Raw genomic sequence first — 40472 nt, 5'->3', positions numbered from 1 at the left:
TGAAATGACCTCAAACCCAGGAGTAGTCTCGCTTGTAAATTCTCGGAAAGGTCTATTGTTTCCAGTAAGCTTTGTACAATTTGCATACAGCTATCGATTTGGTGCGTCTTTTTTCTGATCAGCACCCTAAGGGATCGATAGCTTTCTTGTCCATCCCCTCAACTAAAAACTGTCCGAACCATTGCACCAAGGGAGCTTTTGGCTAAGTAAGTACTACGGATTGAGGAATGTAGCTATTTGCCTCATAGCCCAAAAAATCAAGGCAGCACCGAGGCGATTTTGAGGTGTATTTACTTTGCCTCTAGTGAAATTTCCTGCAAGATTTGAGTAACCTCGTCTTCTGAATAGTTATGCCTTGCCAAAACCTTTGCAGTCGAAGCTAGCACTTGATTGGTAAACAATTGACTCAGATCCTGACGCAAACATTTGCCAACATAGAGCTTGATTAAGGCTTCTAATGACATATCTCGCTGTGCTGCTACCTTTCTAAGCGATGCCAGCGTATCTTTCGGGATTTGGATAGAAACTGCTTCAGAATCGCGCGGATGCACCCGCAACACCAAATCTTCTTCTGATACTAGGTTTTCATCAAGACTGCTCATATAACCTCCGCTCAATACGAGTGGCAACACGGGCTGAGATCATTCTAATTCTTTTCCCCCGCTCAAGATGAATCACAAGCAGGAGCCGTTCAGCCAGAGAATATCCTAAAGCAAATTCTCGTTCCTCAGACTTTGCTGATGCATCACCAACGACGTGAAAGGGATCGAGGAAAACCTCTGCCGCCTCCTCAAAGGTTACTCCATGCTTCTCAAAATTGCGTTGGGCTTTGGTTTCATTCCACTCAAACTCAAACCCCTCCAGGCGATACGTAATGTTCATGCCTCAATTCTCTCTGTTCCCACCAACCAGCCGTTGCTTCCACTCGCTCTCCCATAACAATACAGCGAATCAAACGGCGATCGCTGTTCCAGAATCCACTCCACGAGGCGATCGCGGCTTACCCCTCTCCTTCCAAAATGCTGCTGATGTCTTGTGTGGCGTACAGAATTCTCACAACTTCGATCGCATCATCCCGTTCAAAGTAAAAAACCAGGTATTTCCTGAAATCCTTCACTGCCCATTTCCGTAATCCTTGTAAGCGAGGATCTTCGACGGAGTAAAGACTGCCTATTCCTGGCATTCTGGCAAGTTGGGCGATCGTAGATCTTGCCGAGTCAAAGAATTTCAAGGCTGCTTCAAAGTTATTCTCAGCAATGTAGGCAAAGTGATCGTCTAAATCCTGGCTTGCCTTCGGTCTGATGATATTTCGCTTGGTCATGCATCCGACTGTTGAAAACGTTCAACTAATTGAGTACGCTTTTGTTCCCACCAATCATCCGTCGTCTCCACTGGCTCCCCGCTCTCTAGACCCTCAAGCAATAAGGATTCAATTTGCTCTTGCTGGGTGATACGCTTTTGCTCCCGCAAAATTAGATGATAGACGTACTCATTGGTGGAGTTGAAGCCTGCGGCGATTGCTTGCTCCTCTACAAAAGTTTGAACCTGGTCTGGAAGAGAGATGTTCATCATTCACTAACAACCTCAAACCGTGGATTTTCTGCTTTTAGAATAGCTAAAAACACGGCTCGACTCGGCTCAGAAGTGATCAATCAAAAAATGATTCGACTGCTCGCACTGGCAAAAGAAACCAGTCAGCCTTTGGTCGCTCCTTGTTCTAACGACGATCGCCTCGAAATCAACAACATGAATTCGATGGAGTTTTTTCGCTTCGTTATTGAGCGCTTCGCTCCCTAAATCCCCCATTCTGAGGAACCTTGAATCAGCACAATTTCTTTGAACTCTGGAATTTCTTTGGTCAAAGTCCCCCAAAATTGGGGGATTTAGGGGGCTGAAGGCGATTCTAACGAAGCGAGTCCCTCTTATCGAATTCACGTTAAAGCAAATTCAAATTTGAGTGGGGCAAGGAGCTAGACAAACTTCTTGCCTGTTCGTTTTTTAAACCACTTGAGCGGACGGCCAACGCGATCGCGAATTGCTCACCGCTAACAGCAAACAGCCAACAGCTAAAAGCTACAATGAAGTGTCTAGAGGCAGCTTTACAAAGATTTACTACGAGAACATGCAACCTACTGATCCGAGCAAATTTACAGACAAAGCATGGGAGGCGATCGTCCAGGCACAGGATGTAGTTCGTCGTTATCAACACCAAAATCTAGAAGTCGAACATCTAATCACCAGCTTGCTCGAACAAAAAGACGGTCTGGCTAACAAAATTTTGACCAAAGCAGGCATAGAAGTGCAGCGGTTTGGTCAGCAGATCGAAGACTTCACCAAACGTCAGCCCAGAGTCGGCAGTAGTGAACAGCTTTTTTTGGGACGCTATCTTGATACGATGCTCGATCGCTCCGAAGCTGCCCGCAATACCTGGCAAGACGAATTCATCTCAGTCGAACATTTCCTGATCGGATTTGCCAACGATCCCCGATTGGGAGTGCGGCTATTTCGAGGCTTTAACCTGGACACAGCCAGACTCGAAGCGGCGATCAAGGACGTTAGAGGCAGTCAGAAAGTCACCGATCAAAGTCCCGAATCTCGCTATGCGGCCCTGGAGAAATTTGGGCAAGACCTGACCGAGAAAGCTAAAGCAGGCAAGATCGATCCTGTGATTGGTCGCGATGAAGAAATTCGCCGGGTGATTCAAGTCTTGTCTCGGCGCACCAAAAATAATCCCGTACTGATTGGCGAACCGGGCGTAGGGAAGACAGCGATCGCCGAAGGATTAGCCCAACGCATCATTCACGGAGACGTGCCCGAATCGCTCAAAAATCGCATTCTCATCTCGCTGGATATGGGATCGCTGATTGCAGGCGCAAAATATCGCGGCGAATTTGAAGATCGGCTGCGATCGGTGCTTAAAGAAGTGATCAACTCTGATGGGCAAATCGTCTTATTTATTGACGAACTGCATACCGTTGTCGGAGCGGGAGCCACTCAGGGCAACATGGACGCAGGCAACCTGCTCAAACCGATGCTGGCACGGGGCGAACTGCGCTGTATCGGAGCCACCACACTGGACGAATATCGCAAACACATCGAAAAAGATGCCGCCTTAGAGCGTCGATTTCAGCAGGTGTTAGTCGAAGAACCCACCGTCGAAAACACGATCTCGATTCTGCGCGGACTCAAGGGCCGCTACGAAGTTCACCATAAAGTGACGATTACTGATTCGGCTCTGGTCGCCGCCGCTACGCTGTCTTATCGCTACATTGCCGATCGTTTCCTCCCCGACAAAGCGATCGATCTGGTAGACGAAGCGGCCGCCAAACTCAAGATGGAAATCACCTCCAAACCCGCGCCATTAGAAGCGATCGAGCGTCGCCTTCAGCAGTTAGAAATGGAGAAAATTTCCCTCGAAACTGAAAGCAAGCGCACCAACATTGCCGCCAACTTTAGCGCCTCGGCCCGCGATCGCTTAGAGCGAGTCAACCAGGAAATCAAAGAGTTATCCGATAAGCAGAGTACTCTCAACTCCAACTGGCAAAAAGAAAAAGATTTGCTGGATGCGGTCAACGCGCTGAAAGCCGAAGAAGAAGACCTGGGTCGTCAAATCGACAAAGCGCAGCGAGAAACCAACCTCGAAAAAGCAGCCGAGTTGCAATACGGACGCTTGCCCAAACTCTTGAGCGAACTCGAAGAAAAAGAAGCTCACCTGGCCGCCATGCAGTCTGGAGGCGGGGCACTCTTGCGCGAACAAGTCACCGAAGCAGACATCGCCGAGATTGTCGCCAAATGGACAGGCATTCCCGTCAATCGCCTCATGGAGTCAGAGCGCCAAAAACTACTGACCCTAGAAAGCCACCTGCACCAGCGAGTCATTGGACAACAAGACGCAGTAGAAGCGGTTTCGGCAGCCATTCGTCGGGCCCGATCGGGCATGAAAGATCCCGGTCGCCCGATCGGTTCCTTTTTGTTTATGGGGCCGACTGGCGTAGGCAAAACTGAACTGGCGAAAGCTCTGGCGCAGTTTCTCTTTGACGCGGACGATGCAATGGTGCGCCTGGACATGTCGGAATATATGGACAAAAGTTCGGTCATGCGCGTGATTGGGGCGCCTCCAGGCTATATTGGCTACGAAGAAGGCGGCCAGCTTGCCGAAGCGATTCGTCGCAAACCCTATTCGGTGGTGCTGTTGGATGAAGTCGAAAAAGCTCACCCCGACGTATTCAACATTTTGCTGCAAGTGTTGGATGACGGACGAATCACCGACTCTCAAGGGAGAACGATCGACTTCAGCAATACCGTCGTCGTCATGACCAGCAACATTGGCAGCGAACACATTCTGGATATTTCTGGCGACGATTCCAAATATGAGGAGATGCAAACGCGGGTAATGAATGCGCTGCAAAAGCACTTTCGTCCAGAGTTTCTCAACCGCATTGACGATACGATTCTCTTCCATCCGCTGAGTCGGACTGAGTTGGGTCAGATCGTTGTTCTCCAACTGCGGCGCATTCAAGGCATGTTGTCTGACCAAAAAATTGCGCTGGAAATCACGGAACCTGCCCGAAACTATATTGCGGATGCGGGCTACGACCCGACCTATGGAGCGCGTCCCCTCAAACGGGCCATTCAGCGTCAGATCCAAAACCCGATCGCCACCAAGCTGCTAGAAAACGCCTTTGTCGAAGGAGATACGATCGTGATTGACTTTGCAGACGATGCCCTGACCTTCACTAAAAAATCGTCTGCTTGATGCGGATTCAGAATCGGTCTTGGGGCCCGTCGATCAAGGTTTAAATAAATTTCTCATAAAGGGCATTTTTTCAGACGAGAGAAGCTTTAACGATTCGTTTGCGACAAAATCTTCTCCTTTTTGGGGATGCTCTTGAGAATAATCTAAATATTTGTTAAGTTTCTTAAAGAGTCCATTTGCGGCCCTTTGCGGGTAGCTCAAAGAGATCGTTCACCTTATTCTTGTTTGGGCATCCATCATGTCTCAGTCGTCTCGTTTGAAAATTCGCCCCTCGCCCGACGTTGAACAGGTGCTGACATCGCTCACATCGGAGACTGCGGATCTAAAAAGCCAACTGCAAGGTCAAGACAAGTTAGTCAAGGCTTTAGAGCGGCGAGTTGCCCGATCGCTCGACTCGATTCAATCCCATTTGGGACGACTCGACCAGTCTTTTCACAATGACCCCGACTGGCAAAAAACCTTATCGTCAATGGCGGGTGAACTTCATCAATTAGGTGATCTGCTGTCCGATGCGACTTTGCTGCAAAAAATAGAAGCCGGAAAAGTGACAGTGCAGCTAGAAGCGATCGACCTGCACTTACTATTAGATTCTTTAACTCGACATTTATTGGTCGGGCGATCGGGCGTGGCACCTCGTCTGATTTGCAAAATTCCAACTCAATTACCGTTAGTTCTCGCTGATCCTGAACATACAGAAGCGATACTGATGGATCTTTTGGGACGAGCGCTCAAGTATTCTCAACCTGATTCGACGATCAGTTTAGAAGTCAGTTGCTCTGAGTTGTGGGCTGCGATCGAGATTGTCGCCGAGCGATTTGCTCCGGTCGGTCAGCAAGATTTTGCCCCAGAAATTGCCCTTTGCTGCAAGCGAGTCGAGATGCAAAACGGACAAGTTAGCTGTCGAGTGCGATCGGCTAGCTCCACCTCCGTTGCTATCAACCTACCAGTCTCCAACTCAGCACAGCACTGACCACAAAAGAACTTTGGTTTTTCGAGTCTAAAGTCCAAGGTCTTTACAGTCTTCGTAGCGCTAATTTAGAGCACTGTTAGAGCATTGGTATTCTTGAGTCGTTTCCCTACTTTGCAATGCCTGAAACACACTTCACTTTTGGTAGAGCCAAGAGAGGAAGTCATCGATCGCACGATTGGTGGAGAATTCACCGAGACATTACATCGATCGTCACACGGTTCTCAAAGTCTTTATGTAAATCGAGCCATGTTTGAATAGACATTTGACTCAATTTATATGCTCAAAATATTCCTGGGAGTTTCCGCGATCGCAGCCGTTGCCCTACTCCCCTTTCAAGCCTCTGCCAAACAGCCTGATTATGACTGCTACATGCAGACAAACTCCAAACAAATTATTGATTTGACACGATCGGTGTGTGGGTTTAATGCCGAAAAAGCTTCAAAAGCGGTCAAACAAGACGCTGCTTATCTCGCTGACATTAGAAAAATGATGAAAGGTCAAGCCGATCCTACGCTGATTGCAATGGTAGAAACCAATCCATCCTTATTTCTTGAGGCTGCAACTACCTACTGTGAAGCGCGACAGTCTGGTATCTCAGAAGGACAGTTTATGGAACGTCAATACATGCAGGCGTATGAGTCTCTGGAAGCCTATTCTCCCGCTGGTGCAAATCGACAAGAATATGAGCAGAGCCAGCAACAATTTCAACTCAAACTGGTTTCTCTCTCGATCGCAACCTCATTAGCCCCTAAGCACTACTGTCCTCAAGTCGCCTCTCGCTCCATCCGTTAGTTTGTTGATCACAAAATCAGGGACACGACCGTTCACCAACTTGTTAAAGTCAGACCTAACGAAACGTCAGTTCGATGAACGCTTCGCTTCGCTTTTAGATCCAGGAACGCCCCCTAAATCCCCCACGAGTGAGGGACTTTGAACCAGAATTCCTCTCTTAAAGTCCCCCAAAACTGGAGAGTTGGGGGGCAGAAGCGGTGAACAACGAAGCGAAAAAACTCTCATCGAATTCACGTTAACGAAGTACCCGAAAAACAGCTAATTCATCCCGAATACTTTTCCCGTCGGGGATTGAATTGATTTACACTGAATACCGTTTCAAGAATTGTCTGTCAGACAAGCTGCAAAGCGGGACTTCGGCACTATGGCTCCTTCTGTACCAATCAAGGCATCGCGCCGTAAGAATCTGTGGTTTGAACGACTGATGGCGATCGTAGCCACGACTAATCTAGCTCTAGTTGCGTTTGATCTCTCCTATGTTCCGTGGCGCGATTTTTGGTTTCGGCGAGTTCCGGTGGTGACTCAGTGGTACGACCCAATTAAAGGAATTGAACCTCACCGAGATACCGTTGCCTATCTTGAAAATGTCGATGCGTTAGAGCAAGCGTTATCACAAGGAGGATTGCAGAGCGATCAAGTTCAACAACGTCTGAGAGAATTGCGCGATCGCAGTAACGACATCATTCAAAATAACCCTTTTCAAGCGGCCAACAAAAGCGGCACGTTTGAGAAAATCAAAAATCGAATGCGAGAGCAGGTTTTTAACCAACGTCGGGGTGAATCTTCTCGCAAAGCCTTTGAGACGTTTTGGAGCGTCGATTTTTTGACTCAAAGAGGCGTTGCTAACGAACTGCAATTCTTTGATCGCGAGATTCGTCCCTTGATGGCGGTCAACTACTACCGAACGATCGGCGAAAATGGCGACTACACCGAGCGGTTTTGGATCATTGATGCGCCGTTTGTCATTCTGTTTGGGCTGGAGTTTTTGGCGCGATCGTTCTATCTCAGCCGCAAGTATCGAAGTCTGAGCTGGCTAGATGCGATGCTCTGGCGCTGGTATGACGTGTTTTTGCTGATTCCGTTTTGGCGCTGGCTGCGGGTGATTCCGGTGGCAATGCGTCTCGAACAGGCAGGTCTGGTCAGTTGGGAGCGAATTCGCACACAGGCAAGTCAGGGTTTTATCGCCAACATTTCGGAAGAACTGGCCGAAGTTGTGGTCGTACAGGTGATCGATCGCATTCAGGTGTCGATCGCGCGCGGGGAATTTGCTCGATGGGTAGCTCAAACCGCGTCTCGTCCCTATGTTGACCTCAATCAGCGCGACGAAATTCAAGAACTCACCAGCCACATTCTCAAACTGACTGTTTACAACGTGTTGCCCAAAGTCAAACCCGAACTAGAAGCGCTCCTGCGTCACAATGTAGAAGCCATTCTCAGTCAATCACCTGCCTATCAAGCCCTAAAAATGGTGCCTCTAGTGGGAGAGGTGCCCAAGCAGATCAACGATCGCCTGGTTACAGAAGTCACCGAAGGAGCCTATGGCGCGATCGTTACAGCGCTAGAAGATAAAGCAGGTGCCGACTTGTTGAATCGGTTAGTTAAGAAATTTGGTGAAACCCTCGTCTCAGAAGTGAGAGATCAGCGATCGCTTCAAGAACTCCAGTCTTTGGCGACAGATTTGCTTGAAGAAATCAAAGTCAACTATGTCAAGCGAGTTTCGGCAGAAGATATCGAAGGATTTTTGGAAGAGGCTCGTCAGATTCGCAAGATTCAACGATAGCTATTTCAGGTAGGCTGTCCGCTATGACCATCGCTAAGTTCCCCACGAGTGAGGGACTTTTGTTCGCTACGTCTATTGCTTCACGGTTTGAAGAACCGATCGGTCTCTCTGCCTGGTTAAACCATTCCTCTTTCAGCAACGCCCATTTCCTGACGAGCCTCTTAGCTACAGTCTTTTAGCTGCTGTGCGGGTCAATCAACTTCCTTCGTTCACAAATTCGTGATCGCCCGGAACCTTGTGCTGAAATAATGAGGCTGGGTAGATTGGTCAAACTTTGAAACACTGCCGATCTGACTCCACGAACTGATCCGTTTTGTCTGGACTGACCCATGAAGCTTCGTTCATTTTTCTATCTGCTGGGAACGATCGCCGCTGGCTTGCTGTTGACGGGCACGATCGGCGTTGTCTGGCTATTTGCTCAAAGTCCGCTAGGGTTGCTCAAAGGCGGCCCAGAAACTACGCCGTCGGCTGTAATCTTTGTGCCCAAGCAGGCTCCTGTGATGGCCTCGTTGATGGTCAACCCTGATCGCTTAGAATCCCTTCGACTCTTAACCGCAAAACCGCAAGACCGCAAGCAGGCGAGATCGGAGTGGAACCAGTTTCAGCAAAGTATTCTTGGTACGTCTGGCTTGGACTACTCGCAAGACATCAAACCCTGGCTAGGCAACGAGATCACGCTGGCTGTGACGACATTAGACAGCGATCGCGACCCCGACAACGGACAACAACCCGGATACTTACTCGCCGTCACCACCAAAGATGCCGAACGATCGCGCGAATTTCTGCAAATCCTCTGGCAAAAACGAGCGATCGCTGGCGCAGAGCTAGTCTTTGAGCAATACAAAGGCACCAAGCTGATTTACAGTCGCGATTCAGAAGCAGCCCAACAAAACCTCCCAAAAACCTCCGGCAGTCAAAAAAATTCTCCTCACGCCTCACGCCTCACGCCTCACGCCTCTTTTGCCAGCGCTGTCGTCGGAAACCGCTTTGTCTTGTTTGCCAATCGTCCTAAAGTGCTGCGGGATGCGATCAATAACGTTCAGGCGATCGAGCTAGGGTTGGGCAGTTCGGCAGACTATCAAAAAGCGATCGCTCATCTCAAACAAGGCAGAATCGGCATCGCTTTTTTAAATTTTCCTCAGTTGTCTAGCTGGGCTGGCAAACCAGTCGCCGAGGATGCTGTCGGATATGAAAGTCTAGCGATCGCGCTGGGAGTCGATCGTCAAGGCTTGATCGCAGAAACCGCGTTGCAAACCGATGGACAGGGCGCTCATTCTGCGGCACTTTCTCAACCTGTGGGCGCACTCCAATACATTCCAGACAGTCCGCTCTCTGCGTCCGGCACCGATCTAGCGCAACTGTGGAACGACCTGTCGCGGGGCGTTTCTAGCTATCCCGATCTGGCGAAATGGATCAACCAGCCGATCGACGCGCTTCAACAACAGTGGAAACTGAACTTGCCAGAAGATATTTTTAGCTGGGTTAAGGGCGAATATGCGCTGGGATTGGTGCCCGGAGGAGAGAGGAGAGAGGAGAGAGGAGTGAAAAGTGAGGAAGAGAAAGGGCTGAATTGGGTGTTTGTGGCGGATAAGTCTACTGAGAAGGCAGAAGGAGCGATCGCTCATCTAGACGATATTGCCAAGCAGCAGGGGGTGAGTGTTGGGTCGCTGCCACTGGGCGATCAGACCGTTAACGTTTGGACTCGGCTTTCTACATCAGATTTGACCAAACCAGGACAGAAGGCCGTCGAAGCTAAAGTGACTGGAGTCCATGCCGCTGTCGGTAACTACGAGATTTTTGCCCCATCGGTCGAAGTGCTGAGTGACCTGCTCAAAGCTCCAAAAAATCCCATTACTCAAACCAAAAAATTTGGGGACGCGATCGCCCCCTTCTCAAAACCTAACAATGGCTATTTGTTTATCGATTGGGAGCAAGCGCAGCCAATTTTAGAAAATCGCTTCCCCTTGTTCAAAGTGGTAGAACTGGCAGGACAACCATTTTTAGAACATCTACGATCGCTCACCGTCAGCAGCTATGGCAGCGAATCAGGAATCCAAAGAGGTAGCATTTTTGTGAAATTGGAGGGCTAGGGAACGACATTAGACTAAAGACACCCCGCTGAATATGCTTCTTTGTTCAGAGTCCAAGTCTACAGTCCAAAGTCCAGAGTCTCTCTCACTCTCCTCCAACGTTAATGCCGCTTCCAAATACTTCTGCATTCTGAATGTTTGCACCCGTGAGAACTGCCCCAGAGGTGTTGGCGTTGTAGAGTCTTGCGTTAGCTAGATTTGCGTCCGTCATGATGGCGTAATCCAGGCTGGCATTGGTCATAAATGCATTCGTCAGATTCGCGTTCTTAAGGTTTGCACCTGTCAAATCTGCCCCCTCTAGATTGGCACCGCTCAGATTTGCACCCTGTAGGTTTGCGTTCCGCAGATCTGCACCCAAAAGATGTACACCGCTCAGGTTGACTCCTGCCAAATTGCACCCGGAACATTCACCCGTTTCGAGCAGTCTTCTCATTTGGTCAGGGTTTTCGGCTCTCGCAGGAAGTGCCACACAGATGGCTGTCAGTAAAGCAAAAATCCCGATCGTGTTGACTTTCATTTTCTTCATCCTCCAGAGTGTTCGGAGCGATTCAATCTTGCGTGTCTATCAAGGGTGGACTTGAATCTCTCAGTAGATCCAAGAGCTTTTACGTGAATTCCGCAAATTGGTCTCAAACCGATTCAGATATTCATATTTAACTCAAAAATTTAGCGACGACCGTCGTCCGTAGAGAAGAACTCTGGTCAGTCAATGGGCTGATTTAGCAATGGGCTGATTTAGAAACCGATCTCTTCGAGTGACCCGTAAGAGGTCACTTTCAGTCGTAGCGGGGGCGATCAGTTCTTTCACTCCTCTCACAATTCTATTTTCGCAGTTTTGAGTGAAAGCAGATTAATGCGAATTAGAAGTTTACTAAGGGGGGAGCGATCGTCATTTCTACAAGCCGTTTCTAAACCTGCTAGAAAAACGCTCTACAGTCTTTTAATGTTAGTTAACATAAGTTAAACTGATTTAACATATTGAAGTTAGGAACCGACGATGACTGGATTTCTTCGTGGACTGTTTAGTGGCAAAGATAAATCTGACTCAGAACCAAAAGCAGAAACCCCCAAACCCGCAAAACAAAAACCAATTCCCGCTCCCAAAAACTCCAGTGCTTTCTTTCTAGACGCAAACGAGGCACAAACCTACGGCGATCTAGACTACATGCGGGCTTCCAAAAAGGTCAAACGTACTTTTCCTAAAACCGTCGATCAGCCCGATGAAATGGAGCTTGTCCAGGAAGTATCCGCCACCAAGCGCATCGTCGAAAACGGCAAACAAGTCACCGTACCCAACTCAGTCGTGATGCCCCAAAACGCTCAACAGCCTGTGATCGAAGTCAAAAAGGATGAAAGCGTTGATCGTCGCAAAGCTGACTCAAGCATGGATATGTTCCGCAATATGGCGCGAGATATTCGTAAGTAGAAGGGATAGGAATGAGGGATGAGTCAGGGTTTTGTGTAGAAAGTGAAGTTGTAGAGAATAAAAGAACTTTGCTGATTGGAGAGATGAATCTGTGGGAAGTGTCCATCTTTTCGCCCCCTAAATCCCCCAAAATTGGGGGACTTTGAACCTTGGGTTTCCCGCCGCTTTGGGGCAATTCATCCCCTGATTCAGCAACGCCAATAAAAGAACTTTGCGTCGATCGATCTGACATTACTTTTTTCATCTCTCCTCCCTCCTCCCTCCTTCCCTCCCTTTCCTGGTAGATTGAGCGAAGGTAGACTGCCAGGTGAGTTGATGAGTACACGACCTAAGATTATTGTTCTGGATGATGACCCGACGGGTTCCCAGACGGTTCATAGTTGTCTGTTGCTGATGCGGTGGGATGTTGAGACGCTGCGGATTGGGCTGGCTGACGAGGCTCCGATTTTCTTTGTGTTGACTAACACTAGGGCGCTGACTCCAGATAGAGCAGCCTCCGTCACGAGAGAAGTTTGTCAAAATCTTAAGCAGGCGATCGCCCTCGAAAAGATTCAAGATTTTTTAGTCGTCAGTCGGTCTGATTCCACGCTGCGGGGACATTACCCGATCGAGACGGATGCGATCGCACAGGAGCTTGGCCCGTTTGATGCTCACTTTCTAGTTCCTGCCTTTTTTGAAGGGGGACGCACCACGCGAGACAGCATTCACTATCTGAAGGTCAACGGGGTCGATACGCCAGTTCACCAAACTGAGTTTGCTAAGGATTCCGTGTTTGGCTATCAGCATAGCTATTTGCCCGATTATGTCGAAGAAAAGACCAAGGGACGGATTCAAGCCGCGCAGGTAGAACGGTTTTTGCTGGCGGAGATTCGGTCTGGGGTGAGCGACCGCTTGCGGGTATCTCAAAGAGATCGTTTGCTGAATTTGCACCACAATCAGTGCTGTGTCGTCGATGCCGAAACTCAGGACGATTTAAATCGATTTGCAACGGATGTGTTGACGGCCGCTTCAACCGGAAAGCGGTTTTTGTTTCGCAGTGCAGCGAGTGTGTTGACTGCCCTGGCGCAATTACCCAAACAGCCGATCGCCCCTGACGAAATGGCTCGATACGTGCGGGCAGGCAAGCCGGGAGCGGTGATCGTTGGTTCTCACGTCAAAAAAACCACCGAGCAACTTCAAACTCTTCTACACACGCCGGGAACGGTGGGCATTGAGATTGAGGTATCTCAGTTATTAGACGCTGGCGATGCGCGTACTACGCTACTTAGCGACACGCTTAAAAAAGTTAACGATGCTCACAACGCAGATAAAACGCCTGTCATTTTCACTAGCCGCCAGGAACTCACTTTCGATAGTGTGCAAACTAGACTGGATTTTGGCGAAGCGGTTTCTGGATTATTGATGGATGTGTTGCGATCGCTCCCCTCTGATATTGGTTTTTTGATCAGCAAAGGGGGCATTACGTCCAATGACACGCTGAGTAAGGGTTTGGCGTTGAGAACTGCAAATCTGCTGGGTCAAGTATTGGCGGGAGTTTCAATGGTACGAACGCCTGCCGATCATCCCGACTTCCCTAATCTTCCCGTTGTGCTGTTTCCGGGCAATGTTGGAGACGCGATCGCCTTGGCAACAGTTTATCAACGCTTGAGTAAGCATGTTTGAGCGGGTTTGAGTTCTCTCGCCCCCTAGATCCCCCAATTCTGGGGGACTTTGACTAAGTTTGACTGATCAATTGGTTGCAGCTTATTTTCAACTTGGTATTAGTGATTCGTTCTTAGCCATTAATTGACGAGACTAACCACCGAATTTTCACAACTCAAATGGGATAGCTATCGGGTTGGCTGCGTCAAAAAAAAGTTGGATACGATCGCGCTCCTTCCAAGTTGCTCTCAGGGCTGAAGAGACTCCCAGCGTATGCAGACGGTGATACCACCCATAAGCAATGAAGTCGTCTAAGCGCTCGGTCACAGGTAAAAAGTTCATGCCATACATGCCCACCCGATCGCTACCCGGAACGATTGATTCGTTCTCAAACATGGGCAGATAGGGGCCCGTTACCGCATCGGAGACATACCAATACAACGTTGAGTTGGTGATGTAGCGAGAATTAACTTGACTTAGCCAGCTTGGATTGAGATAGACCCGAAAGCAAGAAAAGAACAGATGATAGCGTCCATTTTTGAACAATACTTGTGGTCGCTCCATGTGGTAAAAGGGCCAATGGTCAGCGGTTTCTAAAGTTGGGGCAGAGACAGGCGGCAAGAGTTGATAAGGTCCGGCGATCGTATCACTGACGGCTAACCCCACACAGCCCTGAAAGTTGCCGGGAGTTTTGGCACTGGCACAAATAAACAAGTAATAGCGATCGTCCTGGGGATCTTTGAACACATAAGGATCGCGCCAGTGAACGTGTTGGGTTAAATTGCAGCGACCATACCAGGGATCTTGCTCAGTGGGAATCAATGGAAAATGGTCAAGTTGACGCTGCCAATGAAGTCCGTCGGTGGAGGTGGCTAACGCGATCGCTTCATTTCGCAAGTCGGGCATTTCTTTGCCGCCTGCTGAATAAAACAGATAGAGAACGCCGTCTTCTTGGTAAGTGCAACCCGCGCAGATGCGACCAGATTCCCAGGAGTGATTGGGGTTGGGTTTGAGGAGCGTCCCTAGATCGTGCCAGTTCTCTAAGTCCTCAGAGACCGCCCCACAGAGGTTGCTGACTGTCCACCAGGGCGTTTGGCCTTCGAGTCCGCGCAGGTAGTAGAGACGATAGAGATTGCCCGTTTTGAGAATCCACGGGTCCCAGATCATGGGTTGTTTGGGACGGAGCGATCGTAAGAGTCCGGTCATCGCCTCGCCTAATTGAATCTGACTGCGCTCGATCAAACTAGCTTTGACCAATTCAGAAACGCCCGTGGGCAATGATTCAAGCTGGCTAAGAATTCGACGTTGGAAGGGTGACAGTTGCATGTCAATGTTTAGACAAAAGATTAGACAAAAGAGAGTAAGAGTGGTTGAGGAAAGCGATCGTAATTTAGCAAGAATTAGATCTTGGCTAATTTGATGAGGTGTGTTTGATGTAGGTTATTCCCCCCGTTGTTCAAATCTTTTGCCCCCAAACTGCCAATTCTTTACCATGTACACACAAGTCATAAATTGCTTCGTTTCAGTCGGCTTCAGCCCCCTAAACCCCCCACCAGTGAGAGACTTTGAACCCCTGAGAAATTGCTTGAACTGTGAAAATCTTTCTATTTCAAAGTCCCCCAGAATGGGGGATTTAGGGGGCGAAGGATCTCGGCAATGATTGACCAATCCACTTGTGGGTACACGGTAGGCCAATTCTAGGGGACTTCATAACCAAAGTTTAATGTCTAATGTCCAGCGTCTATTGAACTAATGTCTAATATCTTTCTCAAGCGAGTCCAAATTCCATTGCTGATAGATTTGTCCCGGTGTCTACTGTTTTCTCTAACTTAAAGCCGCATTCTTCAAACAGCGTTTTGAATTGTTGTCGTGTTCGCCAAGCGCCACCGGGGACGGAAACCATGATTTGCACTGCGAAAAGTCCGGGCATGATGCCGTCTGGAGCAGTTTTGGGGTCGTCGAGATCAGGAACAAACGCTTGCAGAAGAATGATCTTGCCGTAGGGAGGAAGTGCAGCCCGACAGTTTTTGAGAATCACACGAGCGTCGTCATCGTTCCAGGCAGAGATGAAGTACTTCATGACGATCGCATCCGCCCCCGTCGGGACTGCCTCAAACACATCACCAGAAACAATGTCGATCGCACCTTCAGCAACTCCCAATTTCTGCAAATAAGCAGGAGCCGTCGCCGTCACATAAGGGACATCAAACAACATCCCTTTGCAGCCAAAACGCTTGACGATATTGCCAATCAAACCGCCCTGACCGCCGCCCACATCCATAATTGTCGAGAAGCGATCGAAGTCATAAACCTCTAACAGTGCATCAACGGCATGGTCGGTCAAAAAGCTCATCGCATTCATAAACATATCGCCGCTCCGGGGGTCGTCCTGGCAGAAGTCATACACTGATTTGTGGTTGGCCCGCTCAAAAGCGACTTCTCCTGTGTGCAGAGCGGCTTCAAGCTGATTCCAGGCATCCCATTGGGCAGGCTCGGTGATATGCATTGCAAAATGTCCGATCGACGGCCCGTGATTCGTGACTAATAGTGTCGAAGTTTCAGTCGGGGCAAAGATGCGATCGGGGCGTTCTTCTAGTATGTCTAAATGAGCAAGGGCCCGCAGGACAACATAGAGACGATCAACTTTGGTTACGGTTTTGTTAGCCAGCGTTTCGGCTGATTGTGCGCCTTCGTCGTGCAGTAGGTTGAAAATGCCCAGGTGCGTTGCAACATAAAGACATTGACTTTGCCAAAAGGCTTGAATCATGCCAAAGATTTTGCGTTTGGCTTCGGTGTTGGTGGGCGCGATCGACAAGGGGGTTGTTGTCATGAGTGTTGAGTGTTGTTGGACATTGGACATTAGACATTGAACATTGAACTTTGGTCTAACACTGAAGGCTTTAGCTAGTCGCCTCCTAATTCGACGAGTTTGCCAATGTTGAAGTCGATGCGAATCCAGCCAGCAGTCCGACGTAGATTGTCGAGGAGTAGTAAAGGAATTTGCCAGTGGTGAACCATGAGAAAGGGGAGCGGATCATCAGGCTCAAAAATGGCATCTTTGCCTTGTCGGATTGTTTGCCACCAGTGTTGAAGATCTGACAGCGACCCCTTGCGGGTATCTTGGAGCGATCGCACTTCATTGAGTCGCCAAACTTCGTGATAGATCCAGTAGGTCGGCTTGCTAGTGGGCAAGGGTTGCAACGGTTTTGTGAATGGTTTGTCGGTTAAGTAAGCATCCGCTACATCGGGATGGTTGTAGAACATGGTGATTGCAGAATGAGTCCGAGGATTGCACTCGATCGCATACACTTCACCCTCTTCAGATTGAATAAAGTCAAAGGATGCCTGACCGTTGAGATTTTCTGCTTGAACAAACTTACTGACCCATTGGAGAATCTCTGGCTGATCGACCTGCTGATAGTTGACTTGAAAGGCTGAAGATTTACAACAACAATGCAGTCTTAGTTCACCATCTCGCACGGTGCTGTGGGTGCAATATTCCTGACCGCGAATGAATTCCTGCATGATCCAGGGCTTCTCGTCGCTAATGGGTAGACTGCGGACAAACGCCTCAGTTTCCTCGCGAGTGGGGCAAGGGAGCTTGGTCAAATCCAATCGACGCACAGAATCGTAAGGAATGCTTTTGAGAATGTAGGGGCGCGTTTCACTCGAAAAATCAAAGTCAAGCACCTGTTGAGGATGGGTAATTAAGTAGGATTTGGGAACAGACAGCCCGATCGCTCTCGCTGCTTCCGCAAACGCGAACTTGTCATCCAACATTCGAGTCACATCCGGATCAAAGTGAAACACTTCACAGGAACCCGACAGCACTGACTTAGCCAACGAATCGTAGTAGCTCTGCACGGGACTACACACAGGAACATACACATCAATCTGTTCTTGTTGGACGATCGCCAAAAGCGCCTGAATATAGCTATCAGCATCTGGTTGTGGAGCCGGGATTGTATAGAAGCGATCGACAGCATTTGAGAACCGATGCCCTGTTAGCCAATACTTCTGTGTTTCTGCCAAAACAACGCGATGACCAACTTTGTGAAACGATCGGGCAAGTTGCAGCGCTTTGGTCATTTTGCCGCCCGTGATCAAAATCGTCTTGGGATCATCAGCTTGCACAACAGTAGAATCACCGCGCAGCCAGTGGCCAACCCACGCCCCCAACACCAGACTGAGATTAAAGGGAAGCGCGATCGTGAGCGCCATCAGCGTCAGTAAATTTTGCACGATCGCCCAAATGCGCCACCTAATAGAATTCACCATTGTCGAACTGATAGGAGAGGTTTCTGAACGTAGATTCGATGAAGTCTTTCCGCTACGATGGCTAGGTTAGAAACGTCTCTCAAATTCTGACAAGTCAGGGACTTTGAACCCCTAAAATTGGCAGCTTGAGGCGTAGAAGCACTAAACACCAAAGCGAAAAAACCTCATCAAATAGACGTTCTGTTAGAGGGATGTTTTCTGGTTGATCTTTCTCAACATCAGGTCACTCGTCGAATGAGCGTCACGCCATCTCGCAATGGCAACAACACCTGCTCAACTCGCAAATCAGCCTGAACCACTTGATTAAAGTGAGCGATCGCTGCTCCATTGGCGGAGGGATTCGATAGATAGGGTTGTCCTTGTAGCAGCGTGTTGTCAACGCAGATCAAGCCATCCGACGTGAGCAAACTAGAGTCGAGCAGCAGTTGGAAGTACTGAACATACTCCTTTTTGTCAGCGTCAATAAACACGAAATCGAACGATTCACCTGCCTTAGCTAACGTTTGTAATGTCTCTAGAGCGGGCGCGATCGCAATCTCAATTTTGTGGCCGTGAGGAGAGCGATCGAACAGTTCCCTTGCCAGACTTGCAACATAGGAATCGACTTCACAAGCCAATAGCGTTCCGTCAGGGGGAAGCGCCTCGGCCATTGCTAAAGCAGAATATCCGGTGAACATGCCGATATCGAGAATGCGTCGCGCTCTGGTCATGGCGACAAACATCTTCAACGCTTGCCCCTCGACGTGCCCTGAGAGCATTTCTTGCTCGAGTTGACGTACGGTTTCACCCTCGCTAAATCGTTGGCTCCAGCGCTCGTTTTGGGTGCGTGTTGCGATCGCTGCCAGGTCGGCCGATTCTACTGTAGTGCAAGCTTCTACATAGGGATCGAGTCCCGAAGCGAGCTGGTAGGCCGTTTGTAAGTTAGCCAGCAGATCGGACGGGAGATGGCATTGAGTCGCCTGAGTGACGATCGCTTCAAGCTGATCGACCAAAATCCCCATTGGAGTCACCGGACGCACCGGATCGCCTGCAATGCGCGAAATCGTGCCTGTCATGATGCACTCCCCACTAGGTCAGACTGGGTGCTGCCGATGTAAGCGTCTACCCCTGCGCCCTGACGCGGATAGGTTTGACACCGTTGTTTGTGTTGAGCAAGCGCGGCTTCGAGTTCTGGCCGGGTGAAGTCATTGACAAAAAAACAGTCTCCGATCGGGCGAGGCATGGCGGCTCGTTGCAATCCATCTCGTGTTTGAGTGATCGATTGAGTGGCATACCAGAGCAAATCGCCATCGAGTAAGGGATGATCGATCGCCAATCCCAAACGGCTCATCAGGGTGAGAATGCGATCGCGCTCCAGGTCAGAAATGTATCCTCGCTGGGCAGCGATCGTGGCAGACAGTGCCATGTCAATGTTGACGGCGTGACCATGCAGCAAAGGAACACTCGGCGCAAGTTCTAACGTCGGACTCCAGGTGTGACCGTAGGCGATGACGCGATCGAGCATCAGTTCATGCAGGTTAGGCGTTTCTAATTCCAGCATGGTTTTGATCGATTCGTAGGTGATGCGATGGGCTGCTGCTTTCAGGGCTTCACTGCCACCTAGATAGCCAAAATGGGTACTCAATAACGCTTCGGCATGAGCATCGAGCAAATTGAAGACATCTGCATTGGCGACTACGGCGATTTTGACTAACTCTGCCATTCCGTTTCGCACCTGGTCGATCGGCAGCGTTTTGAGAAACGAGAAGTCGAGTAAGACTTGCTTGGGCGGGTGATAAGCTCCCAGACGGTTTTTGAGTTTACCGTGATTGACTGCGACTTTGATCGCGACTCCGGCATCGATCAGCCCGATCAGCGTCGTCGGTACGCGAATAAAATTGGTGCTGCGGCGATAAGTGGCACAGGCAAAGCCAGCTACATCCAACACAAGTCCCCCTCCCACCACTAGCACAGGCTCTTTACGCACCAGACCAAAACTTGCAAAAGCATCAATGATCGCCTGCAATGTCTCCATTGTTTTGGCAGGTTCCTCGATCTGGATGGCAAAAATCGTCAAATCGATGCCGTAGTATCGAAAATATTCCTGCATTTGCAGACTGTAGAGCCGATTGACAGTGTGATCGACGACCGCCAGACAGCGCCCAAAACTTTGGTAGCTCTGAGCCAAAACCGCATTCTCAATCTCAAATACACCCTCGACAAGCTGCAAATCAAATTCGATCTTTTCGTAGCCCTCCACATGGAAAACCGTATCCGTGGCAGTGCATTTCGCTTCAACAATACTCATGAGTTTTGATGGATTCAAACAAAAACTTGGGCAAAAACTGGAGGTGGAGTGCGATCGCAAGTCAGGTCAAACCCGTTTCTTTGCAAATAGCATTGCCACAAAAGATTGCGTAGATGCCAACCACATAAAACGCTGTACATTTCTTGCAATCACTATCCCTGCAATCATTAGTAGATATAAGTCAGAAAGGTTGTTTTTGGATTAGCAGCAGGTTAAATAACCCATTGATCCACATCGCGATCGTCTGAGCGATCGATACTTTTAGCGATCACTCAACGAGTTGCCAAAAACTTCATCACCACAAACACTGTCAGACGAATTGACTTCGCAAAGTGCCAGTAGATCACGAGTCCAAAGATTCCTGGGATTTGACGCATGAAAGACAGCCAGAAACTATTAGTACATTAGTCAGCAGATTTGCGGGGGGGCACATCCAAAAGGAATAGATCTCACGTGCTATAGAAAAAATTAATCTTTTTTGCTCAACAGAGAGTGAGTTTTGGTCAGTCTCAGATTAGCCTGGCGGTTAAAAATGCAGACAAAACTTTTTGCTTGGCGGTTAAAACCGCAGCTAAAAGAACAAAATCCGCCGTCGCGGATTAACAACCCCCTAGAGAGGTCTAGTCTGCGAAGGCAGACTTTGTTCTTTTAGGCGCGTTGCCGAAGGCACTTGCGAAGCTAACAGTATTCGCCAGCCTCAATTTTGGGGAATTTAGAGGGCAGAAGCCGATCGGAGTGAAGTCAACTGTCTGACCAATGTCACCAACTCGATCGGGTCAACAGGCTTCGCCAAATGTTTCTGAAATCCTGCTTTTAGGATCTGACGCTCATTGGCTTCTCCCGCATAGGCAGACAGCGCGATCGCTAAAATTTGACGACTTGTTGGAAGATTGGAGCGAATCTGCTCGATCAGCCCATAGCCGTCCATGTCGGGCATTCCAATGTCGCTGATCATCAGATCAAAGGTGTCCTGCTTTAGCGACTCAAGCGCTACTCTGGCGGATGAAACGCTGGTGACGATCGCGCCTTCTTGCTCCAACACAAACTGGACTAGCTCACGCGCATCGGCTTCATCATCTACGACCAAAACGCGCAGACCTTGTAGTGACGTAAAGATTGCTCGATTGCAGACAGTCTGAATGGAAGACGCACCAGGAATGAGCGGTAGCCAAACGGTAAAGGTCGCCCCTAGCCCTTCGCCCTGACTGCTGACTTGGACGGTGCCGCCGTGAAGTTCGACGAGTTGACGAACGATCGCTAGCCCCAATCCCAGACCGCCAAACTGTCGAGTCGTCGAAGAATCGGCCTGCTGAAATCGCTCAAACACCTGAGATAAAAAGTCTGGACGAATGCCTTTACCCGTATCAATCACCTGAATCTGAGCCGTACTGTCTACCTGAGTGACCTGAATCTCGACTCGCCCGCTGTTGGGCGTAAACTTGACCGCATTGGTGAGTAGATTCCAAACGACTTGCTGTAAGCGCCCCGCGTCGCCCAATACGCTGAGCGTTGGCTCTAGTTGAGATCTTATGGCGATCGATTTAGCCTCCGCTGCCAACCGTACGGTCTCGATCGCCGCCTCAACCACGCTGGTCAAATTCACAGGTTCAGAAGCCAGGGTCAGCTTGCCGCGCAAAATTCGAGAGACATCAAGTAGATCGTCGATAAGCTGCGTTTGAAGTTTGGCATTGCGTTCGATCGTCGCCAAGGCCTGTTGTGTTTTGGCAGCATCACAGGTGCCTGTTTGCAGAATTTTAGCCCAGCCCAAAATCGGATTGAGCGGCGTACGAAGCTCGTGGGACAACACCGCTAAAAATTCGTCTTTGATGCGATTGGTACGAATTAATTCGGCTTCGATTTGTCGGCGTTTGGCTTCGACCTGTTTGCGCTCTGAGATGTCTCGACAGGTAATCACGCCCCCCGTCACTTCTTGACTCTGGTCAGCCACCGGAAACCCACTAATACTGATCCAGCGTCCTTCTCTGGTCAGATCAGGACGAACAAAGACCTCGACATCATTGACCGCTTCTCCTCGCATAGCCCGATACAGTGGAAGCTGCTCAGACGGAAAGAAGGTTTGTCGATCAGGCAAATATAGCCCATAGGTGTGTGACCAGTCTTCACAGGGGCGATCGTTAGAGAGCCGACCAAAAATGCGCTCTGCCGCCTGGTTAAATAGCACAAACTCTCCATTGGAATTGGCCAAAATCAAGCCATCTCCGATACTGTCGATGATCACTTGCAGGAGTCTGGTTTGTTCTTGTAGGGCGATTTCGGCTTGCTTACGATCAGTGATGTCGGTGTGGGTTCCGAGCATTCGTAAAGGGCGATCGTCAGCATCCCACGCGACGATTTTACCCAGAGACAAAATCCAGATCCAATCGCCAGACTGTTTGCGTTGCCGAAATTCTACGCGGTATTCGCTGCGATCGCCTGCAATGTAGTCTTCATACACGCGGCTAACTGGTTTCCAATCATCGGGGTGTAATCGATCGCGCCATTTTGCATTCGTTTCCTCAAACGTTTCGGGATCGTAGCCAAGCATTTGAGCATATTCGGGAGACACGATCGAGGCTCCGGTTTGTACGTTTAAGTCATACCAGCCCTGGTTTGCAGCCGTTAGCACCAGACGTAATCGTTCTTCGCTCTCGCCCAAAGCCGCCTCAAATTGTTTGCGCTGTGTGGTCTCTTCTACGACGACATTGACACCGACGACTCGACCCGTTGCGTCCCGCAGGGGAAACCAGTTTTCGTTCCAGGTACGCTTAACGCCTGGTTGGGCAGAAGTTTCTCCGTTAATTTCTAGATCGAGCAGCGGTTCTCCCGTTTCAAGGACGTGACGAAGGAGCGGCTCTGCGGCATCAGCTAAATCGGGGACAATCTCTCGAACGCTGCGCCCCAGATGCGCCTCTACAGAAAGTCCATTGATCTGGGCCAGCCTTGAATTGATGCGAACAAAGCGCAAGTCACAATCAAGGACTGCTAACCCGATCGGAGCCGTATTGTAAATCACCTCAATTTCTTCAAACTGTTCATGAAGTTTGGCTTCAGTCTCCTTGCGATCGGTGATATTGCGAAAGTAAAGATTCAATCCCTCACTGGTAGGATAGGCGTGAATTTCTAGCCACATTTGCAACGGCTCATACAGCACCTCAAACTCAACAGGAAGTCCAGTCGCAACGGCTTGACGATAATTTTGTTCGACGATCGTACCGGGTGACCAGTCCCACATTTCCCAGTGTGTTTTACCGATCATGTCTTGGGGTGACAGATTATTGAGTTTTGCAGTGGTGCGGTTCACGTAGGTGATGCGCCAGTCGTGATCGAGCGCTACAAAACAGTCGGTTGTGCTTTCGAGAATGTCGATCGCGCGTTTTGCGGACTGGTCTAATGCCTGACGAGCCAGATCCGCTTCTTGTCGGGCTGCCCGTTCGCGCTGTAACAGGTCTTCAGCTTGGTGTCGCGCTTTGAGGTTGGTTAATGCCGCAGTTGTAAAGCCAGATAAATTGGTGAGAATGCGCTGATCTTCGCGATCAAAATGGCGATCGGGATCATGGGTGACTAGCCAGATCGTTCCTAATGCCTGCTGGTCTGCAATTAAAGGGATCAACAACGCCTCTGCGATCGGTGAACAGGGTTTCTGAGGATAACAAAAATAGCGTTCGGGATGGGTATATAGCTGTGGCTGTCCTGACTGCACTGTTGTTCCACACGGACTGAGAAAAGGCATGATGTCCCCTTCCCACGAGTCCAAACTGCCCGCCACGGTCACCCACCGAAAGACAGATTCCTCACCCAACGTTTCTAACAAACTGATGCCGACGGTATCCGCTTGACAGAGGGGAAGCGCCAGGTGAGTTAGCGTTTTGAGGAGCGATCGGGCATCTCCTGCCAGGGCTTGCGCCAAGGTTTGAAAGGCTCGATTTTCTGCCTCAAAGTTGGCTCGCCTTGAGGAACGCTGCGCCAACAATGGAGTAATGCACACATCCATCTCAGTCACCGTCGCAGGTGAGTCTAGGGCAATCTCAGGTGAAGGTGAGAGGTCAAAACTCATGGACTTTACCTTGGCACAGTTCCGCTCATAACTTACTAACGTTTGCTAACAAACTGAAATCTTCCTGCTTCAACTCGGAGAAGTCGGCTTCACCCGATCCACAGGCTGACACGGGATGGCTTCCCGCGGTTTTCAAATTGATTGCCGCATTCAGATCTCGGTCAAGACTGAATCTGCAATGCTCACAGGTGAACATGCGCTCAGAGAGGGTGAGTGCTTCTTTTTTGGCTCCACAATTCGAGCAAGTTTTACTCGACGGAAACCAACGGTCTACGATGACGAGTTCAGACCCGTACAGCTTGGTTTTGTAGTCCAGTTGCCGACGGAACTCATAGAAGCCCATATCACCTACGGCTTTTGCAAGCTTGTGATTTGCCATCATTCCAGACACGTTCAAGTCTTCAATCGCTACCATGCCATGGTTCTTGGCAAGATAAGTCGTGAGCTTATGAAGCGTGTCTTTACGGAGGTTGGCAATCCGTTGGTGCAATCGGGCAATTCTGATTTGGGCTTTCTTCCAGTTGGCTGATCCTCGCTGTTTGTGGCGATTGAGCCATTGCAGTCGAGACAGCTTTGATTCGAGTTGGCGATACGATTTCGCACCCTCAAAGACTTCGCCCGTGCTGAGAGTGGCGAGAGACTTCACGCCTAAATCCACTCCCACAACATCAACTGATTTAGGCGATGCGATCGGCTCTACCTCAATTCGGAATGAGAGATACCATCTATCGGCGGTGCGGCTAATCGCGACATTCTTGATGGGCACTTGCGGCAACTCTTCGTAAGTTCGCAGGATGCCAAGTTTCGGAACTTGAATTCGACGAGTACCACGAATCTTGATTGTGCCGTCCAACTCAAATGAGTCTGAGCGTCCTTTCTTCTTAAACCTGGGAACCCCTGAGACTTTCTTAAAGCACCTATCCCAAGCCAGTCGTAAATCTCGCAGCGCATATTGAGGCGCACATTTTGAGGACTCAAAGTACCAGGGATTTTCAGGCTTCACCAATGCAACCAACCATTTATGCAAGTCAATTGCAGAAGGGAATTTAATTCTGTTCTCTGGATTTGCTTGGTTGTGGTCAAGGATTTGTTTGGTTAGTCCGAGTCCCCAATTCCACGCATGACGCGCTACGCCAGAATGTTTCAGCAGGTCGGTACGCTGCTGATGGTTGAGTTTGAGTTCCGTCTTGAATCCTAAGAGCATGATATCATCGTACAGCAAGCGACGTACAAACATCATGTCTAAACGATTAGATTTTCGGGTTTCAGATGAAGACTTTGCAGCACTCGAAGCGTACTGCAAGAAAACAGGTGCCACCAAGACAGGCGCAATTCGGATGTTGCTCCAAGTCCTCAAAGATGAGCAATTGTTAGTAATTGTGAGAAAGTCGCTCACTGTTGTTTAACCCCTAACACAACTCTTAGTACAACCCTCGATACACTTAATCAATAGAGGACGCAAATTGAATCGGTGATCGCAAATAAGACTTGGCGTTGCTGAATCAGGGGATGAATTGCCCCAAAGCGGCGGGAAGCCCAAGGTTCAAAGTCCCCCAATTTTGGCAGATTTAGGGGGCGAAAAGACTGACACTTCCCACAGATTCATCCCTCCAATCAGCAACGCCTAAGATTTTAGTCAGCTATTAAACGTTAGATAGATTCTCGCACGTCTTTCAAAGACAGAGCTTCGGCTATCACAATGAAACCACGAGTCTCTCAGATAGACTACCTGATCTCTTGTGGCTTCCATCGTTATTCCTTTAATCTCCTGTTGAAAATATAGCAGGTGCGACCATCTTCTAATATCTGCCGATCGATAGAAGTAGAGCGTCGTCAAACTCAACCGTTCAAACCAGACTTCTCAACCAAAAGTTTTTAGTCTCCCTGGGCCTCTTCGATCTCTAAAAGGCTGACAATGACACCCGCGATCGGGATTGCCAAAAAGATTCCCAACAGTCCTGATACGCGCGTCCCCACTAGCAACGCAAAAAACACAACGACAGGATTAAGATGAACGGTACTCTGCATCACGCGCGGCGAAACAAAATTATCTTGTAGCTGCTGCAAAACAACACAGATCGCTAATACCTTCAGCGCCGTCAACCAACCACTCTGCACCAAAATAACCAAACACACCAGACTCACTCCCAAAGTCGCGCCGATACCCGGAATCAAATCAAAAATGCCAATCGTCACCGCCAGCAAAAATGGAAACGGAATTTGAAACAATACGAACACTAAAAAAGTTGACAGACTTAACAAAAACGAGATTAATAACTGACCTCGTAGAAATCCTACAAAATTTCTTTGTACTGCGATCGAGACACGATTGCGATTTTGAGCAGGCACCAGTTTGAGCACCAACCGCCATAGCTTTGCACCATCAATTAGCATAAAAAAGGAAACAACTAAAATAATAATGAAGGTCACATAATTTTGTAAAAGCACGGGCAAAGAACTCACAACCCAATTCAGCCCAAACACAAAAGCATTGCGAATTTGAGCCTCGATCGCATCCAGGTTAAGCGGAATGTTTCGGGCTGCCAGCATCGTTTGCATCTGGTCAAGCGGATTGTTGGCCGTGTTGAGCGTTTGAAGGAGCAGCGTCGCTAATTGTTGAATTTGATTGGTCAGCGTCAGCCCGATCGCAATCACCAGCACAATAATCGTAATCAGACTAACTGTAATCACCAGTCCCAAGGCAACACTGCGCCCAACAAATCGCTGCAAAAACCGCATCGGATAATTTAACAACAGTGCCAAAATTGCCGAAAACGCAAACACAAAAATCACATACTCAAAATACTGAAGCAGGGCAACAAACGCCCAACCTGCCGCAAAAAACAGCAAGAAACGCACGATCGCATTCGTACTGATCTGATCCCAAACTGGCTGACGATTGGTAGGTGGTACGTTATCCATGTTTGTTGACGCTCGATTAATTTGCCCGTTTTACCACTAAACCAAAATTCTCCAAATCACCACAAAGAACGAGTTCTCATCAACCTAAACAATTTGCACCAACAAACGTTACAAAAAACTCATGAATATGACTCATCTTGCCAAAGAAACTGTTAGAGTAGCGATCGCTCAAGTCACCAAGTTTTTTGCGCTTTGTCACGTCTCAATCTCAACCCGCCATTGACTGCAATCGTTTGTCACAAATGATTCGATCGCATCACTTTTCTGCCATTCTGACTGCTGCCGAGACCCTGATGACTCAATCTCCCGCCGAGCTACTTGGTTTGCTGAGAAGTTGTGTACAATCGGCAGGTCTCAACGCAGTCGGAGAGTTAGCTACGCTCTTTGAGCCACAGGGTGTCTCTGTTGTGTTGATTTTAGAAGAGTCTCATGTCGCGCTACATATCTGGACTGAAACTAGCAAAATCGCAGTCGATATTCATGTTTGTGATTACTATCAAGATAATTTTGACAAAGCAAAACGATTAACCGAGCTGTTAGCGATTGCGCTCACGACTAATCACAAAACCGTTCACTGGAGCTATTTACTCGCAACTGGATAAATCAAACTAAATAAACTAAACCAAAACTCAGCAAAATTGCACCTTACTCAACCCCTTTCTTCTCATGTCTTTAACGCTAACGGAAACAGAACTTAGACAGCTTCGAGCAGGCGATCGCGTGAGATATTATGGAGTTTTATGGCATGTTCGCGATTATAGTACTTACACCGATCCGCAGGGTTATGAGACAGAAGAGTGGTTGCTAAAATCAGAATCTGCGAAAGCCTACTACCTTCTACGTGAGGTCGATCCAGCCAATTTAGAAAAGCCTGTCACCTGGTACATCGCCGAAGCGTTGCAAAATCCCACGATCGTTGAGCCAGGGTCAACCAGAGATTTGTTTCTCACGCTGTCAGAAGATATCCGCTCTAACAAAACGCCCTATCCAGAACTACAAGTTTTTAACCGCGTCTACCAATTTGAGTCGCGCACCGAAGGCACTTACCAATCAGACGACACCCCCACAACGCGCATCACCTGGGATTACTGGGATCAGCCCCATTTGTGGAATCTGGCCCTAGAAGCCTGGAGCGACCCCTTGCGGGTAACTCGAAGAGATCGCACCCTGGTCGTCTACTCCACTAAAGAAGTTCACCCCACTGACTTTAGCAACCTACAACGCGCTTACATCGGCGCTTCCTCCCTTTCAAGCTACAACGACGAGTCAGATACCCTAGAATCCACCAAACCCTTCACCTCCGATGCCCGCACAATTCAAATCATCATTGCCGCCGCGATCGCCCTCATCGGCATCCTCCTAATCTTCGCTGGCATCTAACTCCTCCCTCCTCCCTCCTCTCTCATCCCTCCTCCCTCATCCCTCCCAATGCCCTCTCTCTTCGTCGAAACCCATCCCCACGGACTCGCCTTCTACATCAATGGAGACTTGCAGTTTGACACCGCAGACGAAGCAATTTATCACGAACATTTAGTGGTGCCTGCGATCGCCCTCGCCTGTCAGCGTTTCCCCAATCAGCCTTTGAGAATTCTCGTCTGTGGCGGTGGTGATGGATTGGCGGTACGCGATATCTTGCGGTTTTCTCAAGTTAGTGAAGTGGCGATCGTAGACTACGATCCAGACGTAGTGGAGTTAGGAAGAACAACCTTTGCGCCCTACAATTGCGGCAGTTTAATAGACAATCCTAATAGCGCTTTGGGCGAAAATCGGGTGACGGTGCATACTCGTGAGGCGTTTGAATTTGTGGCGGCATTGCCCGATCGCTGTTACCACGCTGTTATTTGCGATTTCACGTTTCCCACTTCTTCAGAAGCAACTCAGGTCTACAGTTTAGAATGGTTTCAACAGTTGCAGCGCATTCTCTATCGGGGTGGCGTAATGGCAACCAATGGCGTTTCTCCAGAACGAAACACAACGGGTTTTTGGTGCCTTTATCAAACTATATTGGCAGCAAAACTTCAAGCAAAACCAATGCAGATTGAGATTCCCTCCTTCGATCGTCACGACTACGGAATCTGGGGATTTTTTCTAGCATCTGAATCGCCTATTCTCAAGTCAGAACTCGAATCGATTATGCTTCCCCATTCACTAAACGGAATGCAGAATTCCTGGCGATCGGCGTTTCGATTTTCTAACAAAATTGCCCACGATCGCCACTCCGTTAACCTTCATACTTTAGAGCATCCTCAGTTATTCTATTACCTGCTCAATCCATCTAATAGGGATGACTTAGAAGGAGCGATCGACTTCATCAATATTCAAGAAGCTGGCTCACATCTGATTAGTACTCAAGATCCCCTTCAATTAGAAGCTCTGGCTCAAATTTGGCTAGATAAATTTCAGCAGGCAGACGTAGCCCAAATTCATCAACTTCTCCCCGTTCAGCACCATTCACATGATTCTAAAATGACCCAGGAATGGTTTGGACATTTGAAGCCACTTTTAGAAGAAATTGATCTCAAACAGCTTGTTGATTGTCTGGTCGATCGCATTCAAGAATTGCCGCCTCACCTCGCAACCGAACTCAAAAAACTCAAAGAAAAACTCCGTACTGGTGAACCAATCATCTCTCTTTCTAATCAAGCGAGTGAAGTAATTATTTTGCTTTCTGTCACCTTATTGATGGCGAGTTTGGCGGCTCCCGATGCCGTTTTTGCTAAAGGATCTTCCTATTCAAGTGGCAGCAGTAGCTCAGGTAGTTGTTACGATGCAAATGGAAATTATACCTGTTCTAACGGCAGTTTTCCAATTTTTGGATTTAGCTTTTTACTCATAGGAGGCGCATGGCTTTGGGCTATTTTATCTCAGCAAGAAGAGTAATTTGAGATGCAAATTGAAGCTTCAAATCTCATCATTCGTTGCTTAAGTCGAGAAGACTTTTTGACCTGGAATGCCCTTACACAAACCTCATCAGGCTGCTTTATGCAATCCTGTATTTGGGCAGACTTCAAAGAGTTAGAAGGCTACCAGACGTTTCGGTATGGTGTTTTTAATCAAGAGAAACTAGTTGGCGGCTGTCTCTTTTATTATTACCCTCGCCCCCATTCTGCAAACTTATTGATTGCTCCAGGTGCGCCTATTTTATTACCGGGTTTTGAGTTAGAAGCTATGCCCTTAATATTAGAAAAAGCCGCAGAATTAGCAAAAAAAGTAGGCGCGATCGCTCTCCGAATTGAACCCTTAATCTCAAAAAAACCAAACCATCTCAAAGACTTTGTTCGCGCCCCCGCTGACTGGATGCCTTCAGAAACGCTTCTCATTGATCTACGCCCCACCCTCAAAGAAAGGCTGACCGCAATGAAACCCAAAGGACGCTACAATCTCAAATTAAGCCAGCGTCACCAAGTCGAAACTCAATTCACAACTGATTCTCAGAGCATCCCTATTTTTTACGAAATTTTTTGGGAAACTGCAAAGCGACAGCAATTTTTGAGCGAACCTTACAAATTTTTTATCAACCTCTGTCAAACGCTCTTTTTAGCCAACATCGCAGAAGTGGGTTTTGCAAAATGGCAGGGTGAAGTTTTAACCGCAATTCTAATTATTTATTGGGGCGATCGTGCCACCTATCTCTACGGCGGACGCAGCACAAATCATCCTCAAGTGATGGCAAGTTATGCTTTACACTGGGCCGCGATGCAGCGTGCAAAATCAAAAGGTTGTCACTTTTACGACTTCTATGGATACACTCGCGATCCACAACACAGCTACGCCAAATTTTCTCAATTTAAAGGACAGTTTGGAGGCCGCATCGTGACTACGATCGGCGCTCAAGACTACTTCTTTTACGACCGTCTCGCTGACACTTTGATCCACACCTGGCAACAGATCACAAACCCAAACTAAAGAATACTTTTTCTCCTATTTCCGTTCAAAATTCACCCCTTATTATGCCGCTATTTTTGCAAACTGGATTCTCTCAAATTGGACTGACGGCCCTCGAAATTATCGTAGGCTTTGGACTCTTTTGGGTAGGACAATTAGCTTACCAAAAACTGTTTCGTCGGCTGGAATTAAACCTGGAATTGTTTGTTCGAGATAACGTCGCAGTGGCGATCGCCCTCGTCGGCTACTATCTCGGCATCGTGACAGCCCTGGCAGGCGTACTGGATAAGACAGCCGAAACCTGGCAACAACAAATTGTGAATCTGATCAGCTATGGTGCCCTGGTGATTTTGTTAATGTTGGTCGGAGCCTGGATAGGCGATCGCTTGATTTTGCGTCATTGTGACTGCGCCCGTGAGGTCAAAGAAGAACAAAACATCGGGGCTGCTTTAGTAGAAGCGGGCGTTCACATTGCAAACGGTTTGATTCTCAGCACAGCGCTTGCCGGACAAAGTGGCTCCTGGCTAGTTGGGTTAACTTGTTGGCTAGTGGGGTTGGGCGTTTTGACGATCGCGACGCGCCTCTATCCTCGCATGACCCGCTACAACGTCTTTCGTGAGATTTACGATCGCAACAACCTCGCCGCCGGACTCGCTCTATCAGGCTTACTAATCGGGACGGGCAACATTGTCCGAATCTCATTTGCATCAGAATTTCAAAGCTGGCAACAGAGCTTCATTGAATACGGAACCGTGTTAGTGCTTTGTTTGATTGCGCTGGCGATCGTGCGTTGGATTGCAGATTTGGTGTTAGTGCCTGGAGTAAAAATCTCAGACGAAATTGTTCATCAATCAGTCCCCAACGTGGGCGCAGGATTGATCGAAGCCTTTGCTTACATTGCAAGTTCGTTTTTGATCGCCTGGAGTCTCTAAAATAGCCAACGTTTGCCATCATTGCCTTTCATTAGCAAAGCGCGCCAACAATTCCTCACGAGAAAGTTGCAGCAAGAGAACAGCATACTCCTCGGTGGGCAAGGCCAGGATCTGAGGAACGATCGCCCCCAAAGACGCATCCAGTTCACCAAATCTAGCTTTAAGAAGAGCCTCAATGACTTGCTGTTTGCCTTGCTGTTTGCCTCGTTGTTCGCCTCGTTGTTCGCCTCGTTGCTCAGTGGCTTGTTCCCATTCCAAATAAGCTTGTGATAGTGCCATCAGAAGTGCCTCATCCTCAATTTCCAGGGGTTCATTCATCTCGATTGTAACTTTCCAGGCGGTTAGCATCTGTAACGTTTCTGCCCGCCGGGGATCGTCTTGGGGTAATGCAATGACTTCAGCGATCGCGCGTCTCTGAGTGGTGTCTCGACCCAAAATTCTCAGCCATAGGGTTTCCTCAATTTCGGGAAGTTGATTAATGGAGACGATCGCACTCTTGAGCGAATTGGGCAAAAAATAAATCCCTGCCACCCAATCATCTCTGAGCGTCACCCCAAAATCTTCGAGCAGCGGTCTGGAAACCGCAGAAGCGAGAATCCACAACTGAGACAATTCGGTTTCTGCAAGTCTTGAATCCTGTCGAGTGGCTTTGCGATGCTCTTCTTCTTGTACCCACAAAAGCTTGAGCAAACAAGTCCGAACTTCGGTGCGCGTGGGAGGGTTGCGGAAGGGTTCGAGCAGACAGGGGGTTGCGGCGATTTTACCCAATACGCCCAGACTGGCTGGGTCAACGACTGGAGTGGTTGCAGGCTCAAACCAGACATCAACAAACTTAGACTCTCCCGGCACTTCGAGGCTGCGCTCAACATTGCCCAGGGGCGTAAGTACGGTTTGGAGAAACTGTTTGGCGAGTTGGTCAAAAGGAATCTGAGTCATGGACGGTATCTGGCCGGGGGCGCGCTCCGTGATCGGGTGTCAACAAGGATACGATCGAGGGTTTGGGCCGTCTTGTCAATTGATTCTCAGAAAAGACACTAATTTTGGCTGATGGTTCAAACTGCGCTCAAGAGAACGAAGTCCACCTTCGTAGACTAGAAAAAAGCTTTAGCCTGGAAAGGTTGGTTTTGTCTTGATGGCTGTGTTGCTGAATGCACTTTGCGAAGCTAACGGTAGCTGAGTTTATTGAATCCATAATCTTGATCAAGAACTCTGCTTTTGGGCGATCGTATCGTCAGGCTGCTAGATCCTGTGGACGGTGAGGGCGTAGCGGCTTGAGAGTAGGCTGGCTGATGGAGTCAGTAATATTGAGGTGTAATCTGGAGTCTATTTGCGATCGCACTGCCTCAAAATTGGGCATTTCTGACCAGCAGGTGCGACAAAACCAGGAGAGTGCCCCCCGGTGAACCTGGCGTAATAGTTGATCGGAGCAGCAAGGACAATTAGACATTGTGTTTTTAAGGGAATTAAAAATTGAATATTTATTTCCCTGTGTCCTTTCTAAGGTGAGCGATCGCGACAGCAGGGATAAAATTCTCAGGGATCACGGTTTGAGACTAAAGTCAGAATCTGAGGAACTTGTGAGGAATCCCTGAGATATGAGTTTTTGCAATCTTTCAACAGCTTTCGCAACATTCCGAGATACGAGACTGCTGGAATGTTAAGTTGACGGTAGAAATGTGAAAGACCCTCTCAATCCAATTATAGACCGAAAGCAAGTTAGCTCCTGTGTCAAGTTATACCTCTCTATCTTGGGTAAGAACTTTTTGAGCAAATAGATGCCTCTCAAGATACACAGAGCCGATCGAGGGATCGCATAAAATCCTTTCACAGACGTTCACCTGTCTCAAGAGTGATCTCTGTCACCCACTATTAAAATTTGAGGTTGAGCTATGGATACCACTAGAATTGTTTTAATTGAAGATCATGACCTGACTCGGATTGGGCTGCGATCGGCGCTCCAACGCAAAGAAGGGGTCGAAGTGATTGGTGAAGCAAGAGACGGTAAATCGGGGCTAAAACTGTTGAAATCAACACAGCCAGATGTGGCAATTGTGGATGTAGATATGCCCGATATGAATGGAATTGATCTAACTCATGAATTTAGACAGTTTCAAGCGGCTGGAGAATGCCCCAACACTCGCATTCTGATTATGACGATGCAGGACAATGAGGAGACCGTTTTGGCGGCTTTTGCGGCTGGTGCGGATTCTTATTGTATGAAAGATGCCAGCATTGATCGCTTGACTGAGGCGCTAAGAGTCACGGCTGAGGGCAACGCCTGGATTGATCCCACGATCGCTCGGATTGTCCTTCACCAAAACCAGAGAAACTATGGCGACACCAATCCCAATAGTGGGTCTTCAACGATTACCATCAATCGCATGTCTTCTGAGGATGGTGATTTTGTTCCGGCTTACCCGCTGACGGGGCGTGAGCTAGAAGTGTTGGGGCTGATTGTAGATGGATGCAGCAACGCGCAGATTGCAGAAAAGCTGTACATCACGATCGGCACGGTCAAAACTCACGTTCGCAATATTTTGAATAAGCTGTGTGCTGACGATCGGACTCAGGTGGCGGTGCGGGCACTGCGGACGGGATTGGTGAGATAAGGAAAAACTGGCGTTGCTGATTGGAGGGATGCGTAGGAAGTGTTAATCTTTTCGCCCCCTAAATCCCCCAACTTTGGGGGACTTTGAACATTGGGCTTCCTTCGCTTTGGGGGCAATTCATCCCATAATTCAGCAACGCCAGTCTTGGATTAGCCGATTAGCTGCACATAGTCCATTCCGCTGCCCGTCGCAAACCAGGTGCTAATATCACCCGATCGCTCTAGTGAAACGGGAAGGCTCTCTATCAGATCAGCCGATGCGCGAAAGGTCGATCGGTCGTGAACGATCGGGGCACCCTGAGCCAAGTGCAACAACAGGTCTGCTGCTCGGTCTTGGGCAAGTTTTAGAGTTCTTTTTTGCAAGTCGTCTGAGGCATGGGGAGAAGCTGACTGCTCTACTTTGAGGCGATGATGGGCGATCGCGCTTTCGATTTGAGTCTGACAGTCGGTTATTTCTGGGTTTTTGGGCAGTTTTTTGAGGTCGGCTGTGATGTCTCCGGCGATCGTGACTTTGGCAGAAACTTCAACCTCTAACGTCGCTTTGTAGGTCACTTTGAGCTGATCAGCTCGCCCATTGAAGGCTGCGATCGCCTGGGCTTTTTGTTCATTCACCAACTGCACGCTAAACACCGCTGAAAATGGCACATAGCCGGACGATTGAGTTGTCCCAAGAATTTCAAACTCGCCTCGTTCATTTTTGAGCAGCAGCGTCACAGATTCGACGACGATCGGGGCCAGTTGTAATTGAATATCAGACGGATGGCATTGAGAGGCGATCGTGTTGCTAATAGCCTCTAACTGTTCTGGAGCGACAGTCCATTCGCTGCTAACTTGAAGCATTGCAAACTGATCGATCGCCATTAGCGATATAGAAGGCAACCCCTGAGAAGTGCGCTGTGAAACGGGAGCGCCAGGAATGTAGTAAAAGCTAGAAGCCTCTGTCGGATTGGGATAGCAGTAGATGCCCTGGTAGTCGAAGCCTTGGGGAAGTGGGGTCATTTTGTTACCTGAATGAGGAGTGAGGAGTGAGGAGTGAGGAGAGAGGAGGGAGGAGGGAGGATGAAAGCCAGAATTCTTGGTTTACAGTCCCTCAGAATTGGCAGCTTGGGGGGCAGAAGATGTAAACACCGCAGCCAGGAAACTAGATTGAACTGACGTGCTTTAGGGTGAGTTCGTCTGAATCTTGAGAGAGGCAAACGGGGATTGGAGGGTTGACCAGTCTGAGGGAAGGGCACCGATCGTGGGATGGAGACGGTAGCGATAGCCCGATCGGAAGGGAGATTTTGCTAACCAACTCCAGGTTTTTTGGGGCTGAGACGGTGTGAAAAATAGGACAGTCATTTCTGATTCGGGGGCACCATCGGGGAGAAGGTCGATCGCCCACAGTTTCACGGCTTCGCTAAACTCACATTCGACGCTGATTTGATGCACGCCATACTCTCGAAAGGAGTGAAGTCCGATCTGACAGCTTTTGGCGGGGAAAGGGTCGAGGTGTAGCGTCTGATTGCCTTCTAGAGACTGGGCAAAAATTTCTAGTGTGGCGTTACTGATATCTTTGGGAAGAGCGATCGCAATTATCGAGGCGGCTGCGGTTAAATCAAAAGTTTGTGTGTTGACCTGTTCGGCTTCTTGCCAGCGACAGATTCCTCGAAGTGTGGCTAATGTGAGCAGCGATCGTGTTCCTTCAATCATCAAAAACTTGACTGGAAATTGATCAGGTCTGATCGATAGGCGTTCTCCCTGGTGAGTAATTTCTTCACTTTTGAGTTCTCTTGTTCCAGTGGCATCTTCTAAAACAACTGATGTAAAAAACTTGTATTCCAGCTTTTCGATAGGCGATAGTCGCAGTGTTAACGTTGCTGTGTCGTCAGGTGGAATAAATTGGGCAGAGGCAATTCTCGCTTGAGGACGATAAGGCAGAGCAGGCGGGGATTTTAGCGTGACTCCGATCGCAATCACTCCCAGACGACGATCGGGTAGATTGGCAGAGGCTCTAATCGTCCAGGTGCCCGTCGGAATTGGGGGAACGGTCAGTTCTCGAAAGACGGCTTCTAATCCCTGATTTTGTACCAGTTGACGAGCGGACTCTAACGGATCAAGCGAAAACACGATCGTGCGATAGGCTTGCAACGGTTGAGACAAATCCCATTTAAAGCTGCCGTGATCTGCGGAAGACAGGGCAATGTACGCCCGGCGATCGTCAATCGGCGAGGGAATGAAGGTGCCAAAATGAGCACGAATCCAATCGGTCATCGCTTCTGCAAATCCCTCCAAAAATCCCTCAAGGGGCGTGGTCGAAATCGCTTCTAAGGGCAACGATCGAATGTCTTTGCGAAAGAAGTTTAGAACGTCCTCACAGGCGATCTGGCGTTGGGCATTTCCTAAAGCGGCAAGCTGGTTGAGCAAGGTTGCGGGATCAAATCGGACGCGAATCGGCAAGCGGGGAGCAACGCCGATCGTTTCCATTTCAGCCTGTCCCCGAAGTCTGAGAATGTTTCCCGTCAGGGCCCCTTTGAGCGCGATCGCCGTTGATTCGGACAGCTTAAGACTGTAGCGGGCACTCGTTAATCCATTCCACGCCAACGAGATCGGCACTTTTAGATCGTCAGGAATGTTGTCCACTTCGGGGTAGAGGCGCAAAAAACCAGACTGAAAGCCGATCGGCTCTACGGTCGCTTGAGCATTTTGTTGACGAACCGCAGCCAACGCCGCATCGAGAAAATAGTGGGGCTGTAACCTAAAATCCAGGAGTCCGTAAGGCTTGGGAGGTAAGGTCGGATTTTGTCCCCGAACCAGCGTCAAAGCGAAGTCAGGCTGTGCATCGGGGCGGTTTGCGATCGACACCGCATTCGGCAAAACAAAGCAACCCCCCGTTTCGTAAGCAAAAAAGATCGGCCCCTCTTCTGTCTGGATAGGGTGATGAAAATCAGGAAGTCCTTGCAGTGACATAGGTAGATGATGCTAAGAGGCAGTTTGGACGATCGGAGGCTGAGAAGTTGAGATCCCCCTAGCCCTTTTTAAAAGGCTGGCAGCTTTGTATTTGTGATCCACAGCGTTTCTGAAGTCTCCGATCGCCATTGATTTGCCGGATCTTCGACCCTGGTGCCATCTTTGAGAATCACGAGCGATCGATACTCATAGATACCAGAATCAGCCTCATGTAAAATCAGATCGCGAATCGGAGTCGTAACACTGGTCTGAACGCCATTGGCATCAAGCGAAACATCACGAGTGAAATTGATCGTCGTGCCCAATTTGAGATCAACGCTAATGACATCAATGCGGTCGCCAAAGGTGCTTTGTGTGGTGTTAACGCTGATCTTGCGCTTGTAAGTCATTGTCGATTGAGGCAACACGATTTTGTCCCAGATGGCTTTTGAGTCGGCTAACACTTCAACGCCGCTGAGATCGAATGTGACTTGAGGAGAACTGCTGCCTGCGATCATACTAGCGGGTGTAACCGTGAATGAAAGTGACTCTCCGGGCGGTAATACGGCGGGTAACGGGATGCTGAGTAAGCTGATCACTCCATTCACTTGAGCGTTGTCGTGAGTAATCTTTGCGGTGAGTTGATTGATGCGGATGGGACTCTCGATCGCATTCTTGAGCGTGGCTCGAATTGATCCGGTTGCCAGATCAATTTCTTTGCTGTAGTCAAATTTTTCGCCAACCAAATCATTCATCTGAGCAGTAAACGGAATGATCTCAGTGTGTTGTCCGTCGGGAAACGAAACCTGAACTTGTCCTTGAAATAGCTGAGTCGTGGGGCTAAAAATCGCATCGTAAACCGCCTGAAATTCCTCAAGTGAGAGGGTGCGAGAATCGCGAAATCCGGTTCGCAGTTCGACCAACACTTCGGGGCGTTCTTGATAGGCGAGAGACCCATCACTCTGAGGCAAGCCCAGGTAGAGACGCGGATTGCTCGCCACCAAAGGCTGATAGACAACTCCGGTGACTCCCGCAGGCAGGGGATTGGGAATCTTTTTGGTCAACTCACTGGTCGCCGTTTCTAATCGAGCCGCATTGACATAGGGATACGCCCAATAGCCGATCGTCACCCGCACGTCTTCGGAATCGCCCACAGGATGAAACTGAATCGACAACAAAGGATAATGAGGACTCTCAGGACGGCGCACTAACTTGAAACTATCGGGCAAATAATAAAACACATGCCGCTCGACCGGATCTTGGTAATAGCTATGTCCATTAACCTGTTGTAACGTCGGCTTAAAGGGGGTGTTGTTTCCTGTAATGCTGCTAAAAATATAGGGATGCAGACTGGGCGGAAAAACAAAAGGAACGCGATTGCTCTCAACATCCAAAACCCGCGTCACTTCTCGAAACTGCGGCTCAATAGACGATCGATACGTCACCCACTGGACTTGCAAATCGTATCCATAAGACAACACTTGTACCTTGGCAAAATTACCGCTATTCGTTCTGACGGCGAATACATTTCCGTTAGTTAATAGATTGCGACGAAAAGCAGTTGGATCATCATCTTCGAGAATCGGGCCTCTCCAAATGGTCTCACCTTTGTTATCAATGGGTCTAAACGGACTAACCCTTTCCCGAAGCACATTTGGCTTGATTTTAGGATTAATGCGCACAACCTCCTGGTCAATAGGTCTGCGAATGGGAATAGTCTGCCTGGGAAATCGCTTGCGGATTACAGAACCATCGATCGGCGTTGTTCCGTAGGCTAAAGATTGCAGTTCTTTGACCGTGATCTCATCAAAGTTGCGACTTCCTAAATGCACAATTTGAGCGTTGCCACGGGGCACCATTTGCCGCAGCACATTGGTTTCTTGATTCCACCAAACATCGCCCTCGCCGCCCTCAGTGCCCGTGTCAAAGCTAAACGTCCAGGTGCCGCGAATGGTTCCTGTTCCCGACGAAACGATCGCGCTTGCAGTTGTTGCCACATCAGATAAAGGAATGCCCACCCGCGCCGATCGCCGAATCGTCAAAACCGCTGCATAGTCAGAATTGGTCAGAACTTGATAAAGTAAGTCGCGCTCTGCGATCGAAGGCACCTGCAACACAGCCTGAATGCCGCCTGATTCTGTAGTAATTTCTTGAAAAATTAGTTCTTTTTGTCCCCCATTCGCCACCCCTGGCACTAAGCGATGCTGCAAAATGACGCTGACCGCGTGGCTGAGTTCTTGAGCCGTTCTCGCAGATTCTTGAATGGCTGCTGCGGGATACTTTTCGAGGTGAATGGTTAGACTCCAGCCTTGAGGACTGGCTCCCAGTGAGATTTGTACCTGTTGATTACGCTCGGCTACTCGATAGCGCGGCAGATAAAACGTTGCGCCATTCGCTTCAAACAGCCCTTCATCTGTGACCGTTGTACTGGGCGAAATTGGGACTGTGATTTGACTACGAGGCACCCCGACGATCGGTTCTCGAATCATGGCAATCCCCGCTGCCAATTCAGGATTGATCCAGCGCACCTTTTCTAATTGGGCAGTCAAGGCAGGTTGTACGACGGGAACGGTCTCGATCGCGGCAACTTCACTGACGAGGGGCATCGGTTCGGTCAGACGAACGGCAGCTTTACTAAAAACAGCATTATCAATCTGACTCAGACGAATATTGGTAAACACGTTGGCTCCTGCGGAATTAGGGATGAGGGAGGAGGGATGAGGGATGAAAGGCCTGTTCTGATTTCTGCGTTCAGTTGGCTCGATTCAGCAGTCCGCTACTCTCAAATGCTTCTGCCCTAATTGTGAAAGCACACCCGTCAACAAACAGTACCCACGCGGGGAATTTTTGGACGTTGGACGTTGGACTCTGGACGCTAGACAGGAAAATGGGCGTTGCTGATTGAGGGATGAATCTGTGGGAAGTGTCCATCTTTTCGCCCCCTAAATCCCCCAAAATTGGGGGACTTTGAACCTTGGGTTTCGCTCCGCTTTGGGGCAATTCATCCCCTGATTCAGCAACGCCCAAAATCCCTCATCCCTCATCCCTCATCCCTCATCCCTCATCCCTCCTCCCTCATCCCTCATCCCTCATCCCTCATCCCTCATCCCTCATCCCTCATCC

33 protein-coding genes are annotated in these 40472 nt (G+C 48.9%); 15 read left to right on the top strand and 18 right to left on the bottom strand.

Annotation, left to right across the window (positions count from 1 at the left end):
- Positions 1-290: 290 nt before the first annotated feature.
- From ACKFKH_RS29050 to ACKFKH_RS29035, 4 genes are all read right to left on the bottom strand, one after another.
- The gene (locus ACKFKH_RS29050; RefSeq protein WP_446861852.1) at positions 291-602 is read right to left on the bottom strand and encodes a hypothetical protein; all 312 of its coding nucleotides are present in this window, start codon (positions 600-602) and stop codon (positions 291-293) included.
- Positions 589-882, bottom strand: a complete 294-nt coding sequence (locus ACKFKH_RS29045; RefSeq protein ID WP_446861851.1) for a BrnT family toxin — start codon at positions 880-882, stop codon at positions 589-591. The genes ACKFKH_RS29050 and ACKFKH_RS29045 overlap by 14 nt, the downstream gene beginning before the upstream one ends.
- Before the next feature lie 118 nt (positions 883-1000).
- Complete coding sequence (locus tag ACKFKH_RS29040; RefSeq protein WP_446861850.1) at positions 1001-1321, bottom strand: type II toxin-antitoxin system RelE/ParE family toxin; 321 nt, start codon at positions 1319-1321, stop codon at positions 1001-1003.
- Complete coding sequence (locus ACKFKH_RS29035) at positions 1318-1569, bottom strand: ribbon-helix-helix domain-containing protein (protein WP_446861849.1); 252 nt, start codon at positions 1567-1569, stop codon at positions 1318-1320. Before ACKFKH_RS29035 ends, ACKFKH_RS29040 begins: the two co-directional genes overlap by 4 nt.
- 90 nt (positions 1570-1659) lie before the next feature.
- Between ACKFKH_RS29035 and ACKFKH_RS29030 the strand changes: the two genes are divergently transcribed.
- The 6 genes from ACKFKH_RS29030 (at position 1660) to ACKFKH_RS29005 (ending at position 10388) form a co-directional block, all read left to right on the top strand.
- Positions 1660-1797 carry a hypothetical protein gene (locus ACKFKH_RS29030; RefSeq protein WP_446861848.1) on the top strand — a complete coding sequence of 46 codons (138 nt, stop codon included), beginning with the start codon at positions 1660-1662 and terminating at the stop codon, positions 1795-1797.
- Between the two features lie 325 nt (positions 1798-2122).
- Positions 2123-4756 (top strand): ATP-dependent chaperone ClpB, encoded by a 2634-nt coding sequence (clpB, locus tag ACKFKH_RS29025; protein WP_446861847.1) that lies wholly within the window; start codon positions 2123-2125, stop codon positions 4754-4756.
- A gap of 238 nt (positions 4757-4994) precedes the next feature.
- On the top strand, positions 4995-5726 hold the full coding sequence (locus ACKFKH_RS29020) for a hypothetical protein (RefSeq protein ID WP_446861846.1): 732 nt from the start codon (positions 4995-4997) through the stop codon (positions 5724-5726).
- A gap of 276 nt (positions 5727-6002) precedes the next feature.
- Positions 6003-6518, top strand: a complete 516-nt coding sequence (locus ACKFKH_RS29015) for a hypothetical protein (RefSeq protein ID WP_446861845.1) — start codon at positions 6003-6005, stop codon at positions 6516-6518.
- A 364-nt stretch (positions 6519-6882) separates the two neighbouring features.
- The gene (locus tag ACKFKH_RS29010; protein ID WP_446861844.1) at positions 6883-8298 is read left to right on the top strand and encodes a hypothetical protein; all 1416 of its coding nucleotides are present in this window, start codon (positions 6883-6885) and stop codon (positions 8296-8298) included.
- Between the two features lie 329 nt (positions 8299-8627).
- Positions 8628-10388: a DUF3352 domain-containing protein gene (locus ACKFKH_RS29005; RefSeq protein WP_446861843.1), complete on the top strand. Its 1761-nt coding sequence runs from the start codon at positions 8628-8630 to the stop codon at positions 10386-10388.
- Positions 10389-10473: 85 nt separating this feature from the next.
- Here ACKFKH_RS29005 and ACKFKH_RS29000 read toward each other — a convergent pair whose 3' ends face one another.
- Positions 10474-10905, bottom strand: coding sequence for a pentapeptide repeat-containing protein (locus ACKFKH_RS29000; RefSeq protein WP_446861842.1), 432 nt, complete (start codon positions 10903-10905; stop codon positions 10474-10476).
- A gap of 480 nt (positions 10906-11385) precedes the next feature.
- Here ACKFKH_RS29000 and ACKFKH_RS28995 point away from each other — a divergent pair, with 480 nt between their 5' ends.
- Positions 11386-11814 carry a hypothetical protein gene (locus ACKFKH_RS28995; RefSeq protein ID WP_446861841.1) on the top strand — a complete coding sequence of 143 codons (429 nt, stop codon included), beginning with the start codon at positions 11386-11388 and terminating at the stop codon, positions 11812-11814.
- A gap of 315 nt (positions 11815-12129) precedes the next feature.
- The gene (locus tag ACKFKH_RS28990) at positions 12130-13476 is read left to right on the top strand and encodes a four-carbon acid sugar kinase family protein (protein ID WP_446861840.1); all 1347 of its coding nucleotides are present in this window, start codon (positions 12130-12132) and stop codon (positions 13474-13476) included.
- A 147-nt stretch (positions 13477-13623) separates the two neighbouring features.
- Here ACKFKH_RS28990 and ACKFKH_RS28985 read toward each other — a convergent pair whose 3' ends face one another.
- The 7 genes from ACKFKH_RS28985 to ACKFKH_RS28955 all read right to left on the bottom strand — a co-directional run bounded on the left by ACKFKH_RS28985 (position 13624) and on the right by ACKFKH_RS28955 (position 25314).
- Positions 13624-14781 carry a beta-fructosidase gene (locus ACKFKH_RS28985; protein ID WP_446861839.1) on the bottom strand — a complete coding sequence of 386 codons (1158 nt, stop codon included), beginning with the start codon at positions 14779-14781 and terminating at the stop codon, positions 13624-13626.
- A 442-nt stretch (positions 14782-15223) separates the two neighbouring features.
- Entirely contained in the window at positions 15224-16285 is a 1062-nt protein-coding gene (locus ACKFKH_RS28980) for a methyltransferase (protein ID WP_446861838.1), read from the bottom strand.
- Positions 16286-16359: 74 nt separating this feature from the next.
- Positions 16360-17733: an ATP-grasp domain-containing protein gene (locus ACKFKH_RS28975; protein ID WP_446861837.1), complete on the bottom strand. Its 1374-nt coding sequence runs from the start codon at positions 17731-17733 to the stop codon at positions 16360-16362.
- 218 nt (positions 17734-17951) lie between these two features.
- On the bottom strand, positions 17952-18788 hold the full coding sequence (locus ACKFKH_RS28970) for an O-methyltransferase (protein WP_446861836.1): 837 nt from the start codon (positions 18786-18788) through the stop codon (positions 17952-17954).
- Positions 18785-20020: a sedoheptulose 7-phosphate cyclase gene (locus ACKFKH_RS28965; RefSeq protein ID WP_446861835.1), complete on the bottom strand. Its 1236-nt coding sequence runs from the start codon at positions 20018-20020 to the stop codon at positions 18785-18787. Before ACKFKH_RS28965 ends, ACKFKH_RS28970 begins: the two co-directional genes overlap by 4 nt.
- A gap of 712 nt (positions 20021-20732) precedes the next feature.
- Positions 20733-24074 (bottom strand): PAS domain-containing protein, encoded by a 3342-nt coding sequence (locus ACKFKH_RS28960; RefSeq protein ID WP_446861834.1) that lies wholly within the window; start codon positions 24072-24074, stop codon positions 20733-20735.
- A gap of 25 nt (positions 24075-24099) precedes the next feature.
- Positions 24100-25314, bottom strand: coding sequence for an RNA-guided endonuclease InsQ/TnpB family protein (locus ACKFKH_RS28955; protein WP_446861833.1), 1215 nt, complete (start codon positions 25312-25314; stop codon positions 24100-24102).
- Between ACKFKH_RS28955 and ACKFKH_RS28950 the strand changes: the two genes are divergently transcribed.
- The gene (locus tag ACKFKH_RS28950) at positions 25313-25480 is read left to right on the top strand and encodes a hypothetical protein (RefSeq protein WP_446859529.1); all 168 of its coding nucleotides are present in this window, start codon (positions 25313-25315) and stop codon (positions 25478-25480) included. The two genes, ACKFKH_RS28955 and ACKFKH_RS28950, sit on opposite strands and share 2 nt — an antisense overlap.
- 469 nt (positions 25481-25949) lie before the next feature.
- Here the strand turns inward: ACKFKH_RS28950 and ACKFKH_RS28945 are convergent, their stop codons facing one another.
- Positions 25950-26996, bottom strand: a complete 1047-nt coding sequence (locus ACKFKH_RS28945; protein ID WP_446861832.1) for an AI-2E family transporter — start codon at positions 26994-26996, stop codon at positions 25950-25952.
- 242 nt (positions 26997-27238) lie between these two features.
- On the opposite strand from ACKFKH_RS28945, the gene ACKFKH_RS28940 reads away from it, so the two are divergent.
- From ACKFKH_RS28940 to ACKFKH_RS28920, 5 genes are all read left to right on the top strand, one after another.
- Complete coding sequence (locus tag ACKFKH_RS28940) at positions 27239-27598, top strand: S-adenosylmethionine decarboxylase family protein (protein WP_446861831.1); 360 nt, start codon at positions 27239-27241, stop codon at positions 27596-27598.
- Between the two features lie 64 nt (positions 27599-27662).
- Entirely contained in the window at positions 27663-28376 is a 714-nt protein-coding gene (locus ACKFKH_RS28935) for a DUF4178 domain-containing protein (protein WP_446861830.1), read from the top strand.
- A 48-nt stretch (positions 28377-28424) separates the two neighbouring features.
- Positions 28425-29876 carry a spermine/spermidine synthase domain-containing protein gene (locus tag ACKFKH_RS28930; RefSeq protein WP_446861829.1) on the top strand — a complete coding sequence of 484 codons (1452 nt, stop codon included), beginning with the start codon at positions 28425-28427 and terminating at the stop codon, positions 29874-29876.
- Between the two features lie 6 nt (positions 29877-29882).
- On the top strand, positions 29883-30902 hold the full coding sequence (locus ACKFKH_RS28925; RefSeq protein ID WP_446861828.1) for a lipid II:glycine glycyltransferase FemX: 1020 nt from the start codon (positions 29883-29885) through the stop codon (positions 30900-30902).
- Between the two features lie 44 nt (positions 30903-30946).
- Complete coding sequence (locus ACKFKH_RS28920; protein ID WP_446861827.1) at positions 30947-31813, top strand: DUF350 domain-containing protein; 867 nt, start codon at positions 30947-30949, stop codon at positions 31811-31813.
- An 18-nt stretch (positions 31814-31831) separates the two neighbouring features.
- Here the strand turns inward: ACKFKH_RS28920 and ACKFKH_RS28915 are convergent, their stop codons facing one another.
- Together ACKFKH_RS28915 and ACKFKH_RS28910 are read right to left on the bottom strand one after the other, a co-directional pair.
- Positions 31832-32749, bottom strand: coding sequence for a flagellar assembly protein H (locus ACKFKH_RS28915; RefSeq protein ID WP_446861826.1), 918 nt, complete (start codon positions 32747-32749; stop codon positions 31832-31834).
- Positions 32750-33044: 295 nt separating this feature from the next.
- Entirely contained in the window at positions 33045-33260 is a 216-nt protein-coding gene (locus tag ACKFKH_RS28910; protein WP_446861825.1) for a hypothetical protein, read from the bottom strand.
- Positions 33261-33702: 442 nt separating this feature from the next.
- Here ACKFKH_RS28910 and ACKFKH_RS28905 point away from each other — a divergent pair, with 442 nt between their 5' ends.
- A complete protein-coding gene (locus tag ACKFKH_RS28905; RefSeq protein WP_446861824.1) occupies positions 33703-34422 on the top strand; it encodes a response regulator in 720 nt (239 codons plus the stop codon).
- Positions 34423-34571: 149 nt separating this feature from the next.
- Here the strand turns inward: ACKFKH_RS28905 and ACKFKH_RS28900 are convergent, their stop codons facing one another.
- The 3 genes from ACKFKH_RS28900 to ACKFKH_RS28890 form a co-directional block, all read right to left on the bottom strand.
- The gene (locus ACKFKH_RS28900) at positions 34572-35420 is read right to left on the bottom strand and encodes a hypothetical protein (protein WP_446861823.1); all 849 of its coding nucleotides are present in this window, start codon (positions 35418-35420) and stop codon (positions 34572-34574) included.
- 162 nt (positions 35421-35582) lie between these two features.
- On the bottom strand, positions 35583-37370 hold the full coding sequence (locus ACKFKH_RS28895) for a hypothetical protein (RefSeq protein WP_446861822.1): 1788 nt from the start codon (positions 37368-37370) through the stop codon (positions 35583-35585).
- A 68-nt stretch (positions 37371-37438) separates the two neighbouring features.
- Positions 37439-40030 (bottom strand): hypothetical protein, encoded by a 2592-nt coding sequence (locus ACKFKH_RS28890; protein WP_446861821.1) that lies wholly within the window; start codon positions 40028-40030, stop codon positions 37439-37441.
- Between the last annotated feature and the right edge of the window lie 442 nt (positions 40031-40472).

The sequence above is a fragment of the Phormidesmis sp. 146-20 genome (genome assembly GCF_052939475.1).
Note: the sequence above shows the minus strand (reverse complement) of the source record. Positions and strands in the feature narration are given on the sequence as shown.

What these genes read in the sequence shown, in the direction of transcription:
- ACKFKH_RS29050 (WP_446861852.1), bottom strand. Translation starts at nt 602, where the DNA reads ATGAGCAGTCTTGATGAAAACCTAGTATCAGAAGAAGATTTGGTGTTG.
- ACKFKH_RS29045 (WP_446861851.1), bottom strand. Translation starts at nt 882, where the DNA reads ATGAACATTACGTATCGCCTGGAGGGGTTTGAGTTTGAGTGGAATGAA.
- ACKFKH_RS29040 (WP_446861850.1), bottom strand. Translation starts at nt 1,321, where the DNA reads ATGACCAAGCGAAATATCATCAGACCGAAGGCAAGCCAGGATTTAGAC.
- ACKFKH_RS29035 (WP_446861849.1), bottom strand. Translation starts at nt 1,569, where the DNA reads ATGAACATCTCTCTTCCAGACCAGGTTCAAACTTTTGTAGAGGAGCAA.
- ACKFKH_RS29030 (WP_446861848.1), top strand. Translation starts at nt 1,660, where the DNA reads ATGATTCGACTGCTCGCACTGGCAAAAGAAACCAGTCAGCCTTTGGTC.
- clpB (WP_446861847.1), top strand. Translation starts at nt 2,123, where the DNA reads ATGCAACCTACTGATCCGAGCAAATTTACAGACAAAGCATGGGAGGCG.
- ACKFKH_RS29020 (WP_446861846.1), top strand. Translation starts at nt 4,995, where the DNA reads ATGTCTCAGTCGTCTCGTTTGAAAATTCGCCCCTCGCCCGACGTTGAA.
- ACKFKH_RS29015 (WP_446861845.1), top strand. Translation starts at nt 6,003, where the DNA reads ATGCTCAAAATATTCCTGGGAGTTTCCGCGATCGCAGCCGTTGCCCTA.
- ACKFKH_RS29010 (WP_446861844.1), top strand. Translation starts at nt 6,883, where the DNA reads ATGGCTCCTTCTGTACCAATCAAGGCATCGCGCCGTAAGAATCTGTGG.
- ACKFKH_RS29005 (WP_446861843.1), top strand. Translation starts at nt 8,628, where the DNA reads ATGAAGCTTCGTTCATTTTTCTATCTGCTGGGAACGATCGCCGCTGGC.
- ACKFKH_RS29000 (WP_446861842.1), bottom strand. Translation starts at nt 10,905, where the DNA reads ATGAAAGTCAACACGATCGGGATTTTTGCTTTACTGACAGCCATCTGT.
- ACKFKH_RS28995 (WP_446861841.1), top strand. Translation starts at nt 11,386, where the DNA reads ATGACTGGATTTCTTCGTGGACTGTTTAGTGGCAAAGATAAATCTGAC.
- ACKFKH_RS28990 (WP_446861840.1), top strand. Translation starts at nt 12,130, where the DNA reads ATGAGTACACGACCTAAGATTATTGTTCTGGATGATGACCCGACGGGT.
- ACKFKH_RS28985 (WP_446861839.1), bottom strand. Translation starts at nt 14,781, where the DNA reads ATGCAACTGTCACCCTTCCAACGTCGAATTCTTAGCCAGCTTGAATCA.
- ACKFKH_RS28980 (WP_446861838.1), bottom strand. Translation starts at nt 16,285, where the DNA reads ATGACAACAACCCCCTTGTCGATCGCGCCCACCAACACCGAAGCCAAA.
- ACKFKH_RS28975 (WP_446861837.1), bottom strand. Translation starts at nt 17,733, where the DNA reads ATGGTGAATTCTATTAGGTGGCGCATTTGGGCGATCGTGCAAAATTTA.
- ACKFKH_RS28970 (WP_446861836.1), bottom strand. Translation starts at nt 18,788, where the DNA reads ATGACAGGCACGATTTCGCGCATTGCAGGCGATCCGGTGCGTCCGGTG.
- ACKFKH_RS28965 (WP_446861835.1), bottom strand. Translation starts at nt 20,020, where the DNA reads ATGAGTATTGTTGAAGCGAAATGCACTGCCACGGATACGGTTTTCCAT.
- ACKFKH_RS28960 (WP_446861834.1), bottom strand. Translation starts at nt 24,074, where the DNA reads ATGAGTTTTGACCTCTCACCTTCACCTGAGATTGCCCTAGACTCACCT.
- ACKFKH_RS28950 (WP_446859529.1), top strand. Translation starts at nt 25,313, where the DNA reads ATGTCTAAACGATTAGATTTTCGGGTTTCAGATGAAGACTTTGCAGCA.
- ACKFKH_RS28955 (WP_446861833.1), bottom strand. Translation starts at nt 25,314, where the DNA reads ATGATGTTTGTACGTCGCTTGCTGTACGATGATATCATGCTCTTAGGA.
- ACKFKH_RS28945 (WP_446861832.1), bottom strand. Translation starts at nt 26,996, where the DNA reads ATGGATAACGTACCACCTACCAATCGTCAGCCAGTTTGGGATCAGATC.
- ACKFKH_RS28940 (WP_446861831.1), top strand. Translation starts at nt 27,239, where the DNA reads ATGATTCGATCGCATCACTTTTCTGCCATTCTGACTGCTGCCGAGACC.
- ACKFKH_RS28935 (WP_446861830.1), top strand. Translation starts at nt 27,663, where the DNA reads ATGTCTTTAACGCTAACGGAAACAGAACTTAGACAGCTTCGAGCAGGC.
- ACKFKH_RS28930 (WP_446861829.1), top strand. Translation starts at nt 28,425, where the DNA reads ATGCCCTCTCTCTTCGTCGAAACCCATCCCCACGGACTCGCCTTCTAC.
- ACKFKH_RS28925 (WP_446861828.1), top strand. Translation starts at nt 29,883, where the DNA reads ATGCAAATTGAAGCTTCAAATCTCATCATTCGTTGCTTAAGTCGAGAA.
- ACKFKH_RS28920 (WP_446861827.1), top strand. Translation starts at nt 30,947, where the DNA reads ATGCCGCTATTTTTGCAAACTGGATTCTCTCAAATTGGACTGACGGCC.
- ACKFKH_RS28915 (WP_446861826.1), bottom strand. Translation starts at nt 32,749, where the DNA reads ATGACTCAGATTCCTTTTGACCAACTCGCCAAACAGTTTCTCCAAACC.
- ACKFKH_RS28910 (WP_446861825.1), bottom strand. Translation starts at nt 33,260, where the DNA reads ATGTCTAATTGTCCTTGCTGCTCCGATCAACTATTACGCCAGGTTCAC.
- ACKFKH_RS28905 (WP_446861824.1), top strand. Translation starts at nt 33,703, where the DNA reads ATGGATACCACTAGAATTGTTTTAATTGAAGATCATGACCTGACTCGG.
- ACKFKH_RS28900 (WP_446861823.1), bottom strand. Translation starts at nt 35,420, where the DNA reads ATGACCCCACTTCCCCAAGGCTTCGACTACCAGGGCATCTACTGCTAT.
- ACKFKH_RS28895 (WP_446861822.1), bottom strand. Translation starts at nt 37,370, where the DNA reads ATGTCACTGCAAGGACTTCCTGATTTTCATCACCCTATCCAGACAGAA.